Below are 57,671 nucleotides of genomic sequence, written 5' to 3'. Positions count from 1 at the left end.
CTTCTTTGCAAAAAAGTTTGTGATTGATCCGCAACAGCAGACCATTACTTGTAAACCCAGTATTTTTGTTTCTACAAAGACCTATGCTTTCCAGGATTTTATAAATTTTGAAGTTTTGACGACGAAATATCTTGGGTTCATTACCATGAATGTATTTCTTAATATTCATTTTGAGGTTAATGGAAAAGAACATAAATTTATGATAGGACAGGCTCTTTCCCATAAAGCAATACAAAAAATGGTGAATGAAACCGAAGATATTATGGGGTTAAATGAAAATTTACGATGAATACCATAGACCGATATAGATTTACAGATAACGGAAGCGAAATAAGTTTTATGCCTAATTACAGCTTTCTGCACACCCTAAAATGGTGGCTGGGTGCCGGTTTTCTTGCAATTCCGGTTCTGTATTATTTCAGAAATACATTATCTGAAAAAGCAATCACGATCGTTGCCTCTATATGGGTAGTTTATATGGGATACTTTCTGCTGGATCTGTTTTTCAGAGTTCCTGTAAAATACATTTTTGACAAGCGGGAAAAGAATATCTACAGAAAATTATTTCTTACCAAAAAAATCATGAGCTTTGATGAGATGACGTATTTCATTAATGATGAAAGCGGTGCCTACTCTTATGTTATTGGGAAAAAAAGGAATCAGTTTGTCAGGAACTACAGGATCAGCAATTATTTTTCAGGCTCTAAAGCATCCCGCGTAAAAGAAGAGGAATTTCTGGAAAATATATTATATCCGGTGCTTGACGTACTTGATATTCCTATAAACAGACCACAGTAACAGTATTATGGAAGACAAGCAGTAATGCGTCAAAACGGATGCTGTGATAAATGAAAGATTTGACGGTGGTAAAAAAGCTCGGGCTGTTTCGAAGAAACAGCCCGAACTTTTATGATATAATCTATCTTAGTTTGCTAAAATTCTCTTCACAGCTTCTTTCACAGCTGCTGAATCAATCTTATATTTTTTCATCAATTCTGCAGGGGTAGCAGATTCTCCGAATGTATCGTTTACCGCAACAAATTCCTGTCTTGTAGGTCTTTTTCTTGCAAGCATTCCTGCAACAGATTCTCCTAAACCACCAAGATAGTTGTGCTCCTCAGCAGTAACGATCTTTCCTGTTTTTTCAACAGATTTGATGATGATCTCCTCGTCCAGAGGTTTAATGGTGTGGATATTGATTACCTCACAGGAAATACCTTCTTTTTCAAGCTCGTCAGCTGCTACAAGAGATTCCCAAACAAGATGTCCGGTTGCAACAATAGTTACATCAGTACCCTCCTGAAGAAGAATTCCTTTTCCGATTTCGAAAGGCATGTCTTCCGGGATGAATACAGGGACCGTAGGTCTTCCGAATCTTAAATATACAGGACCATCGTGCTCAGCGATAGCAATAGTAGCTGCTTTTGTCTGGTTGTAGTCGCAAGGGTTGATTACCGTCATGCCCGGAAGCATTTTCATCATACCGATATCTTCCAAAACCTGGTGGGTAGCACCATCTTCCCCTAAAGTAAGACCAGCATGAGATGCACAGATTTTTACATTTTTCCCGGAATAAGCAATAGACTGACGGATCTGATCATACACTCTTGAAGTAGAGAAGTTCGCGAAAGTTCCTGTAAAAGGAATTTTTCCTGTAATGCTCAAACCTGCAGCAATTCCCATCATATTAGCTTCTGCAATACCTATCTGAAAGAATCTTTCCGGTGCCTTTTCAATGAACTTTTCCATTTTCAAAGAACCGATAAGGTCTGCACAAAGTGCCACTACATTAGGATTTTTGTCAGCAAGTTCTGCTAATCCGGCTCCGAATCCTGAGCGCGTATCCTTTTTTTCTGTATATGTATATTTCATTTTTTTACTGATTATTTATTTTGATTACTGTTACTCATCACCTGGACTAGTAATCAGCAGGAGCTTCTAGATATAATTGTTTGAATGCGGTGTTAAGCTGCTCATCATTCGGAGCTTTTCCGTGCCATGCGTGAGATCCCATCATGAAATCTACACCAGCACCCATCTCTGTGTGAAGAATGATTATTACAGGTTTTCCTTTTCCAGTTTCAGTTTTAGCCTTTTCAAGGATAGCAATAACAGCTTCAAGATCGTTACCGTTTTTCTCTTCTAGAACTGTCCACCCAAATGCCTCAAGTTTAGCATGTAAGTTTCCTAAGCTTAATACATCATCAGTATCACCATCGATCTGGCGTCCGTTATAGTCAATTGTTGAAATGATATTGTCCACTTTCTTGGCAGCAGCATACATCAAAGCTTCCCAAACCTGACCTTCCTGAAGCTCACCGTCTCCGTGAAGTGTGTAAACAAGGGACTTATCTCCGTCCAGTTTTTTTCCTTGTGCTACACCAAGTGCTACAGAAAGTCCCTGACCAAGAGATCCGGAAGCAATTCTGATACCCGGAAGACCCTCATGGGTAGTTGGGTGACCCTGAAGTCTTGAATCCAGTTTTCTGAAAGTTCTCAATTCATCTACCGGAAAGAAATTAAATCTCGCTAAAGTAGAATAGTAAACCGGCGAAATATGGCCGTTTGAAAGATAAAAATGATCCTCATTTTTCCCCTCCATAGTGAAAGGAAGACTATAGTTCATTACATTCCCATAAAGTGCTGTAAAGTATTCAGTACACCCTAAACTTCCGCCCGGATGTCCTGAATTTACAGCGTGAACCATTCTTAAAATGTCTCTTCTGATCTGCGTAGTAAGAGATTTTAACTCTTCGATACTTTTACTCATTATATCTGATTTATTTGCACGCGAATTTACAATTTTTTAACGGCTTACGGAAATGCAAAAATCCGGATTGATGATCCGGATTTAGAATTATTTTAGAAAAATACTGATTTTAACAGCCTTCATTCGGGTATATGATATTTTTGTAATGATGTTTGTTGACTAATTTAAAAGAGAGCCGCGTTCCGGCATCAAGGCCTGCCAAAGTCTTTATTCCTTAATGGTTTAAAAAGAGATTTTTTTATTTTTTTCCTAAGGCTTTATGAATAGCACTTTTAATTAACGGTTCCATAATGCTGTAGCCTGCAGAATCAGGATGAATACCGTCTTTTGAAAGACCTTCGCGCATACCGCCTTTCCCATCACGCATTGCTGTATTATAATCAACGAAAACAAGTTTATTGCTGTTCGAGTACTCTCTTAACCTGCTGTTTAAGGCATCTACTTTCTGAGGTACATTAGCTATTTCCTTACGCCAGGGAAATGCAGCTGCAGGAAGTACGGAGGCAATAATTACTTTAATTCCGTTGCTCCGGGCAATGTCAGCCATTGCTTTAATATTGCTGAAGGTAAAGTCCGGATCATAAATTCCCGTGTTTTGAGCAATATCGTTAGTACCGGCATTAATTACCACTAACCTTGGTTTTAAGGCTACAACATCATTTTGAAAACGCAGCAGCATTTGGGAAGAGGTTTGCCCGCTAATGCCTCTGCCAGTATAATTATTCCCGGAAAAAAATGCTGAATGGGTTTTTACCCAGCCTTCAGTAATGGAATTGCCCATAAAGACCACATCAACTTTTTTCTTTGTATTTAAAATTGCTGTATTGTCATCTTTGTATCTGGAAAGATTAGCAAAATCAACAGCACTTTGCGCGTTTATCAGTTCGCTTAGAAGTAAGGCAATGGCAAGGAATATTGATGATTTCACATACATATTTTTTAAGGTTACTACATCAGAACAAAAGCTATTGAGTTATAATCAAGGCTTTAAAATTGTTTTCCTGATCATACTACTTTTAAATACTGTTTGTTCTTTACCAGCCATAAACCAATAAAAGTAAGCAGGCCATTAAGAACAATCAGTTCCACACCAATTCTGTAATCCGTATAAGTAGTCACCGATAGATTGATTAAATAAGTGATAACAGGCGCTAAAAGTGTAACAGCAAGAATGGAATACTTTCTTGAAATCTGAAACTTGGTGAAAATTCCAAAGGCAAAAAGTCCTAAAAGAGGTCCGTATGTATAGCCGGCAATTTCCATGATCAGATAAACGATCGATTTATCATTCATGGCTTTAAAAACCATGATCAGTATGAAGAAAACTACGGTGAAAGTCAGGTGAACCTTCATACGAAGGTGTTTCTTTTCCTTTTCTGTTTTGGTTTTGTCTTCATTAAGGCTTAATAGATCTACACAATATGAGCTGGTTACTGCTGTCAGGGCTCCATCAGCAGAAGGGAATAAAGCCGAAATCAGTCCGATAATAAAAATAATGGAAATAGGCATAGGGAAGTGTCCCTGAAGCGATAGAGCAGGGAAAAGATCGTCTCCCATAATATTTTTTATATTTCCGGATGCATCTTTGAACCCGAAAATATTGGTTACCGTTTCAGATTTTGCCAATCCATATTCTGCACCGTTCTGCAAAGCAAAAAGATAAAGCAAACCTCCTAAAAACAAAAATGCAAGATTGACAAAAAGAAGAGTTCCTGCAAAAGTGAGCATATTCTTTTTTGAATTCTGCAGGTTGTCTACAGAAATATTCTTCTGCATCATTTCCTGATCCAGACCCGTCATGGCGATCGTAATGAAAATTCCGCCTAAAATGGTTTTAAGGAAAAATGTCTTGGAATTAGGATCAAAATTGATAAAATGAGTATAATTTTTCTGTTCCAAAATGGTGTATGCTTCACCAAAGGATAAATTCAGGTTGGATAAAATATAAACGATACAGGCAATCAAGCTGATAATCATGAAGGAAGTTTGTAAGGTATCAGTAATCACGATCGTTTTTACACCTCCTTCAAAAGTGTATAAAAGAACCATCAGCAAGAGTACAAGAGCGGTCACCCAAAACGGAACGCCCAGACCTTCAAGCAGAAATATCTGTAAAACGTTGACCACCAAATACAATCTCGCTGTAGCACCAATAGCTCTGGAAATGATGAAAAATATCGAACCTATCTTATGAGCTTCTACATTAAATCTTCTTCCTAAATATGTATAAATGGAGGTCAGATTCATCTTGTAATATAACGGAAGCAATATGGCGGCAACTATAAAATACCCTATGAAAAAGCCAATGACCATCATATAATACTCAAAACCTCCGAAAATATATTCGCTGCCGGTCATTTTTCCGACAGTTCCCGGAACTGAAATAAAAGTAACCCCGCTTAAGCTGGTTCCTATCATTCCAAACGCAACGAGCCACCATTTACTTTTCTTATTTCCAATGAAAAATGACTGGTTATCAGAATTCCGGCTTGTGAAATAAGAAATCACCAAAAGGCCAACGAAATAGATAAAAACAAATAGCAAAAGGATAGTTCCTGAATTCATGCTCAAATTTTAAATTTTAGCAAATATAGTTTTTTTCTGTTCTGGTAAAAAAGAAAAAACCTTTCAGAGTAAAACATCTGAAAGGTCTGTATCTGAAGGACAGAAATAGGATCAATTGACTAAAACATCCTGTAATTCTTCACTTTTCTGAAAACTTGCTTTGGCAAAAGGACAGAGAGGAATAATCTTCTTGTTGTTTTTCCTTGCGAAATCTACTGCAGCCAGGAGCATTTCTTTTCCTACACCTTTTCCGTTGTAGGCTTCTTCCACCTCTGTGTGGTCAATGATGAATCTTTCTTCTCCGGCCCAGGTATAAGTCATGATCCCTGCGCGCCTTCCATCTATGAAAGCTTCAAAACTTCCGTGTTTTTCGTCGTTGTTTTGTTTTACTTCAGTCATATTATGAAAATTTGGTTAGTATTTCTATGTCGTTGGTTAATATTTTGTGTACAGGGCAGGCATCAGCGATAGTATGCAGTCTTTTCAGCTGTTCATCATCCAGAATGCCTACAAAGCTGATATCCCTTTTGAATACGGCTCTTTTCGTCAAAGGAAAATTTTCAAGCTCTACTTCTACGTTGATGTTTTCCACATCCCATTCCTTTCTTTCGATGTACATCCTTAAAGTGGCAGCAGTACAGCTTGCCAGAGATGTGGCTAAGATTTCCATTGGGTTGAAACCCTTATTCTGTCCGCCTTTATCTATAGGTTCATCAGTAATGATCTGGTTTTCGCCGGCCGTTACCTCAGTATAATATTTTGTTTTTCCCAAACTTGCTTTTACTGTTACAGCCATTATTGTTTTGTATTGAATTTATAACTTAATGCTCCTGAAGGGCATTGATCTATCTGGTTTTTAAGTTCTTCAGGGGTTGCGTTTTCAGCTTTTATCCAGGGTCTGTCTTTAGGATTGTAGACTTTAGGAAGCATTTTTACGCAGACAGCCGAGTGGATACACTTCTGGGGCTGCCAGATGACAGTGATGCTGCCGTTGGGATATTCGTGTGTTTCCATATTAATTTTCTTTTAATGATTTTTCGATTCTTCGGTCCGGAATCAGCCATATGAGAGCCACGAGATAATAAAAACCTATGGCAATATAAGGATAAAAAAATGAAACAGCGATTCCGAGAACGTAAAATATAATCGAGATATATTCTTTAAACTTTGAATGTATGGCTTCTTTAAGCTTGGAATCTTCACCCTCATGCCGGACAATCAGGTTCTCTAAAATCGTGTAGGCCACTGCAGACATGATGAGACAAATTCCATAGGCTGCCACCGGATTCTCTGCAAAATGGGTAGTCCCGATCCATTCCGTAGCGATCGGCATCAGCGAAAGCCAGAACAGCAGATGAAGATTAGCCCATAGAATACTTCCGTTCACCTTTTTTACAGCCTGAAACAGATGGTGATGGTTGTTCCAGTAAATTCCAACATAAATAAAACTGAAAATATAAGCGAGAAATCTGGGCAGGAGAGGCTTGAGGCTGCTCCAGCTGCTTCCTTCCGGAACCTTCAGCTCGAGGACCATGATGGTAATGATAATTGCCAGAACACCATCACTGAAAGCTTCTAATCTTCCCTTAGTCATTGATTTTAACTTCTTTTTTAAAGTTGTCTATCTTATCTTTAAGTTCCTTAAGCATATCAGGATTGATGACACCGCTTTCCAGGTCAAAATTTTCATAAAACTTAGGGAGTGAAAAAGTATCTTTGATATCTGCTGCAAACTGTGGGAAAAAGGTCCTTGCCGTATTCATGACGTTGCCACCTCCATAACCTCCCGGAGAAGTGCTCATGAGAAGCATCGGCTTATTTTGAAATACTTTGACATTGATCCTTGAAGACCAGTCGAAGACATTCTTAAAAGCCGAGCTGTAAGACCTGTTATGCTCTGCAAGCGAACAGATGATTATGTCACATTCTTCGATCTCTTTTAAAAAATTATGGGCTTCATCAGGAAATCCTTTCTTTTCAAGATCCACTGAGAAAACCGGCATGGTAAAATCATTGAGATCGATCAGATTGATCTCTTCATCCTGAAAATCCTTTAGAACAAATTTTACCAGTTCCCTGTTGATCGAAGTGGAAGATGTACTTCCTGCAAATGCTAATATTTTCATGGTTTATTAATCTGTAATAACCGTTATTTTCTGTTTAAAATAGCTTTAGGAAGCGGAACATATTCTTTTTCATCACCGGGAACCAGAGGAAACGCATCATGGTTCTGATCATTCCAGTTGACTTTAGCCTGATCGATCATTTCCTTATCCGAATTCACAAAATTCCAGAATATAAAGCGTTCTTCATCAAAAGGCTCGCCTCCGAAAAGATAGACCGTACCGTTTTCACTCATCTCAAATTCACAAAGTTTGGTGTCCTTGGCGATCATCAGCTGTTTTGAACCGTAAGAATTCCCTTCTGTGGAAACCGTTCCATCCAGGACATACATCGCTGCTTCGCCATAAAGATCCTTTCCGATGCTTATTTTCTTTGCCTCTTTCGTTTTGATTTCGATAAAAAATAATTTGCTGTGGACCGGAACTGCGGATTTCCTTCCGAATGCCTCACCTGCAATCAGTTTATACTGAATTCCGTCTTCTTCCCATACTGGGATTTCATCTGCTTCAATATGATGGAATGTAGGTTCTGTCTGTTCCAGATGTTTCGGAAGGCCCACCCAGATCTGGAATCCGTGAAGTCTTTTATCACTGTGTCTTAGATATTCGGGAGTTCTTTCAGAATGTACAACGCCTTTTCCGGCAGTCATCCAGTTCACAGCTCCCGGCTTTATTTCAACTGCACTTCCAATGCTGTCCCTGTGAAAAATAGATCCTTCCAAAAGATAAGTTAAAGTAGATAAACCGATATGCGGATGGGGAGGAACATCAAGGTTCTGATAATCCTTCAGCTCAGAAGGTCCCATATGATCGATAAAAACGAAAGGTCCTACCGCTCTTTTCTCGCGGAAGGGAAGAAGTCTTCCTACCAGGAAATTTCCTATATCTGCAGCCTTTTCTTCTATGATAAGTCCAATATTTGACATAATAAAGTAAGTATTAAGTTAATGGATTAGATTTTTAGATGTATTGTTACAGCTTATTATAGCCTTCAAATCTTTCATCAACAATGCGTTTCCAATCAGGATGTTTTTTGATATAGGCAAAAACATACGGACAGAATGGAAGAAGTTTTTTTCCATTTTCTTCAATGTAAGCTAATGTTTTCTCTACCACAGCAGTGGCTGCACCGGTCCCTGCAAGTTCAGGATCTGTTTCTGTGTGTACCAAAGCAATCTGGTGACCCATTTCACGGTAATCGATAAATGCAAAATGTCCGTCGATTTCTATTTCAAATCTTTTTCCCGCTTTTACAAGAGGGATATTTTCAAATTCTGGTTTCATAATTTTTTGTATTGTAAAAGGATTGGCGGATTGCAAAGACGCAAAGTAATTCTGAACCGTACGTCTTTACATTTTACCAAACACAAGTATATAAAGTTAATAAAAAAGGAAGAATCTAAGATTAAGATAAATTTAATTCTTCTAATCTTCCAAATAACCGAATTTTCCGGTATTAAAATCTTCGAAAGCCTGCATAATTTCTTCTCTCGAATTCATCACGAAAGGGCCGTGAGGATAAATAGGTTCATTAATAGGTTCTCCGCTGATGATCAATACGACTGCATCTTCTTTGGCTTCAATGCTGAAAGTTTCGCCCTCATTTTTAAATAAAACAAAATGGTCAGTTGCTGCCTTTTCTTCTCCATTTACGGTAATGCTTCCTTCAATCACCAGTGCTGCTGTATTGAAATGAGCAGGAAAACTGAATTCAGCTTTTCCACCAGCTTTTAACTTGGCATTCATCATATGCAATGGGGTGAAAGTATCCGCCGGACCTTTGTGTCCGTTATATTCTCCTGCAATGATTTCAACAAATCCATTCTCACCAAGACTGATACGTTCCATTGCTGCATTTTCTATAGCCTGGTATTTCGGGCAGCTCATTTTATCTTTTGCCGGAAGGTTGACCCATAGCTGGACCATCTGAAAAATACCGCCTTTTTTTGACCATTCGGTTTCATGATACTCTTTGTGAAGAACGCCTTTTGCAGCAGTCATCCACTGTACATCACCTTCCCCTATAATTCCGCCTCCGCCGGCACTGTCGTGATGCTCTACTTTACCTTTGTATGCTATGGTCACGGTTTCAAAGCCTCTGTGTGGATGAACTCCCACCCCTCTGGGCCTTTCAGAACCGTTAAAGTGGAATTTTGAATTATAATCAAGCATGATGAACGGATCCATTCTTTTCATGTCTAACCCCTGTACCCCTGGTATAAAATTATGAACTCTAAAACCATCTCCCACAAAATGGGCAGGTTTTGGAGATGCTACGATTTCTACTTTTTTCGCTGTCATAATATTGTGAATTTTATATAACAAAAGTACGGTAGCGAAGATTCAGCTGCATTGATCTGTGTTAAGTTCGTAAAGATAAAAGGTGTGAAAAACTTAATCTTCCTTAGATTTCATATTCTTTCCATCTGAAATATGGAGCCTTCTGAAAACAAAGCCTGATATGATGGTCAATATACCTATGGTAAGGAAGGTGTAGCGGAAAGCATTGTGCATTTCGCCTTCAATAAGATTAGAATTCTCAAATAATTTTAAAACAATCAATCCGAAAGCAATTCCGAATCCGATAGCCAGCTGCTGATTGACTGATATCAATGAATTGCCGCTGCTGGTCTGGAAATTCCTAAGGTCTGCAATAGAAATCGTGTTCATCGAAGTAAATTGTATGGAATTGAAAAAACCTAATATGGCAATTATGGGAACAAACCAATATAAAGAAGTATGGATGTTGGGAATGGCAAGAAGGCATATCAGGGTTCCGATAATGAATGTATTAACCATTAAAGTCTGCCGGTAGCCATATCTATCTAAAATTTTAATAACGGATGACTTCCCGAATATGGCAGTCAGGGCCATTGGAGCAATGATCCATCCGGAAGTCACTGCCGACTGTTTATAGGCAATCTGTATCATCAGGGGGAGCAGAAGCGGAACGGAGCTGATTCCTAAACGGGTAGCCAGGTTTCCGACAATTCCTACACGGAAGGTTCTTACCTGAAACAGATCCAGAGGGAAAATAGGATTTCCGCCTCTTCTTGCATGTCTGTAGTAATAGTAGAGGAATAAAAAGCCAAGAATAAAGACAAAAAGCACCGGACTTATATTCTGCATATCCCCGAATAATTCCAGTGAAATGGATAACAGCAACGATGCAGCTGCAAAAATTAAAAAACCTTTTAGATCAAAGTCTACATCTGTGGATTTGTAATTCGGCATATATTTTAAACCTAAAATAATTCCTAATACCCCGATGGGAATATTGATCAGGAAAATCCAGTGCCATGAAAGGTAATCTACCATATAACCTCCCACCAGCGGACCAAGCACAGGTCCTATCAGTGCAGGAATGATTGCGAAGTTCATTGCTTTAAGCAATTCGTTTTTATCGAAAGTCTTGATCAGCGCCAGCTTTCCTACCGGTGTCATCAAACTGCCTCCGACTCCCTGGATTATTCTTGAAATAACCAGATGGGTAAGATTTTGCGATAGGGAACAGAACAGTGAACCTAAGCTGAAAAGGACTAAGGAAAATATAAATACTTTTTTGGTTCCGAACCTGTCTGCCAGGAAACCGCTAGCAGGCATAAAAACCGCCAGGGTCAAAACGTAGCTGATAATAGCATTCTGCATATTGAGCGGAGATTCATGGAGGTCTTTGGCTATGGAGGGTAGGGAAGTGTTCAGGATCGTGGAATCCAGCATCTGCATGAAGATGGCAGTGGCCAGAATGAGTGGGAGTATTTTTTTTACAGAGATCTGCTGCGGGTTTGTTTCTGTCATTGGATGTAGACTGGAAATCTGATGAGTTCCAGATTTGTTTTTATTGAATCAGTTTCTGTTTTTAAACAGTTTGATCTTTAGATAAAGAATTTCATATAAAATTAAAAAAGTCCTGTGAATTTTCACAGGACTTTTTAATTTATTTTCTAGGCTTTTCTACTCCTTTCCATTCATCGCCGGCTTTTCTGTACTGGCTTAAGATATAAGTTTTGAAATCTTTTGTTTTGTATTCAATGTTATCGGTGTTTTGTTCAAACGGCATAATGTAGTAATAGTCCACATCTGTCTTGTCTGATTTATTTCCTTTCTTCACCGATGGAACGTATTTGGAAAATTTATAGCTCGGAAGATATTGTTTTAATCTTGCGTAGAAAGCTTTATTTTCTTTTTCGTCAGGAATGATATCTACAATATTGAAATCGTCTTTTTTCTTGTCAATCCACAGGTAATATGTTTTTTCTTCGCCTAAGTTTCTGTTTAAAGAGTTGAAGGCAAAAAGTTCTTTTGGAACCAGTTCTTTGATTTTTTCAGGATCTACCTTAGTATAGAACTGTCCTTTAGACGGGTCAACATAAGTTTCAAGGTTGTACATTAAAACTGAGTTGTTTTCGAACTTTTTGTTCTTAAAATATTGATTTAAAGATAATTCTGCAGTGGCTCTGAGTTCTTTCCCTCTGTCATCCAGTTTTTTGGTAGGATTCTGAGGATTTACTTTTTTTACAAACTCATACAAAACGACAGGTTTTACATCTTTAAGGTGAGGATACGTTTTAAGCTGTTCTGCTTTTACCAGCCAGTAAAACTGCTGATAATAGTCATCCTTATCTGCATCTTTCACACTTTTATAAGTCAAAGCAAGCTTCTTTGAATTTAAGTATTTGCCGTATTTTCCCTGTCCAAAAGCAAAACTGATGGATAGTAAGGCAAATAAAACAGTAAGATTTCTTCTCATTTTTTTATAATTGATATTTTCGTTGTCCAAATATAATTATTTCTTAGATATTATTTTTGATTGTCAGTTAAATTATATTGATATTATTAACGTTATTCAAAAGAAAATCCTGTATTTCTACAGGATTGATAAAATTTCAGTTACATATGAGATTTCAGATACCAAATTTTAAACTGAAAAAAGATATCAAGTGAAATCAAGACTTCAGCTATGAGATTTCAGACATGGTATTTATACTAAGGTTCCATATCTCCAAATTGAAATGCTCGAAACTCTTTACTTATAGCTGGTCTCATGTACTTTTACCGCTCTTCCGCTTGGATCGTTCATTTTTTTGAAAGCTTCATCCCATTCTAAAGCGATAGGGGTGGAACAGGCTACTGAAGGAACCGATGGAACCGTTGCTGCTGCTGTCTCACTTGGAAAATGCTCTTCGAAAATTGTTCTGTAGCGGTATTCTTCTTTGTTTTGAGGTGTGTTTAATGGAAACCTGAATCTTGCATTGGTCATCATTTCATCAGTGACCTCTTTTTCAGCAACCTCTTTTAATGTATCGATCCATGAATAGCCCACACCGTCCGAAAACTGTTCTTTCTGTCTCCAGACAATAGATTCCGGAAGAACATCTTCAAAAGCTTTTCGTAATATCCATTTCTCAATTTTCCCTTCTGCTACGTTGATCATTTTGTCTTTTGGATTGACGGTCATGGCAATGTCCATAAATTCTTTATCAAGGAAAGGAACCCTGCCCTCAATTCCCCAGCTCATTAGAGCTTTATTGGCTCTTAAACAATCATACAAATGCAGCTTGCCCAGTTTTCTTACCGTTTCATCATGAAATTCTTTGGCGTTTGGAGCCTTATGAAAATACAGGTATCCCCCGAACAGCTCATCCGAACCTTCTCCGGAAAGCACCATTTTGATCCCCATGGATTTAATTACTCTTGCCAGAAGATACATCGGTGTGGAAGCTCTGATAGTGGTCACATCATAAGTTTCCAGATGATAGATTACATCACGTACGGCATCCAATCCTTCCTGAACGGTGAAATTAACTTCATGATGTACAGAACCGATATGGTCCGCAGCTTTTCTTGCCGCAATTAAATCAGGAGATCCTACCAACCCTACAGCAAAACTGTGAAGCCTTGGATACCATGCTTCCTGGGTATCACCGCTTTCAACCCGCTGTCTTGCAAATTTTGCAGTCACCGCTGAAATAACGGACGAATCCAGGCCTCCGGAAAGGAGAACCCCGTAAGGAACATCGCTCATCAGCTGTCTGTGAACGGCATCTTCAAGGCCTTTTCTTATTTTTGAAATATCAGTTTCGTTGTCTTTTACGCTGTCGAAGTTTTCCCAGTCTCTTTTGTACCATTGCTGAAGCTCTGCTCCATCAGGGCTGTACACAAAATGTCCCGGAAGAAAAGTTTCTATGGTTTTGCATATGCCTTCCAGCGCTTTTAATTCGGAAGCGACGTAATAGTTTCCGTTTTTATCCCATCCCTGGTAAAGAGGGCAGATCCCCATATGATCACGGGCGATCATATAAATTCCTTTTTCTATATCATAAAGGGCAAATGCAAAAATTCCGTTGAGCTTTTCAATGAAGTCTTTTCCATATTTTCTGTAGAGGGCGAGGATCACTTCACAATCCGACTGGGTCTGAAATTCGAAATCCGGAAACTCTTCTTTTAATTCTCTATGGTTATAGATCTCTCCGTTCACTGCCAAAACTACTTTTTCGTCCTTGGTGAATAAAGGCTGCTTTCCTGAAGTAGGATCTACAATAGCAAGCCTTTCATGAGAAAATACGACTTTGTCATCCTGAAATACACCGCTCCAGTCAGGGCCGCGGTGACGGATTTTTTTTGACATTTCTAAAACCTGAGGTCTTAATATTTCGGTCTTTTGTTTGGCATCAAACAAACATACAATTCCACACATATTGTTTTACTTATTTGAAGCAAAATTAGCTTTGATGTTTAAAAATAACAATAAAAAATAATTAAAAGTTAATATTTTTAACTTAATAATTTATTTTGGCGAAAAATATTAATAATTCAGGCTAATTATCACAGATTTAATTGATTTTTTTCGTTAGAGAAAATAGAGTTATTATTACCTTCTATACAAAATTAAAATGAAATAATTATTAATATATGGTAATTTATTATATGAATTTTAGCCCTTACTTTGTGGCTCGAAATAATTTTTTTTCATCATTTGTGTTTTTACCTTCTTGCAATTCTCTTTGCAAGAAGGTTTTGTTTTATTGGGATCCAAGTAAAATTCCCGAAACATTCCACGAACTGAAGCTCGTACCTTCCGTTGCTCCCTGGGGGATCTTTATTTGTATTGTGTGCTTTCCTGCATTCAAATCTCCAAGAGGAATGAAGTTCGGATTGGTAACTGTTCCCGGGCACCAGTTGGATCTGCTGAGGTCTGATGAAGAAAGTCCGTCCGGAAAATTCCCTGATGCCGGGTTATAAAGCCGGTAAGAACCGCAGTCTGATCTCCAGGGTACAAAAGAAAACGTCATTTTCCCATCCAGAAATATAGAATTTGGTTTGGGAATAAATTCATCTCCGTTTTCCCAGCCTCCGTGTCCGGTAGTGATGTATCTCAGCTGAGCATTCTTTAAATCTTTTTCTAATATAAATTCTACAAAGAGTCCTTTATCCTTATCAAACATCGTTGAATAATCCTGACCTGCCATCTCCATGATATTTAAAGTGTTAAAAAGAGGAATCGCCGCATTATTTTTATAAATATTCTGGTCACTTCTATGAATAGTGATCTCAAGATTTATTTTATGACCGCCTTTATCATAATTACCGATAAAAGTACCCACCCAGAGTTCCTTTTCAGAAAGAGAAGGCTTCAATTCTGTGATATCCTGTCGGAACGGACTTACGGTCTGCCAGTCTTTTCCTTTCAGTTGGATATGATTGAATTTCTGAATTCCAAAAGCAGTAAAAAATCGCATCATCTCTATTGCAGGACTGTAATTTTTGGTAGTTGCTACTCCATAATACTGCTTTCCGTTTCCGTTATCATAAACAGGAAGTGTTTTAGCTCCTTTTTCAAGTCCGTCAAAAAATGAGGTTTCTTTATCCTGCGGAACAAAAAAAACAGTTCCTGTTCTGTCGTAAGCATCTCCGTTGGATTGCTGCTTCACTTCGACAAAAATATTTTCGCCTTCTTTAATGGAAGGGAATTTTATTTTTTTGAGAATGATGGTTCCGTTAGCAAATCTCTTTACCCGCTCATCTGATTTAGATTCATCTGAAAAATTGATGGTTTCATTTTCAAAAACTTTCAGTGTGGTAAAACGGCTTTTCCAGAGAAGATCTTTGTAACCCAGCAGATCGGTAGGGAGTATTGAACCTTTTAAAGTACGATCAATATCCGTTTTTTTTACTTTTTTAATGGAACGCGCAGTAATCAGCGAATTTTTATTTCTTTCGATTTCCAGCACCAATCCCAGGTTCTGTCCTATAACAGATGGCCCGCCATGAATTTTTAAATCATGGGTATACCAAACCTCGATTGTATTGGAATTGATCTTCGTCACTGCTTTTTTACAGGTATAGCCCAGAATATTTTTCGTTTCATTGATTAATTCAAATGTCTGTTTTCCTATAGATTCGGTATCTGAAGAAGAAATAATTTCTCCCGGTTTCAGGAAAGCATAAGAAACGACTGTATTGGAAGGTTTTTCGACTTTGGTGATCTCAAATGGGTAATCACTTTTCTGTTCTCCGATCTTATTATTCAGAATAAAATTATCTTTTCCGTCCGCCCAGACAAGAGTAGGGGACTGTTCCGTAAGAACTTTCCCGTTATAAGAACTGGTATATTCAATTTCATAAGTCTGTGCATACGAAAGGCAGCAACATAGAAATAAAACAAAGAAGCTGAATAGAATTCTTTTATTCATAAATCTGGTTTTCCGTAAAGTTAATTTTCAAATTTCCGGCTGGATTTGCAACAGTTTACGATATTATAAGTAGGGATTAAAATGCAGATGTTACAAACCGTTTTTTAATATGGAGAAAAAAATATATCCATTGGCTGATTTTTTTAATAAAAAAGCTGCTCCGGATAGAGCAGCTGTATATTGTAGATGAGTCAGATAAATTAAGAAACTCTTTCGATCAGTGCCATATAGAATCCGTCGTAACCATGGCTAGGCATTACTTTATCATCTTTAATCAGCTTATAGCCTGAATTGGTTTTCAAGAATTCTTCTACCTGTAAATTGTTTTCAGAAGGCAGGATAGAACATGTAGCATACACCATTTTTCCGCCTACTTTAAGCATCTTGGAATAATCCTGAAGAATCTGTTGCTGTTCCTTTTTGATTCTGTCGATAAAATCCTGGTCAATTTTCCATTTACTGTCCGGGTTTCTTTTTAAAACACCAAGTCCGGAGCACGGAGCGTCGATCAGAAGTCGGTCCACTTTATCATGAAGACGCTTAATCACTTTGTTGTCAGAGATCATACGGGTTTCGATATTGTGTGCTCCCGCTCTTTTTGCACGGCGTTTCAGTTCAGCCAGCTTCCATTCGAAGATATCCAAAGCTACGATCTGACCTTTATTTCCCATCAATGCAGCTAAGTGAAGTGTTTTTCCGCCTGCACCTGCACAAGCATCCACAACCCTCTGTCCTTCTTTCACATCAAGGAAGTACCCGATCTTCTGTGAAGATGCGTCCTGAACCTCAAATAAGCCTTCTTTAAAGGCTGTTGTAAGAAAAACATTCTTTTTTTCTTCAAGCTGAACAGCATCCGGGTAATTTTTTACCGTGTAAGCCACTACACCCTCATCTGAAAGATCAGAAATAAGTTCTTTTGGAGTGGTTTTAAGGCTGTTTGCTCTTAATACGGTTGGAGCCTGCTCGTTTAAAGCCTGCATTTCCTTTTCCCAACCGGGACCTAATTCTTTTTCCAAAGTTTCAGCCAGCCATTCAGGAATAGAATGTTCGATAGCTTTCGTAGGAACAGTGTTCTTTTTAAGCTTAGTAAGGATATCCGCGATTTTAATTCCGTCGAATTCTTCAAACTTTTTGTAATTGGTCTTGCTCCAAAGCAGGTACGCAATCATCAGTTTATATATATTGGTCGGTTTTACACCTTCTCCCATATAATATTCAAGACGTTTTTTCCAGCGGATAATATTATAGAAGATCTCAGAAACAACAGCTCTGTCTTGGCTTCCCCATTTTCTGTGGGCTTTTAAAAGTCTTTCGATCACCTTATCGGCATATTTATTTTTCTCGAAAAATGTTTCCTGTAAAGCATCGTGAATTCCGATCGCTAGGTTTCTGTGAATAAGTTCCATAAAATTGCTTCGCTGTTTGAATCTGCAAAAGTACGAATTATAGTTGAGAGTTGTAGAATTCAAGTTTTAGGAGTGGGAGAGTCTAAGGGTTTTAATGTTTCAAAGCTTCAGTTTCGAAGTACGAGATTTTGGATCTGAATCATTCACCACTCACGTGCAAGCAAATTTACCATTGGGATCTTCCCATCTCCCCCTAATCCCTGTCTTCTGTCTCGCGTCTGAATCTGAAATCTGAAACAAAAATCCTACCTTTGCAAAAAATAAAAGATATGAGTGATACTATACTTTGTCCAAAATGTGGCTCTGAATTTACTTATCCAAGTGAAAATAATATGATGACCTGTTCGCAATGTTTTTACGAATGGAATCCTGAAGACACGACTTCTGAAAGTTCTGGCGAAGGAAAAATATTGGATTCAAACGGAAATGAGCTCCAGGATGGAGATTCTGTGGTGGTAATCAAAGATCTTCCTGTAAAAGGGGCGCCAAAACCGGTAAAAGCCGGAACAAAAGTGAAAAACATCCGTCTGAGACCGGACAGCGATCATAATATCGACTGTAAAATTGATGGTTTCGGGTCTATGGCCTTAAAATCAGAGTTTGTGAAGAAAGCGTAAGGTTTATCGCAAAAAATAAAAAAGGAAAAGATTGGACAGTGTAATCTTTCAAAGACTTAATTGCAGGGAGGTGCTAATGTCCGTCTCAGGGCAGAAAGAGAATTAACCAAAAATTTCCTTATGCTGTGGAAATACAAATGTAAGAAAAAGTTTTAAACAGCTTCTTAGATTTGTATTTTTTTTATCCACATATTAACAATAACTGTAACTAAATGTATGAGTTATGAAGGTTTGGTGTGATAATTTTTTTCGGATTTAGACAAAAGAAATTTTGATACTTTTTTCTACTTTCTCGTCTGTATAGACAATAAGCTCTTTATTTTGAATCCTGATCTTATTCCAGTAATGGTTTCCTGCAAATCTGCTTTCCAGGAGTTCGGCTTCAATTCCGTTTTCAGAAATTTTTATCTCCTTGGGATAATATGAAAATTTAGGAAGCTGGAACTCTGCTTTTTCTTCTTCACTGAATATATTCACTTCACCAAAAAGTTTGGCGACATAAGAATTATAAGGATATTTGTAGGTTTCTTCCGGGGTATCGTTCTGGATCAGTCTTCCATCCTTCAGAATGACAATTTGGTCAAGCCAGGGCATAATATCCTGAAGTTCGTGGGTAGAAATAATTAAAGAGATCCGATGCTGTTTCACATACCTGAACAGTCTTTCACGAAGTTCTATTTTTCTGGGAAAATCCAGATTACTGAAAGGCTCGTCTAAAATAAGCAGTTTCGGCAATACTGAAAGTGCTCTGGCAATAGCAACCCTCTGCTGCTGACCTCCGCTTAAATATTTAGGAAGTACATGGGCGAATTCCTGAAGTCCTACCACTTCCAGAAGTTCCATAACCGTTTCTTTTTTTTGAGCTAAATTGATATTGGAAATAAATTTCCCTACGTTTTCTGCAACAGTAGCGTAAGGCATCAGATCGAAATTCTGAGCTACCAGTTTCATTTCAGCTTCCCCGGGAACAAGATTTCCTTTAGGTCCCAAAAGTCGGTTTCCATTAAAAATAATCTCGCCGCTTTCCCAGTCAAGCAGTCCGTAAATCAAGTTAAGCAATGTAGATTTTCCACAGCCACTTTCTCCAGCCAGTGCAATGATTCTGCCTTCCTCAAAACCCAGATTAAGGTTCTGAAACAAGGGGTTATCTTTGGTGTGGGAAAAATATAAATTGTTTATTTCTAAAAGCATAATACAAATGTAAGGTTTTTATGAAAAAATAATTTTTTTTATTATATTAGCGGAAGTAATAAAAATATATCAAAAATGAGAAAAAAACTGTTTTCACTAGCTATTCCTGCTTTATTTGTTGCAGCGGTAGCGGTTTCTTGTAAAAAAGACAAACCGATTACCAGCGAAAGCAATGAAGTGACAACTACAAAAGACGGGAATCAGTATACGGTGGACACATTGAACAGTAAAGTGGAGTGGAAAGGATATAAAGTTTTCAAGTCCGAAAGTACCAGTCATTTTGGAACGATAAAGTTTGAAAGCGGTGATGTTACGATAAAAGATGGGAAGCTTGAAAGTGGAAAATTTGTTGCTGATATGAACTCTCTGACATCTGTAGATCTTAAAGATGACGCTGATCAGTTAGGAAAACTGAATGGCCATCTTAAAAGCGGCGATTTTTTTGAAGTGGAAAAATTTCCTACTGCTTCTTTTGAAATTACAAAAGTGACCCCAGCCATGGAAGGAGATTACAATACACTTTTGGATGGGAATTTAACCATTAAAGGTATTTCAAAACCGGTTCAGTTTAAAGCTAATGTTTCTGTAAAAGACGGAGAGGTAAGTGTAGCTACTGAGCCAAAAGATATTAAAAGAGAAGAGTTTGGCGTAAAGTTCCAGGCTCCTGCTGAAAACGGAGTGATTAAGGATGAAGTAACTCTTCAGATCAACGTTAAAGCTTTAGAAAAGAAATAATTTTTTTATTTAAGTGAAATAAGTGATTGAAGTCTGCCTCCCGCAAAGGGGCAGATTTTTTTATCACAGATTCATTATTAAACTTAAAAAACGTATTTTTGCAAAACATTTTGAAAGGGTAAAACAATGATAGAAAAGATAGAAGAACTACTTACCGAAGTAAACAGCTTCAATGCTACGTCTAAAGAGGAAATTGAAAACTTCCGGATCAAGTACAATGGTAAAAAAGGTGTTCTGAATGATTTTTTTGAAAAATTTAAAGAAGTTCCAAACGACCAGAAAAAGGAATTTGGGCAGAAGATCAATTCTTTGAAGCAGGCCGTTGCAGGGAAATTGGAAGATCTGAAAGATGCTTCCCAGTCTGCTATTGTCACAGAAAAAGAAGATCTTACAAGACCGGCTTTTCCATTGGATCTTGGGTCAAGACACCCGATAAATCTGGTGAAAAACAGGATCATTGAAATTTTCAAATCTATTGGTTTTGCAGTAGCTGATGGTCCTGAAATAGAGGACGACTGGCACAACTTTACAGCGCTCAACCTCCCTGAATATCATCCCGCAAGAGATATGCAGGATACTTTCTTTATCGAGCAGAATCCGGATATTCTTTTAAGAACACATACGTCTTCCGTACAGATCCGTTATATGGAAGAAAACCAGCCCCCGATCAGGATCCTTTCTCCGGGAAGAGTATTCAGAAATGAGGCAATTTCTTCACGCTCGCACTGTATATTCCATCAGATTGAAGGTTTGTATATTGATGAGAATGTAAGCTTTGCAGATCTTAAGCAGACAATCCAGTTCTTTACCACTGAGCTTTTCGGAAAATCCAAAATCAGAATGAGACCGTCTTATTTCCCGTTCACAGAGCCTAGTGCTGAAATAGATGTATATTGGGGACTAAATTCTGAAACAGATTACAGAATTACCAAAGGAACAGGATGGCTAGAAATCATGGGGTGCGGAATGGTAGATCCTGCGGTTCTCAAAAATGTAAATATCGACTCTGAAAAATATTCAGGATATGCTTTCGGAATGGGGATTGAAAGAATTACAATGCTTCTTTACCAGATGAGCGACATCAGGATGTTCTTCGAAAATGATATCAGAACCTTAGAGCAGTTTAAATCACTATAAAAATTAAACCTCCGGAATCTCCGGAGGTTTTTGTTTTTAATTACTGACCTAAGAAACAAAACGTAATTAAAAACGAGATTATATTGAAAAATTACAACGTGACCGTCTTCACAGAGGTTTATTAATTTTATATTAATTTTTTCTTTTCCGGAATTTTGTCACACTAAGTGCAGTCGAAACATTACACTTATTCCTGATATCTTTATTACTCTTTACTTTTGCTGTTATTAATAAGACAGCTGAAAATTAAAATATATTACATGAGAATAAAAAATGTCTGCAATATTTTTGCAGACATTTTTTATAAATCAAAAGAGACTGATTATCTTATTTGTATTTTAAAGGATATTTTACATTTTTAAGGTTTTCAATACTTGCTTTAAGGGAGCCTACAGCCAATTCTGCTTTCAGAAGCATAGGAATGTGATTGGCATCGTTGGTTACCCACATCGTTACCCCTTCTTTTTCTTTGAAAACCCTTCCGCTTTTTACAGACGGGATAATTTTCAGACAGTTAATGGTCCCGAACTTGGTTTTTAGATCTTCTGTTCCTGTCACTTTCAGCTGAAATGGAAACATTTCATCATCAATCCATACATTCATATTAATCACTGTTCCTACCTTTAATTCATTTGTACTTTTACTTCTCAGGTAATAGAAACAGGAAAGCATATCCTGAACTCCTTTTACAGATTTAAGTACTTTAGAACCATTGGCAGGGGTCTTTTTATCCGTTAAGATCAGTGTATGGTTATTATGGTTAAAGACAGTTTCAAAATGCTGTCGGTAACTTCCTTCACGTACATTTCTTACGTAAAAGCTTGGCAGGCCGGTTTCTGTGTTAATAAAACTTTCGTATAAATCTTCTACTTTAAAGAAGGCTTTTACAGCGCCTGTCGTCTGTCCTGTGCCTTTAACGTACAGATGGGGAGTTCCCATGTAGTTTGTTTTCTTTGTGGTAAGATTGGCGGTTCCGGCATTCAGGATCCCATAATGGATTCTAAATGTAATAGATTCACCGTCAGCAATATTATCAATCTGAGCATGGCCCAACAGGAACATAAATATTGCGAAAAGATTTAAAATTTTCTTCATGATATGACATTTAACAAAAACATTGCCAAATTTAAGATCCTTAACTATTTACAGAGATTTGATAAATCTCAGGTTTTTATTTAGAATCAATTAAATATGCTTCGCATTAAAATTAGTAAATTTGCAGCTACATGTATAATTAAATTATCTTTTATTATGATAACCACTGATATATTGATCATAGGAGCCGGACCTACCGGGCTTTTCGCTGTTTTTGAAGCAGGTTTATTAAAAATGAAGTGCCATATTATCGATGCACTTCCGCAGCCAGGGGGACAGCTAGCAGAGCTTTATCCGAAAAAACCTATTTTCGATATTCCGGGATATCCTTCAGTGAATGCTGGAGAATTAGTAGATAATTTGATGGAGCAGATCAAGCAGTTCCAGCCTGGATTTACCTTAGGAGAAACTGCGGTTTCTTATACAAAAGTGGATGATGAATGGTTTGAAGTGATTACCAACAAAGGAACGGTTCACAGATGTAAAGCTATTGCCATTGCCGGTGGATTAGGAACTTTTGAACCTAGAAAACCTACTTTTGAAAATGTTGCTGATTATGAGGAAAAAGGGCTTGAATATTTCGTTAAGGAGCCTGAACATTTCAGAAACAAAAGAGTAGTGATTGCCGGAGGTGGGGATTCTGCTCTCGACTGGAGCGTTTTCCTTTCTAATGTTGCAAGCGAAGTTACTTTGATCCACAGAAGAAATGAATTCAGAGGAGCTTTGGATTCTGTAGAGAAAGTTCAGGATCTTAAAAATCAAGGGAAAATTAAATTAATTACACCTGCTGAAGTTACCGGTATCAAAGGTGACGGAAAAGTAGAAGCAATCACGGTAGAAATTGAAGGACAGGAAGCGTACGATATTGAAACGGATTATTTCATTCCTTTATTCGGACTGACTCCAAAATTGGGAGAGATTGGAAACTGGGGACTAAATATCGAGAAAAATGCCATCGTTGTAAATAATTCACTTGATTACCAGACGAATATAGATGGTATTTATGCCATCGGCGATATCAATACCTATCCGGGGAAACTGAAGCTGATCCTTTGCGGTTTCCACGAAGCGACTTTGATGTGTCAGAGTGTTTACAACAGACTGAATCCAGGTAAGAAATTTGTACTAAAATATACAACAGTAAGCGGCGTAGACGGATTTGACGGTAGCCGTAAAGAAGCAGAAAAGGCAGTTGTGAAAAAAATTGACTAATTTTGCATTATTATGTCAGATATTAATATAAAGATCACGGATCGGGAAGGGGTAACCCATGATGTTGTAGCACCTACAGATATGTCTATGAACCTGATGGAGATCATCCGTTCTTATGAACTGGCGGAAGAAGGTACCATCGGAGTATGCGGGGGAATGGCGATGTGCGCCTCATGTCAGGTATATGTGATCAATGATCCGGGCCTTGAGCCTATGGGAGACGAAGAAGATGCTATGCTGGCGGAAGCTTACCATGTAAAAGACAACAGCAGATTGGGATGCCAGCTGCATATGATGGATGCTATGGAAGGTCTTGAAGTGGAGATTGCTCCTTATCCTTAGAAAATTTTATTCAAATCTTAATAGAAACCCGTTCGAAAAATCTGAACGGGTTTTGTTTTATAATATTATTATCATTTTATTTTGAATAACATTTCTCTTTTAATTGTAATAGCAACTCCAGCCATTTTCCTATTAATGTTGTAGTTATTCATATGAAATTAAAAAAGGTTTAAACTTTTTCTTTTGAAATCCACTTCCCAACAGTAGGCGCCTGATAATTCCTCATTTTATCCAAAAGCTCATCAATATTTTCGCTTATCAGAAGCATATCCCTGTTAATCTGCTTTAAAAAGTCTTTATCAACCATATTCTGAACCAGGCTGATCAGATCATCATAAAATCCATCAATATTCAAAATCCCGATTGGTTTCTTATGAAGTCCCAGCTGTGCCCAGGTGATCATTTCAAAAAACTCTTCCAGAGTTCCATAGCCGCCGGGAAGAACGATCACACCGTCACAAAGATCATTCATTTTGGTTTTTCTTTCGTGCATGGTTTCCACGAGGATCAGTTCCGACAGATTTTTATGGGCAATTTCTTTGGATTGCAGAAAGTGGGGAAGAATTCCAATAACTTTTCCATTTTCATGTAAAGCTCCATCTGCAACGGCTCCCATTAAGCCTACATCTGCGCCGCCGTATATAAGCTGAATATCTTGTTTTGCCAATGTTTGTCCCAGAAGGAAAGCCTGTTCTTTAAAAATATCATCTGAACCGAAACTTGAACCGCAGAATACTGTTATACTTTTCATTATTGTAAATCTTTTTTAACCATTAAGAGAGTGAAGTCATTAGGAAAGTTAAGAAGAAATATTAAGAATATTTTAAGGCTCAGTCACACATTCTTAATAATCTTAAAAACTTAATAAAACCTTAATGTTTCAAATTAAAAATATCCAAAATCATACGACTTTGGATATTCAATATAGCAATTTTATCTTTTTTATTTTAAAGGAATATTCGCTAAAATATCTTTAGTGAAACTCCAGAATTTCTGTGCAGAAGGAATATTAGCTTTCTCGTCCGGAGAATGCGCACCTCTGATCGTAGGTCCGAAACTTACCATTTCCATTTCTGGATAATTGGCTCCGATGATTCCGCATTCCAGTCCTGCGTGACAAGCTACCACATGAGGCTTTTCTCCGAATTTTTCTGTGTAGATCTTTTCCATCAGCTGTACGATTTCAGAACCAGGTTTCGGTTTCCATCCAGGATAAGATCCACTGAATTCAACATTCATTCCGGCTAATTCTGCTACAGATTTTAACTGTTCTGCTACCGAATACTTAGATGAATCTACAGATGATCTGGTCAGGTTTAAGATTTTAAGCTCACCGCCTTTTAATTCCACTCTCGCCACATTGTTGGATGCTTCTACAAGATCTTTTACATCCGGACTCATTCTGTAAACCCCATTGTGAAGAGATTTTAAAGTAAGAATGATCTTCCTGGAATCTTCCTCGGAAACAGCCTTGTCAGAAGTAGTAGAATTTTCAATATTGATATGGATACCAGGCTCTACCGTAGCAAACTCTTCTAAAATTTCTTTTTTCAGAATTGTGGACGTTTCTATAAATTCCTGAGCATTTCTCACAGAAATAAGTGCCGTAGCTTCTCTTGGAATTGCATTTCTCAATCCGCCTCCGTCTATAGAGACCAATTGAATATTCTGGTTAGCTAAACCGCTGTAAAGAAGTCTTCCCAAAATAATATTGGAATTTCCGAAACCTTTGTGAATGTCCATTCCGGAATGTCCTCCCTGAAGGCCTTTCACTTCAATTCTTATAATTTGCCCTTTTGCTGCTTCTGTTCCATAATTTTGGGTAATGGTTACATCTACACCTCCGGCACAGCCAATATCAATTTCATCATCTTCTTCTGTATCCAAATTTAATAAAATTTCTCCTGTAAGCTGACCAGGCTTTAAACCTAGCGCACCCGTCATTCCTGTTTCTTCATCGATCGTAAAAAGGGCCTCCATAGCAGGATGTGGAATATCTGAACTTTCAAGGATTGACATGATGGTTGCCACTCCTAAACCGTTATCAGCACCCAGAGTTGTTCCTTTTGCCTTTACCCAGTCTCCATCTACCTCCATTTTGATGCCTTCTGTATCAAAATCAAAATTAACATCGCTGTTTTTCTGGCATACCATATCGAGGTGCGACTGAAGGACAACAGATTTACGGTTTTCCATGCCGGCAGTGGCAGGCTTCCTGATGATCACGTTTCCTACTGCATCTACTGTAGTTTCCAACCCTAAGTTTTCACCAAATTCTTTGATGAAAGCAATCACTCTTTCTTCTTTTTTAGACGGTCTCGGAACTGCATTTAATTTGGAGAAATTCTTCCAGATAATCTGCGGTTCTATATTAGATAATTCCATGAAATTTTATTTTTATCAAAATTACAAAATAAAAAATGCTTCCGTGAATCCGGAAGCATTTTTATAAGGAGCATAGAGGTAAATTTATTTTTAGCCCTATTGTTTTTTAACATCCGCATTCCCCATAAATAGGAATTGTTTCCACAGTACCATCCGGTTTTTCAATCGTCAGGGTACCTTCGAATAATAAAGCCTCTTCGCTTTTTATTTTTTTGCCCCTTACGGAGATTTTGTAGTTGTCGCTTTCAATTTCTTTTGTCAGTTCTTCATCAACTTCCATATCGCTTGATGAAATAAGATTCATTGCTAACCTTTTCCCGTCAAGTTTCATATAAGCTGTTTTTCCGGCATCGTCAGCGTAGATATACTTTTCTGCTTCAAAATCAGCTTTATTTCTTGCAAAATAGCAGGAACATTCTTTGATCTCTTTTGGAAAAGGAATGATGTCAACCTGTATTTTTCCGGATACTGCTCCTGTTTTGGCAGAATCCTTCGTAATGGTTAAAGAATCTGTAGAGGCATTATCCTTAACGGTTTCCTTGTCTTTTTTACAGGCGGTCAAAAGAAATGCTGAAAAGAAAATGATTAGATATTTCATTGTTTGTGGTTTTTTATGTTTAACCTCTTGCTCTTTCCAGAAGAACCATCATCAGTAATGATAAGATCACTAAACTTTCGTCTTCGTCATCAATATCGATCAATCTGTCAAGCTGGAATCTTCTTCCGAAGAATGAAGGCATTTTTTTAAGTTTAAAATATTCCTTTCCGTCGATACCTCTTACAGTATAAGCCGGGTTAAGAAAATAACCTGTAAACATTCCAATAAGTGGAATCTCACTGACCATTCCATCAAAGAATTTTGTCCATCCGTTATCTTCTGTAACGGTAAATTTGGGTTGGTCATTTGAATCCAGAATATCATAACTGGATTTCCAGAGAGAACGCATTCCTTTTCTTGCCAGTCTTCCGTAATTTTTGTTATCGGTAAGGTCATTTAAAGAATAAGATGCATTAAAATCGATCCATTGATTGGCTTTGATCCTGAAAAGCTCCTTAGATTTGCTTTCATCATTGAAAACAATAACATCTTCCTTCAGCTTGAACATTTTCTGACGAACATACGCTACATAGTTTCCGTTTTTATCAGTAATATTGAAGTCACTTGATAAAGTTGAAATTTTGAATTTGAAATCCAGTGGATAGTTTAGGTTTTTAAGTACCATTAGTTTATTTTTTTCATATTAGAACCCAAAGATAGAGGTTTTTTTAGAACCAAGAATCATGAGCCAAGAGTCAAAAGCGAAGATTTTAGATATCAGATGGCAGACATGGGAGATTACTGCTAGTTGCTTTGAGAATCTCAACTACCGGATACTGTTGGTTTTTTATATTCCGGATTTACTGGCTCAAATTTTAAAACTTTCCAACCCTAGGACGCTCACACCTGTATTTCTAATTACTCATAATTTCTAACTCCCAAACCCCAAAAACACTCTGATTCTCTCACTCTGAAATACATCCAATTCTCAACAATATTCCTTATTTTTGTACTTATGGATTACCCTAGTAAAGTTTTAGCAAAAGCGGTAGACGAAATTTCAGGGCTGCCCGGAATCGGGAGGAAAACAGCTTTGAGATTGGCGCTGCATCTGTTAAAACAACCCAGTTCCAGAGCGGTAGGTCTTGGAAACTCATTAATCAACCTTGTTAACGATATAAAATACTGTAGAGAATGTCACAATTTTTCAGATTTTGATGTTTGTGAGATCTGCAGCAATGAAAAAAGGCACAGCGAACTGATCTGCATCGTTGAAGATGTACGTGATGTAATTGCCATTGAAAATACAGGGAAGTTTACAGGGAAATACCTTATCTTAGGTGGGAAAATATCACCTATGGAAGGCGTTGGACCCAACCAGCTCAATATACCGAGTATTGAAAGAAAGGTGAATGAAGGCGGAGTAAAAGAATTTATTTTTGCATTAAGCGCCACGATGGAAGGGGATACAACAGCCTATTATATCTACAAAAAATTTAAAAATTTTAATGTCAGTTTTTCAAGTATTGCCAGAGGAATCTCAGTAGGAGACGAGCTGGAATACGCGGATGAAGTATCTTTAGGGAGATCTATTATTAACAGGTTGCCATACAACGAAAAGGATTAGATATGAAGCTGTCGATAATTATTGTTAATTATAATGTGACCCGGCTGTTGAGAAACTGCCTTCTGTCTATCCAAAAATATACGGAAGGGGAGAGCTATGAAGTAATTGTCATAGATAATGCATCTACAGACGCTTCCTGGAGTGATCTCATTCCGGAATTTCCTAAAGTACATTTTATATCCTCGGAACAAAATGAAGGTTTTGCTGTTGCCAATAATAAAGCGATAAAAACAGCAGCCGGAGAATATGTTCTTCTTCTAAATCCCGATACTGAGCTGGAAGGATCTTATATGAAAGATATTCTGGATTTTGCAGATTCCAAGTCGGATTTTGGATGTCTCGGAGTAAGGATGCATGATACAGAGGGGAATTTCCTGCCTGAAAGTAAACGTTCCGTACCCGATATGTTCAATTCTTTTGAAAAACTGTTTACAAATTTGAAAAGAAGCAATTCAAAATCTTATTACAGAAGCGATATTGATGAAACTGAAGTTGCAGAAGTAGATGTGGTTACCGGAGCTTTTTTATTGATCAGAAAAGATGTCTACGAAAAAATTGGAGGCCTTGATGAATCTTATTTTATGTACGGGGAAGATATAGACCTTTGCTATACGCTGTTGAGAAACGGTTATAAAAACTATTATTACGGAAAAGCTTCCATTCTCCATCATAAAGGAGAAAGTACCGTTAAGGATGAGGTGTACCTTGATCGGTTTTATGGGGCTATGCAGATCTTTATAGATAAGTACTACAGAGAATCCAAGCCTATGCAGTATTCGTTTTTAAAAGCAGGACTGAGACTCCGCCACAAGATCGAGAAAATCAAACTAAAATAAAAAAGCAGTTCAATTTGAACTGCTTTTGTTGTATATAAGATAGGTCTGTTATTATTTTGCCGGAGCTGCAGGTGTCTGAGCCGGAGTAGTGGTAGTAGCCGCCGGAGCAGACTGCTTAGCCGGAGCTGTGGTTTCTTTCTTTACTGGCTGCTGTTGTGTCGGAGCTGCCGTTGTAGGCTTACCTGTGATCACTACGCTTATAAGGATAAGAACGATGATTACTGCGCCCAGAGTCCATGTTGCTTTTTCCATGAAATCATTGGTTCTCTGTACTCCGAACTGTGCAGGTGATGCTCCTCCGAAAGTACTGGAAAGGCCTCCTCCTTTTGGATTTTGAGCCATAACGATGATTACCAATAAGATGCTGGCAATCATAACAAGAACCATCAATAGTGTAAATATAGTATCCATTAATTCTGATATCTTTTTGAATGGGCAAATTTAATCTTTTTTTACCGAATGGCAAAGAAGATCAGGGTAAATGTTATTAAAAATAAAAACGGCAGCGTCAGCTGCCGTTTTTTCTATAAAATAGTATTCCTTATTTAAAATCAGAATCTTTAGCCTGGTTCACTTCGTATGATTTTACATTCATGACCATGTCCATGCCCATTTGATTCACTGAGATCGTATGTGGCATTTTCACACCATTTACATCCTTGTAATTAGAAAAAGTGGTAGGAATGGTTACTTCCTGTCCTTGGGCCTTAGCAGTTCTGGTTTCTCCTGTTTTTAATCCTGTAGCTACACTGTAGTAATACGTTACATTATTTCCTTTAACAGCATAGGAATCTTCGCCACCGATTTTTTCAATTCCGGCCACTTTGTAATCTGAAGATTTTGCAAAGCCTAATTCTTCAAATAATTCAGTGTTTTTCTGTTTTTCAGCGACTTGTTCCGGTTTCATAGGTGTTTTCTGTCCCATTTGCTCAGAATATCCCTGTTTTCCGTCGAAAACCTGCTTTTGAACAACCTGGCCCATGGCAGTAACTGATGTTAGTTCCTTGCCGCCTTGGGCTTTTGTGATTTTAAAATCAATATTCTGTCCCTGCATAGACATCGAAGCGTTCATTGTGTAAGAAGAGATTTTCGTGAGATTTGCTTTTCCTCCGATTACACTGATGTATTTGTCAGCAATAGAAGCAACACTTACATTGGCATCAACTTTTTGTGCAGTCGGCTTTGCTACCGGATTGGCTTCTTTGTCGTAATATTTTACAGGATAGCCCAATTTTTCAAGTCCTTCAGAAATATCAGAGGCTTTACCGGCAATAAAAATTCTGCTTTGATTAGGTAGAATGGTAGATTTCACCGCATTGGAAATATCAGCGGCAGTTACTTTATCAATTGATTTTAAATAATTGGTATAGAAATCAGATGGAAGATCCTGAACCTTTTGATTTAAAGCAAACTTGGCGATCGTTTCCGGTTTCTCCAGAGACATGATGAAAGATCCTTTCAGTTTAGCCTTGGCATTTTCCAGTTCTTCAGGCTTTACGGTAGAAATGGCATTAAGTTCATTCATAAATTCTTTAACCGCTTTATCCGTAACCTCATTTCTTACACTGGCATCAGCGGAGAAATCAGAAGAATATTTACCGGCATTCATATTCGAATAAGCACCATACGTAAATCCGTTCTTCTCGCGAAGGTTCATGAAAAGTCTTGCTTCACCACCACCGCCTAGGATATAATTGGCCATTGTAGCAGCAAAATAGTTCGGGTCCTTCATTTTAAGATTGTTCAGGTTGTTCACCGAAACCACAGACTGTACAGCAGAAGGAACATCCACCACATTAATTTCTGTTTTAGCAAGGTTAGAAGCCTGTTCCAGAGCTGTTACAGGGGTATTGGCCTTTTTCCATCCGCTGAAAGCTTTTTCCACCAGCGATTTTACCTTATCAAATTTCACGTCACCTACAATTACTAAATAAGCATTGTCCGGAGCGTAATATTTTTTATAAACGTTTTGTACGTCAGCTAATTGAATTTTATTGATGGTTTCCACGGTTTCAAACTCACCCCTGGCTGTATTTTTACCATACATTAAGGCAGTGGAAACCTTAGAAGCGATAGAAGAAGCATTTTTCTCTTCAGATTTCAATCCTTCTACCGCTCTTTCTTTTGAATTTTGAATTTCTTCCGCAGAAAATTTAGGATTAATGATCGCATCTGCCATTAAGCCCAATACTTCAGGGAAGTATTTTGAAAGAGAGTTTGCAAAAGCACCATTGGAAGAAAAGCTTAAATTAGCTCCCAGATAATCTACTTTTTTGTTAAAATCCTCTTTGCTCAGATTGGTTGTTCCGTTTTCGAACTGCTCAGCCATGATAGAACTTACACCGGCTACACTTCCTTCAAGAAAAGGTGGTCTGTCCATAGAAAGGGTAGTATTTACTCTCGGCAGTTTATTATTTTCCACCACCATTACCGTAAGGCCGTTGCTCAGCTGGAAAGTTTTTGGTTTTGCAATGTTGATGGCAGGAGTAGGTCCCGGCTTCGGCATTGCATTAAGGTCAATTTTTTGTGCTGAAACCGTTCCTGCGAATAAAAACGCTGCAGCTATATATGTTAATTGCTTTTTCATTTGTAAAAATTTAATTTTTAATAATCATCTTTCAAACCTGAGTTTTAAATGATTACTTTTTTTCAGGAACGTAATTAATGATTACCCTTTGATTAGAATTCAGATATTTCTTGGCAGCGTTTTGCAGATCTTGTTTCGTGATCGATCTGTAGATGTCAATTTCCTTATTGATCAGGTTGGTATCACCCATCAGCACATGATTGGTAGCCAATGAAGCAGCAATTCCCTGAATACTAGAGTTGGCATTTACAAACTGATTCTCATACTGATTCTGAAGTTTCTGATAATCCTCCTCAGAGATCAGGCCTGTCTGCAGTTTTTTGATTTCTGTATCGATATCAGCCTGCAAAGTCTGCTTTGTCGTCTGTCCCATCGGGATTGCGAAGAATGCAAAAATACTGTAATCTTCAAGACCCTGGTTGAAAGCCTGTACGGCAAGTGCTTTTTTATCCTGATCCACCAGTTTTTTGTATAAAACAGATGATTTACCATTGCTCAGGTAAGAAGAAAGCATATCAAGAACATACGCATCCTTTTCTTTATTGGCAGGTGTTCTGTATGCAAAAATATACGCAGGAAGCTGAATGTTCGGGTCTGTAGCCGTTACCTCTTTTTCCTGAGTGATAGGAGCGTCTTTCGGGAAATCTTTCGGATAAAGCGTTCCTTTTTGAATTCCTCCGTAATATTCCTGGATCCATTTTTTAGTTTGCTCAGGCTTAATGTCTCCTGCAACCACTAATGTAGCATTGTTCGGAACATAATATTTTTTATAAAAAGCCTGGAACTCTTCCAGCTTTGCAGAGTTAAGATCTTCCATAGAACCGATCGTAGGCCAGTTGTACGGGTGATTGGTAAATAAATTTTTCTGAATGGTAGGGAAAAGATTTCCATAAGGCTGGTTATCCATTCTTAATCTTTTTTCCTCTTTTACAACCTCTCTCTGAGTATCTACTCCCACCTGGTTGATCAAAGCATGGCGCATTCTTTCAGCTTCCATCCAAAGACCCAGCTGCTCGTTATTCGAAGGGAATGTTTCATAATAATACGTCCGGTCATTCGTAGTGTTTGCATTATTTTGTCCTCCGTTTGAAGAAACGATCTTGAACCATTCACCTCTTTTGATATTGGGTGTTCCCTCAAATAAAAGATGTTCGAAAAAATGGGCAAAACCTGTTCTTCCCTTTACTTCATCCTTAGCACCTACATGATACATGACCCCAGTAGTGACTACCGGCGCAGAATTATCCTGGTGAAGAATTACGTGAAGACCGTTTGGCAGGTCATATTCTTCGAATTTAATTTGCTGTGCATTCAGGATCATTCCGAAGAAAGATGCTGCTGCAACAGAAAGAAGTCGCTTTTTCATAAAGTAGAAATTGTTTTGGATAAATTAGTAACAGAAACGAAGCATTTGTTACATAATTACTCTACTTTTTTATTGATTTATTTGTGAAATTTATAAGTCTACAGTTTTGTAAACCGGAAGATATCCAATACAAAAACAAAAATGATGGCAGCGAATACTTCTGATTAAAACTGTTTTGGCCCTTAAGAACAGGCTGTCCAATTTTTTACTTTCTATAAATTAAACTCATAATTTGAATTGTCCTTTGAATACATTAATTTTGTGTTCCCAAAATTTTTGCAGTATGGATTATCTGAAAGGACTCAATGAATCACAATATGAAGCCGTTACCTCTCTACAGGGACCATTGATGGTGCTTGCAGGGGCGGGTTCCGGAAAGACACGTGTGCTTACCATGCGTATTGCCCACCTGATCCACAACGGAATTGATCCTTTTAATATTCTGGCACTAACTTTTACCAACAAAGCGGCCCGCGAAATGAAGGACCGTATCGCGAAAGTAGTGGGGGACAGCAACGCAAGAAGCTTATGGATGGGAACTTTCCACTCGGTTTTTGCAAGAATTCTGAGAATTGAAGGTCATTATCTGGGTTATCCGTCCAATTTTACCATCTATGACCAGCAGGATGCCCTGAATGTCATCAGAAAAGTTCTTAAAGACATGAATATCGATGCCGATCTTTATAAACCTAAAAAAGTTCAGGCAAGAATTTCAACATACAAAAACAATCTGATCACGGTAAAAGCTTATTTCAACAATCCTGAACTGATGGAAGCTGATGAAAAAGCCAACATGAAATTCATCGGGAAGATCTACCAGAAATATGTAGAGGCATGCTTCAAGAACGGAGCCATGGATTTTGATGATTTACTTTTGAAAACCAATGAATTATTAACCCGTTTTCCGGAAGTGCTGGCCAAATATCAGGACAGGTTCAGGTATATCATGGTAGATGAGTACCAGGATACCAACCATTCCCAGTATCTTATTGTGAAAGCGCTGGCTTCAAAATTTGAGAATATCTGTGTGGTAGGGGATGATGCACAGTCCATCTATTCCTTCCGAGGTGCGAATATTTATAACATCTTAAATTTCAAGAAAGATTATCCTGATGCCATAACAGTTTCCCTAGAGCAGAATTACCGCTCGACTCAGAATATTGTGAATGCAGCCAATGTTGTCATAGCAAAAAATTTACAGCAGTTTAAAAAGAATGTTTTCAGCGATAACGAAGAAGGAGATAAGATCAAAATATACCGTTCCCTTTCCGATGCTGATGAAGCGAATTTTGTGGCCGGAAATATCTGGGAACTTAGAAATACCGACCAGAGAAAATACAGTGATTTTGCGATCTTGTACAGAACCAACTCGCAGACCAGAGCATTTGAAGATGCGCTGAGACGTAAAAATATTCCGTATAAGGTTTACGGAGGGCTTTCTTTCTATCAGAGAAAAGAGGTGAAAGACCTTATCGCTTACCTGCGTCTTCTGATCAATGAAAATGACTCGGAGGCATTGATGAGGATCATCAATTACCCTACAAGAGGAATTGGGGAAACCACACAGAATAAACTGATTGTTTTTGCAGATTCTCATAATGTGACCATTTCACAGGTGCTGGGTAATCTACCGATGTATGCTCAGCAATTGGGCTTAAACAATGGTGTTTTAACCAAACTGAATGATTTCTGGTCCATGATCAAAGCCTTCCAGGTATTGCTGAAAACTGACACGGCTTATAGTGTGGCCATGGAAGTCGCCAAACGCAGCGGACTGATTAAATTCTTAAAAGACGACCAGACTCCTGAAGGGATTTCCAGGGTAGAAAACGTACAGGAATTGATGAACTCTATGCAAGGATTTATTGAAGAGCAGATGCAGCTGGAAGATGGTGACCCGAGCCTTCCGAATTTCCTTGAGAATATTGCCCTTTCTGCCGATACGCAGGATAAAAATACGGATGAGGATATGGTTTCTTTAATGACCATTCACCTATCCAAGGGGCTGGAATTCCCAGTGGTACACCTTGTGGGGCTTGAAGAAAACCTTTTCCCAAGCTTTATGAGTTCAGCAACAAGGGAAGATCTGGAAGAAGAAAGACGTTTATTTTATGTGGCACTGACAAGAGCGGAAAAGCAGGTGTTTTTCTCTTACGCGGTTTCGCGCTTCCAATGGGGGAAAATTACGGATGCAGAGCCCTCAAGATTCTTGAGCGAAATTGATGATGAATATATTGAATTCTTAAATCCCGCTCTAGAAAAGAGGTTTATCAATAATACAGGAATCAAATCCAATATTTTTGATGAGCATCCTTCCGAACAAAAAGCATTCAGAAGAGTTGAAAAGAAAACCATTGACAAAGGAGATGGCTCAAAACCTGCACCGGAAGTCAGAAAACTGAAACCTGTAAGCACTGCAAAAATTATCAATCCAAGTGGTGCTTCTTCACAGGATATTGAAGTCGGAGATAAGGTAAGACACGACCGTTTCGGGATTGGAGAAGTTTCTTTCCTGGATGGTACAGATCCGCAGAACATTAAAGCCAAGGTGATTTTCATTCATGAAGGAGAGAAAAACCTTATTCTGAAATATGCTAAGCTTACAAAAATATAACAGTTGATTTTCAGCACAGAAGCTGAGGAGAATATTTTATAACGGATTCCATTTTTGGATTCCGTTTTTTTATTCAAACGCAAGATAGCACGAATGTATTTTGCGATCCTGGTGGCATTTGTGAAAAATTAGTATCATTCGTTTTTAAAACAACAATAGAAGAAAGCTATCTTAAATTTTCATAAAACAAAAGTCTATTATCTTTGTAGACTAGTAAATTTATTCTACATTTGCCACTCAAAAAACATAAACTATTTAATTGATGAAGGGTATGAAAAATAAAAAGACCATTTTGTCAGCTTCAGTTCTTTTTTTCCTCGGAACATATGCTTTCGGGCAGGAAAAAGAAAAAGACAGCGTGAAAACCAATAATGTAGAAGAAGTAGTGGTGCTGGGCTCAAGAGCCGGTGCACGATCCAAAACAGACAGCCCGGTTCCTGTGGATGTCTTCAATATAAAAGAATCATCGGTAATTCTTCCACAATCCAGTATAGGACAAATTCTGAACGCAGTGGCACCATCATTTACCTCTACCATTCAGACCAATTCAGATGGAACAGACCATTTGGATCCGGCTCAGCTGAGAGGATTGGGGCCGGATCAGGTGCTGGTTTTGGTGAACGGAAAGAGAAGGCATACCTCAGCGTTGGTCAATGTCAACGGAACACCGGGAAGAGGAACGGTAGGCACCGATTTGAACTCCATTCCTTCTTTTGCATTAAACAGGATTGAAGTATTACGTGACGGTGCTTCAGCTCAGTATGGATCCGATGCTATCGCAGGTGTTATCAACCTTGAACTGAAAAAAGATATTGGTAAACTGACGGGGCAGGTGAGCTATGGCGGAAATTTAACCCCAACGGCAAATGACCATACGGGAGATTTTGACGGACAGAATATTCAGGTGGATCTTAATTATGGAAATAAGATAGGAAATAAAGGCGGTTTTTATAACGTCACATGGTCTTCACAGTTCAGGAATCCTACTTTCAGGGCCGGTGCAGAAAGCGGGGCAATTTATAATGCGTACAATGCAATTGAAAAACGGGCTCAGAATGATGGGGTAAACCTTTCTTCTCTCTTTTCAAATATTAACAATGTTCCCAATTCCCAACAGCTGATTAATTATATTCATCAGTATGCTCAGGGTGTAAGCTATTTTTCTCCGGATCTTCAGAACCAGATTCAGGGAGCTAATACCATTAGTGCTTTATAAGTACTTTTGAAGGGTGATTTTACTGATCAGGAACTGGCTTACAGAGGGCTGAGCAGAAAAGATTTCAATATGCAGGTAGGACAGTCTAAGCTGAACAACCACCAGCTTTTTGCCAATATTGAAGTTCCGATTAATGACAATTGGAAAGTATATTCTTTCGGTGGATACAGCTTCAGGCATGGCAGTTCAGGAGGATTTTACAGAAAACCGAACCAAAGCAGAACGTTTACAGGACTGTATTCAGACGGTTATCTTCCTCAGATCGGAACGGATATTCAGGATCTGTCACTTTCAGCCGGAATTAAAGGAAACTGGGACGGCTGGAATATTGACTTTAGTAATACATTCGGACAGAACTCATTTACCTATAATATCAGCAATACTGGAAATACTTCATTACGTTTCGCATCTCCCGATGAGTTTGATGCAGGAGGTTTAAGATTTTCCCAGAACACGATCAATTTAGATTTCTCAAAAAAATATGATGTATGGAGCGGAATTAATATTGCCTTCGGAGCAGAGCACCGCTATGAGAATTTTAAAATAACACCGGGAGAGGAAGCTTCTTACGCAACTTATGATGCAGCAGGAAACGTGTGGAATAATACAAGCCCGAGAGCAACGGATTTCTTTGGAAATGCACTTCCCGGAGGTTCGCAGGTTTTCGGAGGTTTTCGGCCTGTTAATGCTGTAGACAAGAACAGACAGGCCGTGGCAGCGTATGCTGATGTTGAATTCAATTTTACCAATTGGTTATTAGTGGATGCAGCAGCGAGATATGAAAACTATTCAGATTTTGGATCTACTTTCAATTATAAACTGGCTTCAAGAATAAAGGTAGCTCCTGATTTTAATGTAAGGCTGGCTGGTTCTACAGGATTCAGAGCGCCTTCCATCCATCAGATTTATTATAATGTGACGTCAACTCTATTTACGAACAGTCAGCTTTTGGAAGTGGGAACATTCAGCAATGATTCAGAAATTGCAGGCTTACTGGAAATGCCAAAACTGAAGCAGGAAACTTCCAAATCTGCCAGTGTAGGATTTACCTACAGAATTCCTTCTGCCAGACTTACTTTTACTGCAGACGGATATTTTACAAGAATCAACAACAGGATCATTCTTACGGACCAGTTCTTAAGATCAGATGTTCCGGCTGCCGCACAGGCTGCTTTTGATGCCGAGGGAATTAATGGAGCACAGTTTTTTACCAATGCCATTGATACGGAAACAAAAGGAGTAGATGTGGTGATTTCCCATACTGCAAGATTTTCAGGGGTTAAGCTTGATAATAATTTCGCGGTTAATATTAGTGAGACAAGGAAAGTGGGAGATACCCATTCTTCAGGACTTTTGCGGTCACCTAACCTTGAGAAGATCTATTTTTCAGAAAAGTCAAGAGTATACCTTGAAGAGGCAGTTCCAAGGGTAAAAGCAAGCTTATCGCATACGCTTTCCTGGAAGAAGGCGAGTATCTATCTTAGAAATACCTATTTCGGAAAAGTGACGGGTGCAGATATTATTGATGCCAACGGTGACGGGCTTACCGGGTTTAATGAACATCAGCAAATCGGAGACAAGATCATTACCGACCTTTCACTGGCCTACCAGTTTACAAAAAATGTAGGACTGACTGTAGGGGTGAACAATCTTTTTGATATTTATCCTGATAAAAACCTTACTGCATCCACAAACAATGACCAGTTTATCTATTCCCGCTCAACTTCTCAGTTTGGACAGAACGGAAGGTATGTGTTCACAAGACTTAACTTCAATTTTTAAATAAATAATAATTAGTAAACAAAACAGTCCGGACCATCCGGACTGTTTTGTTTTTAATATTTTACCTGATTATCTTTCTACAAGCTCTTTTACGGCTTCTCCATAGAAGTCAATTTCGGTTGTTTTGATCTGCAGAAGCTGATACCATTTAATGAAAGCTCCGATAAATACAATGAGCATCAGGATCATAGCGGTAGCTGCCAAAGCTGCCAGCAGATACTGTTCCTTAGGAAGGTAAATTGTTGTTACCTGAATATAACCGGCCCAGAAAGTAATTCCGGCCATAAATACCCCGGGAATTGCAGAGCATAAGGCATATTTTCCTCTTTTCATCCGGATCAGCATCGTTGTACAGACAATCAGTCCGCAGGCGGCCAATAATTGGTTGCTGATTCCAAACAGCGGCCAGATACTACTTACATTACCGGTAAATACCAGATATCCCCAGGCGAAAGTAAATAAAAGGCTGCTGATGATAATGCCGGGAACCCAATTTTTGTCATTGAATTTTGGAATGAACGAACCCAGCATTTCCTGTAAAAAGAAACGGCCTACTCTTGTTCCTGCATCAATGGCAGTAAGGATAAATACAGCTTCAAACATGATGGCGAAATTATACCAATATGCCGTCAGCTGATCCATGTACGGGATCTTATTGAAGATGTGAGCCATTCCTACAGCTAAAGACACAGCTCCGCCTGTTCTCCCATGAAGTTCAATTCCTATTTTTTGTGAATAGTAATCTATATCTACACCGTGCAGTGATGGATGCGCTGCGAGAAAGGCATCATAAGATTCTTTCGGAGTATTGATAGCAAAATAATCACCAGGCATTAAAGTACATGCGGCAATTAAAGCCATTAAAGCTACAAAACCTTCCACGAGCATAGCTCCATAGCCTACAAAAAGGATTTCTTTTTCCTTATTAAGCATTTTAGGAGTTGTTCCCGTTGCAATAACTGCATGGAAACCTGAAATAGCCCCACATGCAATAACAATAAAAATAAAAGGAAGTACCGGTCCGCCTATAACGGGGCCTCCGCCATTTACGAATTCAGTGAGGGCAGGCATCTGGATTGTTGGGTGAATGACAATAACCCCTACGGCCAGCATAATGATCGTTCCTATTTTCAGATACGTTGAAAGATAATCCCGGGGTACAAGGAGTAACCAAACCGGAAGTACAGAAGCCAGAAAGCCATACAGAGGAATAGCAATGGAGATCGTTTTTATATCCCATGAAAACAGGTTGTTCATAGTTTCATTCTGCATCAGGCTGTGTCCCCCAATGATTCCTGCCACTAAAAGAATACCGCCTAAAATGCTGGCGAAAAGGACACTGTTTTTTCTGTATCTCATGATAAGGCCCATAATAACCGCAATAGGCATGGTAATGATAACGGTAAAAAGAGACCATGAAGCCTCATGCATGGCATTGATACAGGCCAATGATAAGCCAGCCAGTGTAAGGATCAGAATAAATAAAATAGCAAAACCTGCAACCGTTCCTGTAGCCCTGCCTATTTCTTTGGAGGCAATAGTTGCAAGACTTTGTCCTTTATGCCGTACTGAAGCAAATAGGACAACCATATCATGTACTCCGCCACCCAATACACATCCGATCAGGATCCATAAGGCACCGGGCAGATAACCGAACTGAGCTGCCAGTACAGGCCCTACCAATGGGCCGGCAGCTGCAATCGCAGCAAAATGATGGCCGAAAAGTACATTCTTATTGGTAGCCACATAATCTTTACCATCGGCAAATTCTACTGCCGGAGTAGTGTTTTTATCATTAAGCCTCAGTACTTTATTGGCAATGAAAATACCATAAAAACGATAGGCAATTGCAAAAACGAGTACTGATACAAAGATCAGGGTGAGCGCATTGGTGTTATTCAGAAAATCCATATCATCTGTTTTTTTTAAGGATGGATAATTAAAAATATCGGATATTTTGTTAAGAATAATTTAAACAAAAGCCAAGTTAATTATTTTATGAGTAAAAAAGATGAAATGTATATTAATCTAGCAATTTTGTAATACGTTATTGAATTTAATGAATTAGTATATTGATTTATAGTAGTTTATTTTTGGTATGGATCAGTATATGTATGTTTTACTTTTTTTGTGATGTGATGAAATCCACCATCTGGTCGGTAAGCTTATCCATATAAGCTTTATCCGTTGTTCCGAAACCGTGGATACCGTCTTGTACGATCAGCAGGCTGTTCTGAATATTTTCTCTTTTAAGCTTTCTGTGAAGTTTTTTAGACTGTTTTACAGGAACTACTTTGTCTTTATTGCCCTGAACGATTAATGTAGGAACACCGCCCGAAGCATAAGTTACCGGAGAAATGGTTTTGAAATATGCTATTGTTTCTCTTTTATCTTTTTTAATATCATACCCCGACAATCCTCTCACTAGGTCCGTTCGGAGATCCACTATTTTCTTTACTGCCAGTTCGAAAAAAAAGACAGGCACTTTTCCTAGTCGTGTATGAAGGAGTTTATTCAGATCAGTGGGTCCATAATGATCCACCACATAATTTACTTTTGCAGAATAGGATGAAAGTTCCGGACTTCCGGTAAACTGATTATCCGGTGTATAGGCCGCTAACATTGACAGATGTGCTCCTGATGAAGCACCAAAAAAACCAATATTGTTCGGATCGAAATTATACCTGGCTGCATTTTTCCTTACCCATCTCACAGCGTCTTTAGTATCCTCTAAAGGAAGCGGGAAATGGATGCTGTCATTCAGAAGAGTATAATCGATGCTGATAACTGCATACTTTTTGTCCAGGAGCTTTGAAATAAAGATTTCAATATAGTTTCCGTCTTTGATCGTTTTATCCCCTTTTACCCAGGCACCTCCGTGTACATAGATGACTACGGGTACTTTCTCGCCCGAAGCATTTACAGGACTGTAAATATCCAGCGAAAGAGGGTTTCCTTTTTTACTGGTTTTATACACAATGTTTTCTGATACCTTTGATATTTCGGGCAGAAGACTGCTTTTTTGAGGATTTGATTCAAATTGACTTTGTGAATAACTTAAATTAAAGAAGCTTAAATAGAAAATAAAAAACAGGTTTATAAAAAACCTGTAGATTGATATGTTGTTTAATGTCGATTTCATAGTATACTTTTTATAATGCAGTGTTATTTTACTAACTCTTCAAAAAGTTTACCAAATGTTTTTTCCAGGTCTTTAGATTTTCCCGGATGAGGTCTTGATGTCTGAACGGAGGAACTTCTTACAGCGGTCAGCCAGCGGAAACGATCAGGAATATCCATCAGGGCAATCGGTCCTCCTTCTTTATCTCCATTGGCAATTTTCTGGAAGCTTTTGAGATTCTGAATAACGTCATCATAATCCAGCTTGCTGTGCATCAGTCTGAATTTATCGGGACATAAGTAAAACTCTACACGGATGAATTTTTCCTTTTTGGAAAACATCACAAGGCCAATATTGAAAAATTCTTCTCTTTCAACTTTCGGTACCAGGCGTATAACAGCGTATTCGTATATTTTATCCTCTTGCATTTTTAGCTTCGTTTACAAAGATTTGAGAGTTTTCTAACCTTGTTTTCATGAACTGGAAATAGATCTCGCGGATCTCTTCAGGAGTTTCATCGGCGTCATCCCAGTGGAGCCAGTCCTCTGGAATTAAATTGACAATTTCCCTGAAAAGCTCATCGTTCAGTACTTCATGAGCAAACTTATCTGCTTCATCCAGCATTTTTGCTTTCGGGAGCAGTACATGGTCCTTCACATATTTGAACGGAGTCTTTGCAGCCGCATCAAAATTCTGCCATGAATGATGGAAATAAAACGAAGCGCCATTATCGATGACCCAAAGTTCTTTATGCCACATCAGAAGATTGGTGTTTTTAAAAGTACGGTCAATATTGGTAATGAATGCGTCCAGCCATACGATCTTTGAAGCCAGAAGAGGATCTATTTTTACCCCGGGATCATAGGTGATGGAACCGGAAAGATAATGCAGCCCCAGATTCAGGCCCTCCGAAAATTTCAGTAAATCCTGAATTTCCTCATCGGCTTCTGTTCGTCCAAAATCAACGTCCAGATTAATAAATACCAGCTCGGGAATCTTCAGACCCAAAGCTTCCGTGATCTTGCCGCCCAAAAGTTCAGAGATCAGCATCTTTACCCCGTGGCCTGCGCCCCGGAATTTCAGTACATATTTAAAATCATCATCAGCTTCTGCCAAAGCAGGAAGAGATCCGCCTTCCCTTAAAGGCAGGATGTAACGCGTGACGGTTACCGTTCTTAAATCCAGCATACCGCAAAAATAAGGTTATTTTGATTACTATCTAAGAAATTCCGGCTTAGAAGATTAACTTTTCTGGGTGAAATTTTTTTTATATATTTAGATTAAAGGAAATGCTGCTGATCCCTATTATTTAAGAATTGTAATTAAATTTTTTATATGGAATTGATAAAAAACCTTAACATAAAACTGGAAAATCCAGAAACCCGGGATTTTCTCGCTGATGCCATTTATCATGAAACTAACAACAAACTGCCGTTAGTGATCTTTGTTCATGGTTACAAAGGCTATAAAGACTGGGGGGCATGGAATCTGATGGCTGAGAAGTTTGCTGAAGCGGGTTTTTTCTTTGTGAAATTTAATTCTTCCCATAACGGAACTACCGTTGAAGATCCTCACAATTTTGGTGATCTGGAAGCTTTTGGGAACAATAATTATTCAAAAGAACTTTCCGATCTCGGTGTTGTGATTGATCATTTTGTGAAAGACCCGCATGTTGACGACCAAAGGATAATCCTGATAGGGCACAGTAGAGGAGGAGGGATTTCCATTATCAAAACATTTGAAGATGAAAGAATCAACGGACTGATCACCCTGGCAAGTGTGGATAGTTTAGACCGTTTCCCTAAAAACGGAGCCCTGGAACACTGGAAAAAGGAAGGTGTATATTATGTCCTGAACGGAAGGACAAAACAGGAAATGCCTCATTACTACCAGTTTTATGAAGATTTTGAAAAAAATATTCACCGTTTTGACGTGGAAAGAGCAACGGAAATGGCTAAAGCCTATGTGCTGATTGTCCACGGGACCCAAGACGAAAGTGTAAGTGTAAAAAACGCAGAACATCTTCATATCCTCAATCCCAACTCAGAATTGTTCCTGGTCGAAAATGCTGATCATACATTCGGATCAAAAGAGCCCTGGACAGAAAATACTCTTCCCCACAATCTGAATATCGTTACAGAAAAGTGCATCGATTTTATCAATAAAAATTTGAAATAAAATTTCAACCCACAATTTCCGGTTAAATCTGTAGATCTGTGCAATCAGGAAGTAATCTGTTAGTAATTTAATTTTTTCCGCTAAGAAATAAATAAAAAACCAGCCTTATATAGAGCTGGTTTTTATGTTGTGGAATTATTGTATTGCTAAAAGTGTCCATGCTTCTTCAATCCTGCTTTCCAGCAGTAATTTCTGAGCATCCAGATGAATATTTTCATCTGCATGGAAATCTCCTGCAGGAAGCATTTCTACATTGGCAAGCATTCCCAGATCATTTCCTGTAAATACCTTACTGTACTTAATGGAATCCGGCAAAAGATCAAAACCGATTCCTTTTGTAACCAATGGTTTCGGAACTTCAAAAAGGCTGTTTTCGTTGCTTCTGGAATACCAGTTGCCTCCTAAACGGGCTACCATATCAAGCTTTTGCTGATCCAAGTTTCCAGCTTCGTTCAGGTATTCTTCCCTGATGTGGATTTTCTGAACCTCACAGATGACAAGATTTCCTGCACCGCCCTGGTCTCCCAAAGATTTTATTTCTAACACTTTACATTCAAAGTTGACAGGACATTCTTCAATCAGTTTGGGTTGTATCAGATCTGCGTCTTTCATCGTTAAACCTGATTTAATAAACTCATTGACTCCGGTTTCGTATTCTGTAGAAGCTAAAGAAATCTGCTGTACAATTGGAAAATTTACTGTTCCTATCACTACTTCAGGAACCTCAAGAACATTTTCCAAAGTATGTTTAGTTGTATTGTCACGTACTCTTCTCGACGGCGAAAAAATCAACACCGGCGGAACTGTACTGAACATATTAAAGAAACTGAATGGTGATAAATTGATAGTTCCGTTTTTATCTACTGTAGAGGCCAGAGCAATTGGACGCGGAGATACAGCGGTCTGCATAATGGTCTGGAGCTGTACGGCAGATAGCTCGGAGGGTATTAATGTTTTCATTGTTTTCTCTTTAACAACTTAAGTGATCTTGAATATTTACCATTTAACTCAACAGACTTAAGTGTTTAATTTAATATTAAACTGTTGGAATAATTTTCCCCGAAACCTCACCAAAACCTACTCTCACGCCATCTTTTTCAGCCCAGGCTTTCATGGTCACAGTATCATTATCTTCAATGAATTTTCTTTCCTGGCCGTCTTTCAATTGCAGGGGATTTTGTCCTCTCCAGGTCAGTTCCAGCATAGATCCGAAAGATTTTGGATCACTCCCTGAAATGGTTCCGCTGGCATATAGATCTCCAACTTCCACATTACATCCGTTTACCGTATGATGTGCCAATTGCTGGGCCATATTCCAGTACATGAACTTATAATTACTTTCTGAAATAAGGTTTTCTTCACCGTTTTCAGGCTGCAGATAAACTTCAAGGTTGATATCATAATTTTTATCACCTTCAAATTTTAAATAATCTAAAACTTCAGGATCCTGCTTTGGAGAAGCTGTTCTGAAAGGTTCCAGTGCTTCAAGGGTAACGACCCACGGAGAGATAGAAGAACCGAAGTTTTTACCAAGGAAAGGTCCCAGTGGAACATATTCCCAAGCCTGGATATCTCTTGCCGACCAGTCGTTGAATACTACCATTCCGAAGATTGCTTCTTCAGCATCCTTTGTAGAAATGCTTTCACCCATTTCTGAGTTTCTGTTAAGGATGAAGGCCATTTCCAGTTCAAAGTCAAGCTGCTTGCTCGGTCCGAAAACCGGTTTTTCAGCGTCTGCAGGTTTCGTCTGGCCTTTCGGACGGTTAATTTCCGTTCCTGAAACTACAATGGATGAAGCTCTTCCGTGATAACCTACCGGAAGATGTTTCCAGTTCGGAAGCAATGCATTGGCCGGGTCACGGAACATTTTTCCAACATTCGTTGCATGCTCAATGCTGCTGTAAAAGTCTGTATAATTGGGGATGTGCACAGGCATCATCATTTTTACTTTATCAAGGTCATAGAAAGCATCTGCAATGGTTTTTTCGTCTTTTGACAGGATTGAACCTTCCTGTAGAAGCTCCTGAATTCTGGTGCGTACTACGTTTGTTACAGGTTTTCCCAGTTCAATAAACTCGTTAATGGTGTAGGCTTCAAAAATATTGTCGTCCAATCCTTCAATATTTTCAAAATATCCAAGATCATAAAGGGTGGCAAGGTCAACGACCTGATCTCCGATCCTTGTACAGCATCCGATATATTCTTTATTAAAAACTGCTACTCCGAAAGGAATATTATGTATAGAAAAGTCTGAATCTGAAGAATATTCTACAAATGATTTCATAATTTTTTGAAATTAAATTAAAATGGTAAGATAGCAAAATCCATAATCTGCTATCCCAGTTCTTGGGAATTATTTCTTTTTGGAATAAGAGGCTTCATCTATCCATCTGTCCTTGGTATTAACATCAATAAGGTACAGGATATTATCCTGCCTAGTCAGCAGCAAAGTTTTGGTTACAGGCATCGGAACTTTTTTGTTTTCAAGTTTGTCTGCTCTCAGAGAAAGGATATTTTTTTTCCTGATGATATCTCCTGTAAAAACATTTGAGCTGCTTTCGCCGGTAGCTTTGTCATCAAAAACTTCTACATAGGTAGCTTCTTTTCCTTTAATAACAATAAAGTCTCTTTCCGTGTGATCCTCTGCATCTTTAATGAAGACAAACTTCTTGTTGTCAATATTTACATTTTCAAGATGCTGATTGATCCCTTTTCTTTCTTCCAGACGGTTAAGGATCTCATTAAGGGTTCCATACTGAGCCTGAAGCCCTAGTGTTCCAAAAAATAAAATCCCGATAAAAAATTTTCTCATAATGTGTGTTTTAAAAAAAAGTTTTGTCAAGACTCCTCATCCTGACAAAACTAGTATTCTATATTTAAATTAAAGATTTCCTCTTCTTTCCTGCTCTCTTTCCAGTGCTTCGAATAACGCTTTGAAATTTCCGGCGCCAAAACTCTGTGCACCGTGTCTTTCAATGATTTCGAAAAACAGAGTAGGACGGTCTTCTACAGGCTTCGTAAAGATCTGAAGTAAGTATCCTTCTTCATCATGATCAATAAGGATGCCTAAGTCTTGTAATTTTTTAAGATCTTCATCAATATGGCCAACTCTTTCAGGAACCATATCATAGTAAGCCTCTGGTGGAGCGGAAAGGAACTCTACCCCACGTTTTTTTAATTCGGTTACCGTATGGATGATATCTTTTGTAGCTACAGCGATATGCTGTACACCCTCTCCTTCATAGAAATCAAGATATTCTTCTACCTGAGACTTCTTTTTGCCTTCTGCAGGTTCATTGATCGGGAATTTCGCAAATCCGTTTCCGTTGGACATTACTTTAGACATCAATGCAGAATATTCTGTATTGATCTGCTTGTCATCGAAAGAAAGGATGTTCACAAAGCCCATTACTTTTTCGTACCACTCTACCGTAGGGATCATTCTGTTCCAGCCTACGTTTCCTACACAGTGATCTACATATAACAAACCTGTCTCTTCAGGGTTATAGTTGCTTTCCCACTTTTCGTATCCGGGCATGAACGCTCCATTATAGTTTTTTCTTTCAATAAACATGTGGATTGTTTCTCCGTATGTATAAATTCCGGACATTCTTACCTCACCGTTCTCGTCTGTTAAAGTTACAGGTTCCAGATATGGTTTTCCGCCTCTATTGGTTGTTTCTTCAAAAGCTTTATAAGCGTCATCTACCCAAAGTGCCAAGATTTTCACTCCATCACCATGCTTTTTTACATGCTCGCTGACAGGTGAATCGGATTTAAGCCCTGTTGTTAATACCAGTCTTATTTTTCCTTGTTGGAGAACATAAGAGGCACGGTCTCTTACTCCTGTTTCAGGACCAGCATATGCTACAGACTGAAAACCGAAGGCGGTTTTATAATAATGGGCAGCCTGTTTAGCATTTCCTACATAAAACTCAATGTAATCTGTACCGTTGATCGGTAAAAAATTCTCAGCTTGAGCAATTTTTTCGGCAAATGTAAGTGTTGACATATTTCTATTTTACTTTTATTTTTATGTATGCAAATTACAAAAATCTTAGAAATAGCGAAAGTATTGAAATGGATTCCTTGAATATAGTTAACATAAAGTTAAAAAAGAGTTCATTTAAGTATATTTAAGTTTTCTTATAACAGAATTTGATATCTATCTTTGAGATACAAAGAACAAGTGAAAAAAAAATATTTTCGAAACAGGAAAGCCGTAGAAATTTTCTACGGCTTTCTTATTTATCGATTTCGACTTTTTTGTTGAGTCTTCCAGCATCAGGATTATAGTTGTCCCAGATCTTCCAGACATTGTCTATTTTACGGATAAAATAGATTTGGGTATTGAGCTGGTTCACGAAATGTTCCTCGCCGGTTTCACCTACTTTGAACAAAAGATTCCAGAATTCCTGGGTTTCCAATATTTTTTTATCGGGTTCATCAGTAACAAGATGAATGTCGAAAACTTCATAATTGGAACGGTTGTTTTTAGTGACTAACTGAAAATCTCTTTCACACAATTCCCTGCTGAACTCTGAAGCTCTTTCTAAAAATGGAGAACCGTCAAATACAAGGTCTTTGAAAATTTCCGTTTTATGATTCGGAAAATTTTTGTAAAATTCAAATGCGGTGGCACAGTAGTCATACACCATTTTTGTTAGAAATTCAAGACCGTCTCCTAACTCTTTTTCCTTATTGTTTAGTTTTAGTGACTGTATATAATCATTTAAATCTTTATAGCCCAGGAAGATACAGATCTTGTCCAGGGTTTTCAGAAACCTGAGGTCATTGTGGGTTTTGTCCTGATAATCATTTTCAAAAAAACGCTGGAGAGTAACATGTGATATTGTATTTCCTATTTCAAATTTTTTCCCGCCTTTCAGCTCTTCAGCATCAGATAACTCATCTTTTATAATTTCGGAAAGAATAATATAATGGCTTCTTTTCCATTCACTCACATTTCCCAAGACAGAATTTCTTACTTTCGAATGCTTTTCAACTTCCTCTCTTATAGAATTATATATAGTTTTCAATTTCCTTTGGTTTTGAATCAGTTTATCAAAAACACTGCCAAAATGTTAAAGCTTTTCTAAGATTCGTTTTGTTTTTGTTACTAATTTGTTGATGTCATTTATGAAAAATATTCACCAGAAAATGTGGTTATGAAATTTATTATTGTTTAAAACGTTCATAAGCAGCTCTTTCCAGCATCTCCCTGTCGTCAGGATGAGCAATACTGATCAGTTCCTGGGCTCTTTGGCGGAGATTTTTACCATATAAATAAGCTGTGCCATATTCTGTGACTACATAATGAATATGCCCTCTTGTTGTTACAACACCAGCACCTTGTTTAAGAAAAGGTACTATTCTTGAAACTCCTTTTTTGGTTCTTGAGGTAATGGCAATAATTGGTTTTCCATCCTCACTTAGGGCTGCCCCTCTCATAAAATCCATTTGGCCTCCGATTCCGCTGTACTGCAATGTTCCGATGGAGTCTGCACATACCTGTCCCGTGAGATCAATTTCAATAGCAGAATTGATAGCGACCATTTTCTTGTTTCTCATGATATTGATCGGGAAGTTCACATCGCTAACGTCTTTGAATGCGAAAACAGTATTGTCATCCACATAATCATAGAGTTTTCTTGTTCCGAAGCAGAAGCTTGTGATGGTTTTATTATCGTTATATCCTTTATACTTGTTATTGATCACGTCATTCTGGATCAAGTCTATAACTCCATCACTAAGCATTTCTGTATGAACCCCCAGATCTTTATGATTGGTTAAACATTTTAGAACTGCATCAGGAATGGTTCCGATACCCATTTGCAGTGTTGACCTATCTTCAATAAGTTCTGCTACATTTTTCCCCACAAGCATTTCCTCCGGACCTACCTTCGAACCATAATCTACAGTTGGAAGCTCTTCTTCATGCCATACCAGCTTATGAATCCTGCTGATGTGGATCATTCCGTCTCCATGCGTTCTTGGCATCAAAGGGTTGACAATGGCAACGATAAGTTTAGCTGTATCAACAGCTGCCCTTGCAACATCTACAGAAGTTCCTAAGGTACAGAAACCATGTCTGTCCGGTGGAGAAACGGTTACCAGAGCAACATCCAGCGGCAGAATATTTTTTCTGAACAGAATAGGAATTTCGCTTAGAAAAACGGGAACAAAATCTCCCCGGTCCGAGTTCACAGCATCCCGCACAGGTGTTGATACGAATAATGAATTAACAAAAAAGCTGTTTTTATATTCAGGTTTTGCAATTTCTACATTTCCCTGTTGGGTAATGGAAACCATTTCTACATTTTCCAGACGGTGGGACTGCCTGGCCAACTCGTCAATAAGATAATTCGGGGTACAGGCACTCCCGTGGAAAAATACTCGGTTTCCGCTTTTTACTGTATATATAGCTTCTTCTGCACTAATATAATTGTACATAATGAAATTTTTATGAGTGATTTTTTTATTCCTGAGAACGGTCTTCCATGGTTTTATCGGATTCCTCCAGCCATGAGGTTTTGTATGAAGGATCTTCCACTTTTAATGCTTCCTCTGTAATTTTTAATGGACGGAAAGGATCCACCATTACGGCATATTCCTCAGTGAATTTTTTACCGATGCTTCTCTCCATTGCTCCCGGATGAGGTCCGTGTACGATTCCTCCTGGGTGCAGGGTAAAGTCCATCAGATCAATATGATTACGGCTCATGAAATCACCTTCCGTATAGAACAGAACCTCGTCAGAATCAATGTTCGAGTGGTTATAAGGTGCCGGAATAGCCAGTGGATGATAGTCATACATTCTGGCGCAGAATGAGCAGACTACAAAATTATGGCCTTCAAAATTCTGGTGTACCGGTGGTGGTTGATGAATTCTTCCAGTGATCGGCTCAAAGTTTTTAATATTGAATTTATAAGGATAAAAATATCCGTCCCATCCTACAACATCAAACGGGTGCGTTGCATAGATGAAATCTGTGATCTGGTTTTCTTTTTTTACTTTAATTAAAAATTCTCCTTTTTCATCTTTAGGTTCTTTAAAAACCGGCGCGATCATATCTCTTTCGCAGAAAGGCGAATGTTCCAGCAGCTGTCCGAATTCATTCCGGTATCTTTTCGGGGTGTAAATAGGAGAGTGGCTTTCAAGAACAAAAAATACGGTGTCATCCGATTTCAGTTCCACCTGATAGATGGTTCCTCTGGGAATGATAAGATAATCACCGGTAACAAATTCCAGATCTCCAACGAATGTTTTCAGTATTCCTGTTCCCTGGTGAACGTATAAAAGCTCGTCACATTCAGCATTTTTGTAGAAATAATCCATAGACTTTCTGGGTTTTGCCAATCCCATTTTCAGGTCATTGTTCATCAGAAGGATCTTTCTGCTGTCCATGAAATCATCTTCCGGTGTTACATTCATTCCCTTGAACATTCTCGGAGCGACGTTTTTTTCCACCGCAATCTTTGGTGTTACATCTTTCGCTGGCCCTATCGATTTGATCTGTGTAGGGCGGTGTGTATGATAGAGCAGTGAGGAAATTCCGTGAAAGCCTTCCGTTCCGAAAAGCTGTTCATAGTAAAATTTATCTTCCGGCGATTTGAAAATCGTATGTCTTTTTTGTGGGATATTACCCGCTTGATGATATCTCATTTTACTTTTATATGTAGTTTCTCAAATTTAATCATTTTTCATGAATTGATTCCAACAACATTTGTCATGGTGTTTTGTAATTCAAAAATAATTGTTAGATTTGTCTAACAATTATAATTTCATGAAGCGAATACTATTTTCTGTTACTTTTTTATCTTCTTTTTGTTTTTCTCAGGAAACAGACAGCCTGGATGTACAGCAAACTATAAAAACTGATTCCGCAACAATTCCCAAAGCAAAAATCAGAACGAGTACTATTGAAGATGTTGTTATTACCGGAACCATAAAGCCTTTCAGCAGATCAAAAAGCCCTGTAGCCGTAGAAGTTTACAGTCAGAAATTTTTTCAAAAAAATCCAACTCCGAGTATTTTCGAAGCTATTGCGATGGTCAATGGGGTAAAACCACAGCTCAATTGTTCGGTATGTAACACGGGTGATATTCATATCAACGGTCTGGAAGGGCCCTATACGATGATCTTAATCGATGGAATGCCTATTGTTAGCTCACTTTCTACAGTATACGGGTTGAGTGGAATTCCCAACAGCCTTGTTGACAGAATTGAAGTGGTAAAAGGTCCCGCTTCTTCTATTTACGGCTCTGAGGCAATGGGCGGAGTAATTAATATCATTACCAAAAATGCACTTACCGCTCCTAAATTAAGTGTAGATCTGATGACGAGCACCTGGAGTGAAAATAATCTTGATGTTTCAACGAAATTTAATATTGGGAAAAATGCTGCGTCTTTACTGAGCTTCAATTATTTCAGCTTTAAAGAAAAGATAGATCAGAACAAAGACAATTTCACGGATGCAGCATTACAAAGCCGGTTTTCTGTTTTTAATAAATGGAATTTTAAAAGAAAGGAAAATCGGCAGGCAAGTTTTGCGATGAGATATTTGTACGAAGACCGGTTTGGCGGTGAAATGCAGTGGAACAGATCTTTCCGTGGAAGTGGTGATGTATACGGAGAAAGTATTTATACCAACAGAGCAGAAGTTTTTGGACTGTACCAATGGCCTTTAAAAGAATATATCGTTACCCAGTTTTCTTATAATTATCATGACCAGAATTCTTTTTATGGGAGTAATCCGTATGATGCATTGCAAAAAGTGGCTTTTGCTCAAACCTATTGGAGCAAAAAACTTGGAAAGCATGATCTGACAGGAGGAGTTACTTTCAAAAGAACATTCTATGATGATAATACCCCAGGAACTTTATCCGGGGACGGAATCACCAATGCACCGATGAAATCACCGATCTGGGGAGCTTTTGTGCAGGATCAGTGGGAAATTAATGACAGGCATACTTTACTGGTAGGCTACCGTTTCGATTATGACAAAATCCATCATGAAGTGCATTCCCCAAGGCTGGCATGGAAATTTTCCCCGAATCCTTACCATACATTGCGATTCAATTTTGGAACAGGATTCCGGGTGGTCAATCTGTTTACAGAAGACCATGCTGCCCTTACCGGCTCTCGTGAGGTGGTGATCCGGTCGGATCTGAAGCCTGAGAGATCAGTCAACGGTAATCTGAATTATATCTGGAAAATTCCCGTGGGAAGTCGCATGCTTCAGCTTGATGCCTCCGCATTTTATACCTATTTCAGCAATAAGATCGTAGGCGATTTTGATACTGATCCGGATAAAATTATTTATGATAATCTTAATGGGTACGGAATTTCTAGGGGAGCTTCATTGAATGTGGATTTCAGTTTCAGCTTTCCTTTAAGTGTAAATTTAGGAGTGACCTATCTGGACGTTTATCAGAAATTTGACGGAGATGATAAAAAATCACAGCAGCTGCATGCCCCGAAATGGAGTGGAACTTACAACCTCTCTTATAAGTTTGCGAATAACCTGACTGTAGATTTTACAGGCCAATTCTATGGCCCGATGAGGCTTCCGGTATTACCGAACGATTACCGGCCGGAATATTCACCTTTCTATTCCTTAGCCAATATCCAGGTTTCAAAAAGTTTCGGTTCCGGCTTTGAGGTGTATTGCGGAATTAAAAACCTGTTCAATTTTACCCCGAAAGATCCTTTGATGAGACCTTTTGATCCATTTGATAAATATGTGAATGATCCTGTAAGCAACCCAAATCATTATACTTTTGATACGGCTTACGGATATGCACCGATGCAAAAGATCAGAGGTTTTCTGGGAATAAAATATACTTTGAAATGAAAACTTTTATTTTATTTTTAATGTCAGTGCCCTGTTTTTATCTGTCTCAGATGAGGACAGGCACTTTTTCTGATCTTGAAACAGCCCTGAAAAAAGATCCGAAACCGATTATAATCCATATGTATACGGAATGGTGCTCAGTGTGTAAAATAGAGAAACATGCTTTGAATAAGGACAAAGAAACCGTAGATCTGATCAATGAAAAATTTTATCTGGTCAATTTTGAAGCTGAGAAAACGAAAGAAAAAATAATTTTTTTGGGACAGGAATTTGAGTATCTGCCGAATGGAAGCTCCGGGATTCATGAATTGGCACTGGCTTTATCTAAAAATAAAGATCAGCCTGTTTATCCTTTGTGGATCGTTTTAGATAAGGACCAGAAGCTAGTATATTATCATGAAGGTCTGATGACTCCTGAAATAATGAAGCAGAAACTTTTGGAAATTTCTGCTTTGTAGTTGATTTTTCTATTGGTTTACGTAACCGCAAAGTTAAATTGTACTGTGAGAAAAATCCTTAAATTTTTCAAGCTTTAAACTGAATTCTCCGCATCAATCAAAATGGCAAGCTGAATACACATCTCATCCGACCTGTTGCTCCAAGCATGATTGGTTCCTCTCTGGATAACAATATCTCCGGATTTGAGAAGCGTTTCCTCTTCTTCCATTACCATATAAAGTTCCCCTGAAAGGATAATAATATAGTCTAAAGTCTGTGTCTGATGCATCATAGGATGGGGTGCTCCCACTTTGAATTCTACCCCCAAGTCTTTATCCGGTGGAATGACTACATAGCGGAAATAGGTTCCGTTTTTAGGGGTTTGCGGAAATCCTGTATTGGGAATTCTGGTCTCAAAGTCTAATCCTGCCGGCATTTTCTGGGTATTCCAAATGTCTGAAATAATCAGGCCGGGAAGATGTTCCACTACATTTTCTGTCTGCTGGTCTTCAATAATAACAGATTTTCCGTCTTTGATTCCTGTGACAACGCGTCTCGGTATTTTGTTCATATCTTAATGTTTCATAATAAGTTTATGGCCTTGAGTCTGATTGTTTTTAAGAATGGAATGGGCTTTTAAAACAGTATTCAGAGAAAGATCTCCTATGATTTTATGGTTTGGCGGGCTGATCGTTCCATTCTCTATAAGTTTCGAAATTTTCTCTAAGTTTCCTTTGTAATACTGATAATCTTTGTTTATGCTGTAGGAATAATTGGAAATATTTATGATCACGATTCCTTTATTGAAAAGAATTTCGTGGGCATCCTTAGAGATCAGAGCGGTGACATCTGCATATGTACCGTTGATTTTCAAAACTTCTGCTGTAATTTCAGACATATAATTTCCCACAAGATCAATTCCAAAATCAAAAGGTTTATCATCATTCGCTTTTAACAGCTTAGCGTCAAGATTTTCTTCTTTATAACTGATGATCTGATGATTTTTTAAGCCCAGCCCAAGGAGGATCTGCCTGTTTTCTTCACTTCCGACGGTGGCTGTAATTTTCTGATGATGATTAGCCATTAAAAATTTGATTACAAAAGAACCGACTCCACCTGTTGCCCCGGTCACCAGAACAGAATCATCATGGTTCAGCTTTAAACGGTTAAAAATTTGTAAGGCAGTAAGTCCGGCAGAAGGAATGCCAGCAGCCTGTTCAAAAGAAATATTTTTAGGTTTAAATGCCACAATAGCTTCTGGAACCGCAATGTATTCGGTATAGGTACCGCCACTTCCCATGGATCCGCTTCCGCAGAATACTTCGTCTCCAATGTTGAACTGATGGGCATCTGCTCCTTTTTCAACCACAATTCCTGATAATTCACGGCCTAAAATGGATGATTTGAGAAGTTTCCGTTCCAGCTCGTTTTCAATCATCTGGTAGTCGATAGGATTGAAACCGCTGGCTTTGATCCGGATTAAAACTTCATGATTTTTAGGTGTAGGTTTTTCTATCACAGCATCTTCAAGCTGGAAATTTTTATTTAATGCAATGGCTTTCATAAAAGTAATTTGATGAACAAATGTAGAAAGAGAATAGTTTATATTTGCTACCAGTTAACTATTGGTAACTAGTTACCTAAATGATACTATTATGGCAAAAATTATTGAAAACGGTCTCGAAAGAGAAGCCAGCTGCACAGAAGAATTATTCGCCATGCGCGACAGTCTGGATGTTTTGGGCGGAAAGTGGAAGCTGATGATTTTACGTTACCTGACCAACAGAACCGACCAGCAGATTCATTTCAAAAAACTGCAACGGGGAATTGACGGTATTTCAGCCAAAATGCTCAGCAAAGAGCTGAAAGAGCTGGAAGTGAATCTTCTGATCACAAGAACCATTCAGGATACCAAACCGATTACAGTGGTCTATGCTGTTACGGAATACGGAAAATCAGTTTTACCGGTAACTGAAACTCTTGTGAATTGGGGAATCATTCACAGAAAGAAGATTAAAGAGTCGATGAGTGATAATTAAGATTGAAAGATTTAAAAATTATTTGCCATTGCAAACCTTGGTGAAGCAATTTCAAATACCTCATTTCCTGAGACTGTTTCGTCTCTTCGATCACTGCACTGACAAATTACTTTAAAAGAACAGCAATAATGGCCAGTATCGCCGGCAATGCCTGTACAAAAAATATCCTTTTTGTTGCAGAAATAGCCCCATAAATTCCGGCTATAGCTACACATCCTAAAAAGAACAGCGCAATATTATCCTGCCATTTGGGATCTTCAATTAAAAAAGACCAGATCAGTCCTGCAGCAAGAAAACCATTATACAGTCCCTGATTGGCGGCAAGCCCTTTCGTAGGCTTAAACATTTCTGCCGGCAGTGCGGCTTTAAATACTTCTTTTCCTTTGGTTTCCCAGGCGAACATTTCCATCCACAGGATATAAAGATGTTCCAGTGCAACGATGGCAATCAGAATTTTAGCAACGAGTTCCATGATTTAATGTTTTTGACATTGTAAAACTAAAAAAATAAAGTTAAGTTTGGTTACTCAATTGCAAAGATGGATACTTTCAAAGCACATTTAAATAAATTTATTACGGTCACAGATGAAGAGTATGCTTCCATATTTTCTTTTTTTAAAGAGATGGAAGTGAAAAAAAAACAGAATCTGATGCTTAGCGGTGAAATATGCAGATCCATGTATTTTGTGTCTGCAGGCTGTCTGAGAAAATTTTTTGTGAATGAGAAAGGAACGGAACAAACTACTGAATTTGCTATAGAAAACTGGTGGATCACGGATACTTTTGCTTACGAAAGGCAGACCAAATCAGATTTCTCTATCCAGGCAGTGGAGCGTTCTGCTATTATTGTTATTGATCTTCAGCAGCAGGAGCTTCTTTTGGAAAAACATCCTGTTATGGAACGGTACTTCAGGATGATCTATCAAAGAGCTTATGCAGCATCGGAGAGACGGATCCGTTACCTGTATGAAATGTCCAGGGAGGAACTGTATGTTCATTTCAGTACCCTGTATCCCTGGTTTATTCAAAGAATCCCACAATATCTGATTGCTTCTTTTCTGAATCTTACTCCAGAATATCTGAGTGAAATCAGAGCAAAATTACGTTCTTAAACCAGTTTAAGATTTTTACCGGTTATAATCCGGAGATTTGTCATGTTATTCAAAACCAATATCATGACAGACAAAAATATTCAGTTTCCG

General features: G+C 38.3%; 56 protein-coding genes and 1 pseudogene (2 of these 57 running past the window's edge). 17 read left to right on the top strand and 40 right to left on the bottom strand.

Annotated elements, in window-relative coordinates; translation table 11 throughout:
• Together J2T03_RS08815 and J2T03_RS08810 are read left to right on the top strand one after the other, a co-directional pair.
• Positions 1-289, top strand: the 3' portion of a protein-coding gene (locus J2T03_RS08815) for a hypothetical protein (protein WP_307210774.1). The gene continues 176 nt to the left of window position 1, outside the view; only the last 289 of its 465 coding nucleotides appear in the window; its start codon lies off the left edge, out of view; its stop codon occupies positions 287-289.
• Positions 286-798 carry a hypothetical protein gene (locus tag J2T03_RS08810; RefSeq protein ID WP_306844002.1) on the top strand — a complete coding sequence of 171 codons (513 nt, stop codon included), beginning with the start codon at positions 286-288 and terminating at the stop codon, positions 796-798. Before J2T03_RS08815 ends, J2T03_RS08810 begins: the two co-directional genes overlap by 4 nt.
• Positions 799-924: 126 nt before the next feature.
• Here J2T03_RS08810 and J2T03_RS08805 read toward each other — a convergent pair whose 3' ends face one another.
• The 17 genes from J2T03_RS08805 to J2T03_RS08725 all read right to left on the bottom strand — a co-directional run bounded on the left by J2T03_RS08805 (position 925) and on the right by J2T03_RS08725 (position 17,557).
• Positions 925-1,872: a transketolase family protein gene (locus J2T03_RS08805; protein WP_306844004.1), complete on the bottom strand. Its 948-nt coding sequence runs from the start codon at positions 1,870-1,872 to the stop codon at positions 925-927.
• Between the two features lie 46 nt (positions 1,873-1,918).
• Positions 1,919-2,773, bottom strand: coding sequence for a transketolase (locus J2T03_RS08800; protein ID WP_306844734.1), 855 nt, complete (start codon positions 2,771-2,773; stop codon positions 1,919-1,921).
• 235 nt (positions 2,774-3,008) lie between these two features.
• Entirely contained in the window at positions 3,009-3,698 is a 690-nt protein-coding gene (locus J2T03_RS08795) for an SGNH/GDSL hydrolase family protein (RefSeq protein WP_307210772.1), read from the bottom strand.
• 77 nt (positions 3,699-3,775) lie between these two features.
• Entirely contained in the window at positions 3,776-5,335 is a 1,560-nt protein-coding gene (locus J2T03_RS08790; RefSeq protein ID WP_307210770.1) for a sodium:solute symporter, read from the bottom strand.
• 111 nt (positions 5,336-5,446) lie between these two features.
• Positions 5,447-5,734 carry a GNAT family N-acetyltransferase gene (locus tag J2T03_RS08785; protein WP_306844010.1) on the bottom strand — a complete coding sequence of 96 codons (288 nt, stop codon included), beginning with the start codon at positions 5,732-5,734 and terminating at the stop codon, positions 5,447-5,449.
• 1 nt (position 5,735) lies between these two features.
• Positions 5,736-6,131 (bottom strand): OsmC family protein, encoded by a 396-nt coding sequence (locus J2T03_RS08780; RefSeq protein ID WP_307210769.1) that lies wholly within the window; start codon positions 6,129-6,131, stop codon positions 5,736-5,738.
• A complete protein-coding gene (locus tag J2T03_RS08775) occupies positions 6,131-6,349 on the bottom strand; it encodes a (4Fe-4S)-binding protein (RefSeq protein ID WP_111959319.1) in 219 nt (72 codons plus the stop codon). The genes J2T03_RS08780 and J2T03_RS08775 overlap by 1 nt, the downstream gene beginning before the upstream one ends.
• Position 6,350: 1 nt before the next feature.
• Positions 6,351-6,929 carry a TMEM175 family protein gene (locus J2T03_RS08770; protein WP_307210767.1) on the bottom strand — a complete coding sequence of 193 codons (579 nt, stop codon included), beginning with the start codon at positions 6,927-6,929 and terminating at the stop codon, positions 6,351-6,353.
• Positions 6,922-7,461, bottom strand: a complete 540-nt coding sequence (locus J2T03_RS08765) for an NADPH-dependent FMN reductase (RefSeq protein ID WP_307210766.1) — start codon at positions 7,459-7,461, stop codon at positions 6,922-6,924. Before J2T03_RS08765 ends, J2T03_RS08770 begins: the two co-directional genes overlap by 8 nt.
• A 23-nt stretch (positions 7,462-7,484) precedes the next feature.
• Positions 7,485-8,384, bottom strand: a complete 900-nt coding sequence (locus J2T03_RS08760) for a pirin family protein (RefSeq protein WP_306844017.1) — start codon at positions 8,382-8,384, stop codon at positions 7,485-7,487.
• Positions 8,385-8,430: 46 nt separating this feature from the next.
• Positions 8,431-8,742: a GNAT family N-acetyltransferase gene (locus J2T03_RS08755; protein WP_306844018.1), complete on the bottom strand. Its 312-nt coding sequence runs from the start codon at positions 8,740-8,742 to the stop codon at positions 8,431-8,433.
• Between the two features lie 141 nt (positions 8,743-8,883).
• Positions 8,884-9,759, bottom strand: a complete 876-nt coding sequence (locus J2T03_RS08750; protein WP_307210764.1) for a pirin family protein — start codon at positions 9,757-9,759, stop codon at positions 8,884-8,886.
• Positions 9,760-9,852: 93 nt separating this feature from the next.
• Positions 9,853-11,256: an MFS transporter gene (locus tag J2T03_RS08745; RefSeq protein WP_307210762.1), complete on the bottom strand. Its 1,404-nt coding sequence runs from the start codon at positions 11,254-11,256 to the stop codon at positions 9,853-9,855.
• A 139-nt stretch (positions 11,257-11,395) separates the two neighbouring features.
• Complete coding sequence (locus tag J2T03_RS08740) at positions 11,396-12,208, bottom strand: hypothetical protein (protein ID WP_307210760.1); 813 nt, start codon at positions 12,206-12,208, stop codon at positions 11,396-11,398.
• A 276-nt stretch (positions 12,209-12,484) separates the two neighbouring features.
• Complete coding sequence (asnB, locus tag J2T03_RS08735; protein WP_307210758.1) at positions 12,485-14,155, bottom strand: asparagine synthase B; 1,671 nt, start codon at positions 14,153-14,155, stop codon at positions 12,485-12,487.
• A 325-nt stretch (positions 14,156-14,480) separates the two neighbouring features.
• Entirely contained in the window at positions 14,481-16,151 is a 1,671-nt protein-coding gene (locus tag J2T03_RS08730; protein ID WP_307210755.1) for a GLPGLI family protein, read from the bottom strand.
• Positions 16,152-16,351: 200 nt separating this feature from the next.
• Positions 16,352-17,557 carry an RsmB/NOP family class I SAM-dependent RNA methyltransferase gene (locus J2T03_RS08725; RefSeq protein WP_306844027.1) on the bottom strand — a complete coding sequence of 402 codons (1,206 nt, stop codon included), beginning with the start codon at positions 17,555-17,557 and terminating at the stop codon, positions 16,352-16,354.
• 269 nt (positions 17,558-17,826) lie between these two features.
• Here J2T03_RS08725 and J2T03_RS08720 point away from each other — a divergent pair, with 269 nt between their 5' ends.
• Positions 17,827-18,174: a zinc ribbon domain-containing protein YjdM gene (locus J2T03_RS08720; protein WP_306844029.1), complete on the top strand. Its 348-nt coding sequence runs from the start codon at positions 17,827-17,829 to the stop codon at positions 18,172-18,174.
• Between the two features lie 255 nt (positions 18,175-18,429).
• On the opposite strand, the gene J2T03_RS08715 is transcribed toward J2T03_RS08720, so the two are convergent.
• Positions 18,430-19,365: a sulfate/molybdate ABC transporter ATP-binding protein gene (locus J2T03_RS08715; protein ID WP_307210752.1), complete on the bottom strand. Its 936-nt coding sequence runs from the start codon at positions 19,363-19,365 to the stop codon at positions 18,430-18,432.
• A 75-nt stretch (positions 19,366-19,440) separates the two neighbouring features.
• On the opposite strand from J2T03_RS08715, the gene J2T03_RS08710 reads away from it, so the two are divergent.
• Positions 19,441-20,100 (top strand): YceI family protein, encoded by a 660-nt coding sequence (locus tag J2T03_RS08710; RefSeq protein ID WP_306844032.1) that lies wholly within the window; start codon positions 19,441-19,443, stop codon positions 20,098-20,100.
• A gap of 126 nt (positions 20,101-20,226) precedes the next feature.
• Positions 20,227-21,237 (top strand): phenylalanine--tRNA ligase subunit alpha, encoded by a 1,011-nt coding sequence (pheS, locus tag J2T03_RS08705; protein WP_111955668.1) that lies wholly within the window; start codon positions 20,227-20,229, stop codon positions 21,235-21,237.
• Positions 21,238-21,564: 327 nt separating this feature from the next.
• On the opposite strand, the gene J2T03_RS08700 is transcribed toward pheS, so the two are convergent.
• Complete coding sequence (locus J2T03_RS08700; protein ID WP_306844033.1) at positions 21,565-22,332, bottom strand: DUF3108 domain-containing protein; 768 nt, start codon at positions 22,330-22,332, stop codon at positions 21,565-21,567.
• A 156-nt stretch (positions 22,333-22,488) separates the two neighbouring features.
• Between J2T03_RS08700 and J2T03_RS08695 the strand changes: the two genes are divergently transcribed.
• Together J2T03_RS08695 and J2T03_RS08690 are read left to right on the top strand one after the other, a co-directional pair.
• On the top strand, positions 22,489-23,544 hold the full coding sequence (locus tag J2T03_RS08695; RefSeq protein WP_306844035.1) for an NAD(P)/FAD-dependent oxidoreductase: 1,056 nt from the start codon (positions 22,489-22,491) through the stop codon (positions 23,542-23,544).
• A gap of 12 nt (positions 23,545-23,556) precedes the next feature.
• Entirely contained in the window at positions 23,557-23,886 is a 330-nt protein-coding gene (locus J2T03_RS08690) for a 2Fe-2S iron-sulfur cluster-binding protein (protein ID WP_116012195.1), read from the top strand.
• 169 nt (positions 23,887-24,055) lie between these two features.
• Here the strand turns inward: J2T03_RS08690 and J2T03_RS08685 are convergent, their stop codons facing one another.
• From J2T03_RS08685 to J2T03_RS08670, 4 genes are all read right to left on the bottom strand, one after another.
• Complete coding sequence (locus J2T03_RS08685; RefSeq protein ID WP_307210750.1) at positions 24,056-24,637, bottom strand: LOG family protein; 582 nt, start codon at positions 24,635-24,637, stop codon at positions 24,056-24,058.
• 191 nt (positions 24,638-24,828) lie between these two features.
• Complete coding sequence (locus J2T03_RS08680; protein ID WP_307210747.1) at positions 24,829-26,271, bottom strand: aminoacyl-histidine dipeptidase; 1,443 nt, start codon at positions 26,269-26,271, stop codon at positions 24,829-24,831.
• Between the two features lie 106 nt (positions 26,272-26,377).
• The gene (locus tag J2T03_RS08675; protein ID WP_307210743.1) at positions 26,378-26,869 is read right to left on the bottom strand and encodes a hypothetical protein; all 492 of its coding nucleotides are present in this window, start codon (positions 26,867-26,869) and stop codon (positions 26,378-26,380) included.
• Positions 26,870-26,888: 19 nt separating this feature from the next.
• Entirely contained in the window at positions 26,889-27,494 is a 606-nt protein-coding gene (locus J2T03_RS08670; protein WP_306844042.1) for a hypothetical protein, read from the bottom strand.
• Between the two features lie 330 nt (positions 27,495-27,824).
• Between J2T03_RS08670 and recR the strand changes: the two genes are divergently transcribed.
• Complete coding sequence (gene recR / locus J2T03_RS08665; protein WP_307210741.1) at positions 27,825-28,436, top strand: recombination mediator RecR; 612 nt, start codon at positions 27,825-27,827, stop codon at positions 28,434-28,436.
• Between the two features lie 2 nt (positions 28,437-28,438).
• A complete protein-coding gene (locus J2T03_RS08660) occupies positions 28,439-29,272 on the top strand; it encodes a glycosyltransferase family 2 protein (protein ID WP_306844046.1) in 834 nt (277 codons plus the stop codon).
• Positions 29,273-29,323: 51 nt separating this feature from the next.
• Here J2T03_RS08660 and secG read toward each other — a convergent pair whose 3' ends face one another.
• From secG to J2T03_RS08645, 3 genes are all read right to left on the bottom strand, one after another.
• Positions 29,324-29,683: a preprotein translocase subunit SecG gene (gene secG / locus J2T03_RS08655; RefSeq protein WP_306844047.1), complete on the bottom strand. Its 360-nt coding sequence runs from the start codon at positions 29,681-29,683 to the stop codon at positions 29,324-29,326.
• 130 nt (positions 29,684-29,813) lie between these two features.
• A complete protein-coding gene (locus J2T03_RS08650; protein WP_307210739.1) occupies positions 29,814-31,859 on the bottom strand; it encodes a M16 family metallopeptidase in 2,046 nt (681 codons plus the stop codon).
• A 52-nt stretch (positions 31,860-31,911) separates the two neighbouring features.
• Positions 31,912-33,225, bottom strand: a complete 1,314-nt coding sequence (locus J2T03_RS08645; protein ID WP_307210737.1) for a M16 family metallopeptidase — start codon at positions 33,223-33,225, stop codon at positions 31,912-31,914.
• Between the two features lie 283 nt (positions 33,226-33,508).
• Here J2T03_RS08645 and J2T03_RS08640 point away from each other — a divergent pair, with 283 nt between their 5' ends.
• Positions 33,509-35,839: an ATP-dependent helicase gene (locus J2T03_RS08640; protein ID WP_306844051.1), complete on the top strand. Its 2,331-nt coding sequence runs from the start codon at positions 33,509-33,511 to the stop codon at positions 35,837-35,839.
• 271 nt (positions 35,840-36,110) lie between these two features.
• Positions 36,111-38,837, top strand: a pseudogene (locus tag J2T03_RS08635) (TonB-dependent receptor plug domain-containing protein).
• A gap of 69 nt (positions 38,838-38,906) precedes the next feature.
• Here the strand turns inward: J2T03_RS08635 and J2T03_RS08630 are convergent.
• The 4 genes from J2T03_RS08630 to J2T03_RS08615 all read right to left on the bottom strand — a co-directional run bounded on the left by J2T03_RS08630 (position 38,907) and on the right by J2T03_RS08615 (position 43,146).
• Positions 38,907-40,748 carry a carbon starvation CstA family protein gene (locus J2T03_RS08630; RefSeq protein ID WP_307210736.1) on the bottom strand — a complete coding sequence of 614 codons (1,842 nt, stop codon included), beginning with the start codon at positions 40,746-40,748 and terminating at the stop codon, positions 38,907-38,909.
• Positions 40,749-40,956: 208 nt separating this feature from the next.
• Positions 40,957-41,979: an alpha/beta hydrolase gene (locus J2T03_RS08625; RefSeq protein WP_307210733.1), complete on the bottom strand. Its 1,023-nt coding sequence runs from the start codon at positions 41,977-41,979 to the stop codon at positions 40,957-40,959.
• Between the two features lie 23 nt (positions 41,980-42,002).
• Positions 42,003-42,386, bottom strand: coding sequence for a DUF3037 domain-containing protein (locus J2T03_RS08620; protein WP_306844058.1), 384 nt, complete (start codon positions 42,384-42,386; stop codon positions 42,003-42,005).
• On the bottom strand, positions 42,373-43,146 hold the full coding sequence (locus J2T03_RS08615) for a HipA family kinase (RefSeq protein ID WP_307210731.1): 774 nt from the start codon (positions 43,144-43,146) through the stop codon (positions 42,373-42,375). The genes J2T03_RS08620 and J2T03_RS08615 overlap by 14 nt, the downstream gene beginning before the upstream one ends.
• A gap of 147 nt (positions 43,147-43,293) precedes the next feature.
• Between J2T03_RS08615 and J2T03_RS08610 the strand changes: the two genes are divergently transcribed.
• On the top strand, positions 43,294-44,136 hold the full coding sequence (locus J2T03_RS08610) for an alpha/beta hydrolase family protein (protein ID WP_307210729.1): 843 nt from the start codon (positions 43,294-43,296) through the stop codon (positions 44,134-44,136).
• A gap of 135 nt (positions 44,137-44,271) precedes the next feature.
• On the opposite strand, the gene J2T03_RS08605 is transcribed toward J2T03_RS08610, so the two are convergent.
• The 7 genes from J2T03_RS08605 to J2T03_RS08575 all read right to left on the bottom strand — a co-directional run bounded on the left by J2T03_RS08605 (position 44,272) and on the right by J2T03_RS08575 (position 51,802).
• The gene (locus J2T03_RS08605) at positions 44,272-45,096 is read right to left on the bottom strand and encodes a flavin reductase family protein (RefSeq protein ID WP_307210727.1); all 825 of its coding nucleotides are present in this window, start codon (positions 45,094-45,096) and stop codon (positions 44,272-44,274) included.
• A 76-nt stretch (positions 45,097-45,172) separates the two neighbouring features.
• Entirely contained in the window at positions 45,173-46,420 is a 1,248-nt protein-coding gene (gene fahA / locus J2T03_RS08600) for a fumarylacetoacetase (RefSeq protein WP_307210724.1), read from the bottom strand.
• 69 nt (positions 46,421-46,489) lie between these two features.
• A complete protein-coding gene (locus J2T03_RS08595; RefSeq protein WP_306844067.1) occupies positions 46,490-46,948 on the bottom strand; it encodes a hypothetical protein in 459 nt (152 codons plus the stop codon).
• 69 nt (positions 46,949-47,017) lie between these two features.
• Positions 47,018-48,148, bottom strand: a complete 1,131-nt coding sequence (hppD, locus tag J2T03_RS08590; RefSeq protein WP_306844069.1) for a 4-hydroxyphenylpyruvate dioxygenase — start codon at positions 48,146-48,148, stop codon at positions 47,018-47,020.
• 232 nt (positions 48,149-48,380) lie between these two features.
• Positions 48,381-49,175: a hypothetical protein gene (locus J2T03_RS08585; RefSeq protein WP_306844072.1), complete on the bottom strand. Its 795-nt coding sequence runs from the start codon at positions 49,173-49,175 to the stop codon at positions 48,381-48,383.
• Positions 49,176-49,314: 139 nt separating this feature from the next.
• Complete coding sequence (locus tag J2T03_RS08580) at positions 49,315-50,589, bottom strand: acetyl-CoA hydrolase/transferase family protein (RefSeq protein WP_306844074.1); 1,275 nt, start codon at positions 50,587-50,589, stop codon at positions 49,315-49,317.
• 25 nt (positions 50,590-50,614) lie between these two features.
• Complete coding sequence (locus J2T03_RS08575) at positions 50,615-51,802, bottom strand: homogentisate 1,2-dioxygenase (RefSeq protein WP_306844076.1); 1,188 nt, start codon at positions 51,800-51,802, stop codon at positions 50,615-50,617.
• 121 nt (positions 51,803-51,923) lie between these two features.
• Here J2T03_RS08575 and J2T03_RS08570 point away from each other — a divergent pair, with 121 nt between their 5' ends.
• Entirely contained in the window at positions 51,924-53,993 is a 2,070-nt protein-coding gene (locus tag J2T03_RS08570; protein ID WP_307210721.1) for a TonB-dependent receptor plug domain-containing protein, read from the top strand.
• Positions 53,990-54,451 (top strand): thioredoxin family protein, encoded by a 462-nt coding sequence (locus J2T03_RS08565; protein WP_307210718.1) that lies wholly within the window; start codon positions 53,990-53,992, stop codon positions 54,449-54,451. The genes J2T03_RS08570 and J2T03_RS08565 overlap by 4 nt, the downstream gene beginning before the upstream one ends.
• Positions 54,452-54,525: 74 nt before the next feature.
• Here J2T03_RS08565 and J2T03_RS08560 read toward each other — a convergent pair whose 3' ends face one another.
• Together J2T03_RS08560 and J2T03_RS08555 are read right to left on the bottom strand one after the other, a co-directional pair.
• Positions 54,526-55,002: a cupin domain-containing protein gene (locus tag J2T03_RS08560; protein WP_307210716.1), complete on the bottom strand. Its 477-nt coding sequence runs from the start codon at positions 55,000-55,002 to the stop codon at positions 54,526-54,528.
• Positions 55,003-55,005: 3 nt separating this feature from the next.
• A complete protein-coding gene (locus J2T03_RS08555) occupies positions 55,006-55,995 on the bottom strand; it encodes an NADP-dependent oxidoreductase (RefSeq protein WP_307210714.1) in 990 nt (329 codons plus the stop codon).
• 91 nt (positions 55,996-56,086) lie between these two features.
• On the opposite strand from J2T03_RS08555, the gene J2T03_RS08550 reads away from it, so the two are divergent.
• Positions 56,087-56,470, top strand: a complete 384-nt coding sequence (locus J2T03_RS08550) for a winged helix-turn-helix transcriptional regulator (protein ID WP_307210712.1) — start codon at positions 56,087-56,089, stop codon at positions 56,468-56,470.
• Positions 56,471-56,576: 106 nt separating this feature from the next.
• Here J2T03_RS08550 and J2T03_RS08545 read toward each other — a convergent pair whose 3' ends face one another.
• Positions 56,577-56,942 carry a DUF1304 domain-containing protein gene (locus J2T03_RS08545; RefSeq protein ID WP_306844087.1) on the bottom strand — a complete coding sequence of 122 codons (366 nt, stop codon included), beginning with the start codon at positions 56,940-56,942 and terminating at the stop codon, positions 56,577-56,579.
• Between the two features lie 66 nt (positions 56,943-57,008).
• On the opposite strand from J2T03_RS08545, the gene J2T03_RS08540 reads away from it, so the two are divergent.
• A complete protein-coding gene (locus J2T03_RS08540) occupies positions 57,009-57,581 on the top strand; it encodes a Crp/Fnr family transcriptional regulator (RefSeq protein WP_306844089.1) in 573 nt (190 codons plus the stop codon).
• Positions 57,582-57,644: 63 nt separating this feature from the next.
• A protein-coding gene (locus tag J2T03_RS08535; protein ID WP_307210710.1) for a DoxX family protein crosses the window boundary here: on the top strand, positions 57,645-57,671 show its 5' end (the start). Its footprint extends 405 nt past the window's final position; only the first 27 of its 432 coding nucleotides appear in the window; its start codon is at positions 57,645-57,647; the stop codon falls past the right edge of the window.

The organism is Chryseobacterium lathyri (genome assembly GCF_030812195.1).
GTDB lineage: Bacteria > Bacteroidota > Bacteroidia > Flavobacteriales > Weeksellaceae > Chryseobacterium > Chryseobacterium lathyri_A.
The sequence above is the reverse complement of the archived record's forward strand: the minus strand, read 5'-3'. Positions and strand labels throughout refer to the sequence as shown.

Bases quoted from the DNA above. Each gene is read 5' to 3' on its own strand.
- J2T03_RS08690 (WP_116012195.1), top strand. From the start codon at position 23,557: ATGTCAGATATTAATATAAAGATCACGGATCGGGAAGGGGTAACCCAT.
- J2T03_RS08685 (WP_307210750.1), bottom strand. From the start codon at position 24,637: ATGAAAAGTATAACAGTATTCTGCGGTTCAAGTTTCGGTTCAGATGAT.
- J2T03_RS08785 (WP_306844010.1), bottom strand. From the start codon at position 5,734: ATGACTGAAGTAAAACAAAACAACGACGAAAAACACGGAAGTTTTGAA.
- J2T03_RS08765 (WP_307210766.1), bottom strand. From the start codon at position 7,461: ATGAAAATATTAGCATTTGCAGGAAGTACATCTTCCACTTCGATCAAC.
- J2T03_RS08610 (WP_307210729.1), top strand. From the start codon at position 43,294: ATGGAATTGATAAAAAACCTTAACATAAAACTGGAAAATCCAGAAACC.
- J2T03_RS08645 (WP_307210737.1), bottom strand. From the start codon at position 33,225: ATGAAAAAGCGACTTCTTTCTGTTGCAGCAGCATCTTTCTTCGGAATG.
- J2T03_RS08670 (WP_306844042.1), bottom strand. From the start codon at position 27,494: ATGGTACTTAAAAACCTAAACTATCCACTGGATTTCAAATTCAAAATT.
- hppD (WP_306844069.1), bottom strand. From the start codon at position 48,148: ATGTCAACACTTACATTTGCCGAAAAAATTGCTCAAGCTGAGAATTTT.
- J2T03_RS08615 (WP_307210731.1), bottom strand. From the start codon at position 43,146: ATGCTGGATTTAAGAACGGTAACCGTCACGCGTTACATCCTGCCTTTA.
- J2T03_RS08660 (WP_306844046.1), top strand. From the start codon at position 28,439: ATGAAGCTGTCGATAATTATTGTTAATTATAATGTGACCCGGCTGTTG.
- J2T03_RS08710 (WP_306844032.1), top strand. From the start codon at position 19,441: ATGAGAAAAAAACTGTTTTCACTAGCTATTCCTGCTTTATTTGTTGCA.
- asnB (WP_307210758.1), bottom strand. From the start codon at position 14,155: ATGTGTGGAATTGTATGTTTGTTTGATGCCAAACAAAAGACCGAAATA.
- J2T03_RS08595 (WP_306844067.1), bottom strand. From the start codon at position 46,948: ATGAGAAAATTTTTTATCGGGATTTTATTTTTTGGAACACTAGGGCTT.
- J2T03_RS08555 (WP_307210714.1), bottom strand. From the start codon at position 55,995: ATGAAAGCCATTGCATTAAATAAAAATTTCCAGCTTGAAGATGCTGTG.
- J2T03_RS08545 (WP_306844087.1), bottom strand. From the start codon at position 56,942: ATGGAACTCGTTGCTAAAATTCTGATTGCCATCGTTGCACTGGAACAT.
- J2T03_RS08715 (WP_307210752.1), bottom strand. From the start codon at position 19,365: ATGCTTTTAGAAATAAACAATTTATATTTTTCCCACACCAAAGATAAC.
- J2T03_RS08775 (WP_111959319.1), bottom strand. From the start codon at position 6,349: ATGGAAACACACGAATATCCCAACGGCAGCATCACTGTCATCTGGCAG.
- J2T03_RS08810 (WP_306844002.1), top strand. From the start codon at position 286: ATGAATACCATAGACCGATATAGATTTACAGATAACGGAAGCGAAATA.
- secG (WP_306844047.1), bottom strand. From the start codon at position 29,683: ATGGATACTATATTTACACTATTGATGGTTCTTGTTATGATTGCCAGC.
- J2T03_RS08720 (WP_306844029.1), top strand. From the start codon at position 17,827: ATGAGTGATACTATACTTTGTCCAAAATGTGGCTCTGAATTTACTTAT.
- J2T03_RS08755 (WP_306844018.1), bottom strand. From the start codon at position 8,742: ATGAAACCAGAATTTGAAAATATCCCTCTTGTAAAAGCGGGAAAAAGA.
- J2T03_RS08620 (WP_306844058.1), bottom strand. From the start codon at position 42,386: ATGCAAGAGGATAAAATATACGAATACGCTGTTATACGCCTGGTACCG.
- J2T03_RS08550 (WP_307210712.1), top strand. From the start codon at position 56,087: ATGGCAAAAATTATTGAAAACGGTCTCGAAAGAGAAGCCAGCTGCACA.
- fahA (WP_307210724.1), bottom strand. From the start codon at position 46,420: ATGAAATCATTTGTAGAATATTCTTCAGATTCAGACTTTTCTATACAT.
- J2T03_RS08605 (WP_307210727.1), bottom strand. From the start codon at position 45,096: ATGAAAACATTAATACCCTCCGAGCTATCTGCCGTACAGCTCCAGACC.
- J2T03_RS08730 (WP_307210755.1), bottom strand. From the start codon at position 16,151: ATGAATAAAAGAATTCTATTCAGCTTCTTTGTTTTATTTCTATGTTGC.
- J2T03_RS08575 (WP_306844076.1), bottom strand. From the start codon at position 51,802: ATGAGATATCATCAAGCGGGTAATATCCCACAAAAAAGACATACGATT.
- J2T03_RS08750 (WP_307210764.1), bottom strand. From the start codon at position 9,759: ATGACAGCGAAAAAAGTAGAAATCGTAGCATCTCCAAAACCTGCCCAT.
- J2T03_RS08760 (WP_306844017.1), bottom strand. From the start codon at position 8,384: ATGTCAAATATTGGACTTATCATAGAAGAAAAGGCTGCAGATATAGGA.
- J2T03_RS08565 (WP_307210718.1), top strand. From the start codon at position 53,990: ATGAAAACTTTTATTTTATTTTTAATGTCAGTGCCCTGTTTTTATCTG.
- J2T03_RS08740 (WP_307210760.1), bottom strand. From the start codon at position 12,208: ATGAGAAGAAATCTTACTGTTTTATTTGCCTTACTATCCATCAGTTTT.
- J2T03_RS08700 (WP_306844033.1), bottom strand. From the start codon at position 22,332: ATGAAGAAAATTTTAAATCTTTTCGCAATATTTATGTTCCTGTTGGGC.
- J2T03_RS08625 (WP_307210733.1), bottom strand. From the start codon at position 41,979: ATGAAATCGACATTAAACAACATATCAATCTACAGGTTTTTTATAAAC.
- J2T03_RS08640 (WP_306844051.1), top strand. From the start codon at position 33,509: ATGGATTATCTGAAAGGACTCAATGAATCACAATATGAAGCCGTTACC.
- J2T03_RS08560 (WP_307210716.1), bottom strand. From the start codon at position 55,002: ATGAACAAAATACCGAGACGCGTTGTCACAGGAATCAAAGACGGAAAA.
- J2T03_RS08650 (WP_307210739.1), bottom strand. From the start codon at position 31,859: ATGAAAAAGCAATTAACATATATAGCTGCAGCGTTTTTATTCGCAGGA.
- J2T03_RS08680 (WP_307210747.1), bottom strand. From the start codon at position 26,271: ATGGAATTATCTAATATAGAACCGCAGATTATCTGGAAGAATTTCTCC.
- J2T03_RS08725 (WP_306844027.1), bottom strand. From the start codon at position 17,557: ATGGAACTTATTCACAGAAACCTAGCGATCGGAATTCACGATGCTTTA.
- J2T03_RS08805 (WP_306844004.1), bottom strand. From the start codon at position 1,872: ATGAAATATACATATACAGAAAAAAAGGATACGCGCTCAGGATTCGGA.
- pheS (WP_111955668.1), top strand. From the start codon at position 20,227: ATGATAGAAAAGATAGAAGAACTACTTACCGAAGTAAACAGCTTCAAT.
- J2T03_RS08790 (WP_307210770.1), bottom strand. From the start codon at position 5,335: ATGAATTCAGGAACTATCCTTTTGCTATTTGTTTTTATCTATTTCGTT.
- recR (WP_307210741.1), top strand. From the start codon at position 27,825: ATGGATTACCCTAGTAAAGTTTTAGCAAAAGCGGTAGACGAAATTTCA.
- J2T03_RS08630 (WP_307210736.1), bottom strand. From the start codon at position 40,748: ATGGATTTTCTGAATAACACCAATGCGCTCACCCTGATCTTTGTATCA.
- J2T03_RS08695 (WP_306844035.1), top strand. From the start codon at position 22,489: ATGATAACCACTGATATATTGATCATAGGAGCCGGACCTACCGGGCTT.
- J2T03_RS08675 (WP_307210743.1), bottom strand. From the start codon at position 26,869: ATGAAATATCTAATCATTTTCTTTTCAGCATTTCTTTTGACCGCCTGT.
- J2T03_RS08570 (WP_307210721.1), top strand. From the start codon at position 51,924: ATGAAGCGAATACTATTTTCTGTTACTTTTTTATCTTCTTTTTGTTTT.
- J2T03_RS08580 (WP_306844074.1), bottom strand. From the start codon at position 50,589: ATGTACAATTATATTAGTGCAGAAGAAGCTATATATACAGTAAAAAGC.
- J2T03_RS08770 (WP_307210767.1), bottom strand. From the start codon at position 6,929: ATGACTAAGGGAAGATTAGAAGCTTTCAGTGATGGTGTTCTGGCAATT.
- J2T03_RS08745 (WP_307210762.1), bottom strand. From the start codon at position 11,256: ATGACAGAAACAAACCCGCAGCAGATCTCTGTAAAAAAAATACTCCCA.
- J2T03_RS08780 (WP_307210769.1), bottom strand. From the start codon at position 6,131: ATGGCTGTAACAGTAAAAGCAAGTTTGGGAAAAACAAAATATTATACT.
- J2T03_RS08540 (WP_306844089.1), top strand. From the start codon at position 57,009: ATGGATACTTTCAAAGCACATTTAAATAAATTTATTACGGTCACAGAT.